This is a genomic window from Psychrobacillus sp. NPDC058041, assembly GCF_042885655.1.
In the GTDB taxonomy this organism is placed as follows: domain Bacteria; phylum Bacillota; class Bacilli; order Bacillales_A; family Planococcaceae; genus Psychrobacillus.
Genome location: NZ_JBHVRO010000002.1, coordinates 1 through 57,671 on the forward strand (window position 1 = coordinate 1; position 57,671 = coordinate 57,671).

At 34.4% G+C, this 57,671-nt stretch carries 60 protein-coding genes and 1 riboswitch; of the genes, 52 read left to right on the forward strand and 8 right to left on the reverse strand.

What is annotated here, in order from left to right:
• Positions 1 to 94 precede the first annotated feature (94 nt).
• A complete protein-coding gene (locus ACFVR1_RS02515) occupies positions 95 to 520 on the reverse strand; it encodes a ferritin-like domain-containing protein (RefSeq protein ID WP_387579959.1) in 426 nt (141 codons plus the stop codon).
• An 837-nt stretch (positions 521 to 1,357) separates the two neighbouring features.
• Between ACFVR1_RS02515 and ACFVR1_RS02520 the strand changes: the two genes are divergently transcribed.
• The 5 genes from ACFVR1_RS02520 to ACFVR1_RS02540 all read left to right on the forward strand — a co-directional run bounded on the left by ACFVR1_RS02520 (position 1,358) and on the right by ACFVR1_RS02540 (position 4,804).
• Positions 1,358 to 2,188 (forward strand): substrate-binding periplasmic protein, encoded by an 831-nt coding sequence (locus ACFVR1_RS02520; protein ID WP_387581197.1) that lies wholly within the window; start codon positions 1,358 to 1,360, stop codon positions 2,186 to 2,188.
• 18 nt (positions 2,189 to 2,206) lie between these two features.
• On the forward strand, positions 2,207 to 2,848 hold the full coding sequence (locus tag ACFVR1_RS02525; protein WP_387579962.1) for an amino acid ABC transporter permease: 642 nt from the start codon (positions 2,207 to 2,209) through the stop codon (positions 2,846 to 2,848).
• A gap of 12 nt (positions 2,849 to 2,860) precedes the next feature.
• Positions 2,861 to 3,607, forward strand: coding sequence for an amino acid ABC transporter ATP-binding protein (locus tag ACFVR1_RS02530; RefSeq protein ID WP_387579965.1), 747 nt, complete (start codon positions 2,861 to 2,863; stop codon positions 3,605 to 3,607).
• 20 nt (positions 3,608 to 3,627) lie between these two features.
• Positions 3,628 to 4,047 (forward strand): OsmC family protein, encoded by a 420-nt coding sequence (locus ACFVR1_RS02535; RefSeq protein WP_387579967.1) that lies wholly within the window; start codon positions 3,628 to 3,630, stop codon positions 4,045 to 4,047.
• A gap of 187 nt (positions 4,048 to 4,234) precedes the next feature.
• Entirely contained in the window at positions 4,235 to 4,804 is a 570-nt protein-coding gene (locus tag ACFVR1_RS02540; protein WP_387579969.1) for a manganese efflux pump MntP, read from the forward strand.
• Positions 4,805 to 5,021: 217 nt separating this feature from the next.
• On the opposite strand, the gene lexA is transcribed toward ACFVR1_RS02540, so the two are convergent.
• A complete protein-coding gene (gene lexA, locus ACFVR1_RS02545) occupies positions 5,022 to 5,642 on the reverse strand; it encodes a transcriptional repressor LexA (protein ID WP_387579972.1) in 621 nt (206 codons plus the stop codon).
• Between the two features lie 174 nt (positions 5,643 to 5,816).
• On the opposite strand from lexA, the gene yneA reads away from it, so the two are divergent.
• The 5 genes from yneA (at position 5,817) to ACFVR1_RS02570 (ending at position 9,537) form a co-directional block, all read left to right on the forward strand.
• On the forward strand, positions 5,817 to 6,134 hold the full coding sequence (gene yneA, locus ACFVR1_RS02550) for a cell division suppressor protein YneA (protein ID WP_387579975.1): 318 nt from the start codon (positions 5,817 to 5,819) through the stop codon (positions 6,132 to 6,134).
• On the forward strand, positions 6,131 to 6,778 hold the full coding sequence (locus ACFVR1_RS02555; RefSeq protein WP_387579977.1) for a YneB family resolvase-like protein: 648 nt from the start codon (positions 6,131 to 6,133) through the stop codon (positions 6,776 to 6,778). The genes yneA and ACFVR1_RS02555 overlap by 4 nt, the downstream gene beginning before the upstream one ends.
• Before the next feature lie 65 nt (positions 6,779 to 6,843).
• Entirely contained in the window at positions 6,844 to 7,077 is a 234-nt protein-coding gene (locus tag ACFVR1_RS02560; RefSeq protein ID WP_387579980.1) for a DUF896 domain-containing protein, read from the forward strand.
• 85 nt (positions 7,078 to 7,162) lie between these two features.
• Entirely contained in the window at positions 7,163 to 9,163 is a 2,001-nt protein-coding gene (tkt, locus tag ACFVR1_RS02565) for a transketolase (RefSeq protein ID WP_387579983.1), read from the forward strand.
• Positions 9,164 to 9,312: 149 nt separating this feature from the next.
• Positions 9,313 to 9,537, forward strand: coding sequence for a YneF family protein (locus ACFVR1_RS02570; protein WP_387579985.1), 225 nt, complete (start codon positions 9,313 to 9,315; stop codon positions 9,535 to 9,537).
• A gap of 22 nt (positions 9,538 to 9,559) precedes the next feature.
• On the opposite strand, the gene ACFVR1_RS02575 is transcribed toward ACFVR1_RS02570, so the two are convergent.
• Positions 9,560 to 10,489 (reverse strand): alpha/beta hydrolase, encoded by a 930-nt coding sequence (locus ACFVR1_RS02575; protein ID WP_387579988.1) that lies wholly within the window; start codon positions 10,487 to 10,489, stop codon positions 9,560 to 9,562.
• Positions 10,490 to 10,500: 11 nt separating this feature from the next.
• Positions 10,501 to 11,397, reverse strand: a complete 897-nt coding sequence (locus ACFVR1_RS02580) for a hydroxymethylglutaryl-CoA lyase (protein WP_387579991.1) — start codon at positions 11,395 to 11,397, stop codon at positions 10,501 to 10,503.
• A 144-nt stretch (positions 11,398 to 11,541) separates the two neighbouring features.
• On the opposite strand from ACFVR1_RS02580, the gene ACFVR1_RS02585 reads away from it, so the two are divergent.
• From ACFVR1_RS02585 to ACFVR1_RS02600, 4 genes are all read left to right on the forward strand, one after another.
• Positions 11,542 to 12,723 carry an acetyl-CoA C-acetyltransferase gene (locus tag ACFVR1_RS02585; RefSeq protein WP_387579993.1) on the forward strand — a complete coding sequence of 394 codons (1,182 nt, stop codon included), beginning with the start codon at positions 11,542 to 11,544 and terminating at the stop codon, positions 12,721 to 12,723.
• Between the two features lie 18 nt (positions 12,724 to 12,741).
• Positions 12,742 to 12,993, forward strand: a complete 252-nt coding sequence (locus ACFVR1_RS02590) for a YqkE family protein (RefSeq protein WP_387579996.1) — start codon at positions 12,742 to 12,744, stop codon at positions 12,991 to 12,993.
• Positions 12,994 to 13,446: 453 nt separating this feature from the next.
• Positions 13,447 to 14,127 carry an HAD family hydrolase gene (locus tag ACFVR1_RS02595; protein ID WP_387579999.1) on the forward strand — a complete coding sequence of 227 codons (681 nt, stop codon included), beginning with the start codon at positions 13,447 to 13,449 and terminating at the stop codon, positions 14,125 to 14,127.
• Between the two features lie 24 nt (positions 14,128 to 14,151).
• Complete coding sequence (locus ACFVR1_RS02600; protein WP_387580001.1) at positions 14,152 to 14,643, forward strand: hypothetical protein; 492 nt, start codon at positions 14,152 to 14,154, stop codon at positions 14,641 to 14,643.
• A gap of 760 nt (positions 14,644 to 15,403) precedes the next feature.
• On the opposite strand, the gene ACFVR1_RS02605 is transcribed toward ACFVR1_RS02600, so the two are convergent.
• Positions 15,404 to 16,306 (reverse strand): aldo/keto reductase, encoded by a 903-nt coding sequence (locus ACFVR1_RS02605; RefSeq protein ID WP_387580004.1) that lies wholly within the window; start codon positions 16,304 to 16,306, stop codon positions 15,404 to 15,406.
• Positions 16,307 to 16,375: 69 nt separating this feature from the next.
• Here ACFVR1_RS02605 and ACFVR1_RS02610 point away from each other — a divergent pair, with 69 nt between their 5' ends.
• The 12 genes from ACFVR1_RS02610 to ACFVR1_RS02665 all read left to right on the forward strand — a co-directional run bounded on the left by ACFVR1_RS02610 (position 16,376) and on the right by ACFVR1_RS02665 (position 28,198).
• On the forward strand, positions 16,376 to 16,924 hold the full coding sequence (locus ACFVR1_RS02610) for an NUDIX hydrolase (protein ID WP_387580007.1): 549 nt from the start codon (positions 16,376 to 16,378) through the stop codon (positions 16,922 to 16,924).
• Positions 16,925 to 16,974: 50 nt separating this feature from the next.
• Positions 16,975 to 17,442, forward strand: a complete 468-nt coding sequence (locus tag ACFVR1_RS02615; RefSeq protein WP_387580009.1) for a hypothetical protein — start codon at positions 16,975 to 16,977, stop codon at positions 17,440 to 17,442.
• An 86-nt stretch (positions 17,443 to 17,528) separates the two neighbouring features.
• A complete protein-coding gene (fur, locus tag ACFVR1_RS02620; RefSeq protein WP_387580012.1) occupies positions 17,529 to 17,972 on the forward strand; it encodes a ferric iron uptake transcriptional regulator in 444 nt (147 codons plus the stop codon).
• 136 nt (positions 17,973 to 18,108) lie between these two features.
• Entirely contained in the window at positions 18,109 to 19,011 is a 903-nt protein-coding gene (gene xerD / locus ACFVR1_RS02625; protein ID WP_387580014.1) for a site-specific tyrosine recombinase XerD, read from the forward strand.
• Positions 19,012 to 19,139: 128 nt separating this feature from the next.
• Positions 19,140 to 20,318, forward strand: a complete 1,179-nt coding sequence (gene deoB / locus ACFVR1_RS02630; protein ID WP_387580017.1) for a phosphopentomutase — start codon at positions 19,140 to 19,142, stop codon at positions 20,316 to 20,318.
• Between the two features lie 29 nt (positions 20,319 to 20,347).
• Complete coding sequence (locus tag ACFVR1_RS02635) at positions 20,348 to 21,637, forward strand: thymidine phosphorylase (RefSeq protein WP_387580019.1); 1,290 nt, start codon at positions 20,348 to 20,350, stop codon at positions 21,635 to 21,637.
• Positions 21,638 to 23,251: 1,614 nt separating this feature from the next.
• Positions 23,252 to 23,608, forward strand: a complete 357-nt coding sequence (locus ACFVR1_RS02640; RefSeq protein ID WP_387580021.1) for an STAS domain-containing protein — start codon at positions 23,252 to 23,254, stop codon at positions 23,606 to 23,608.
• On the forward strand, positions 23,598 to 24,044 hold the full coding sequence (gene spoIIAB / locus ACFVR1_RS02645) for an anti-sigma F factor (protein WP_387580024.1): 447 nt from the start codon (positions 23,598 to 23,600) through the stop codon (positions 24,042 to 24,044). Before ACFVR1_RS02640 ends, spoIIAB begins: the two co-directional genes overlap by 11 nt.
• Entirely contained in the window at positions 24,044 to 24,829 is a 786-nt protein-coding gene (locus tag ACFVR1_RS02650; RefSeq protein ID WP_387580026.1) for a SigF/SigG family RNA polymerase sporulation sigma factor, read from the forward strand. Before spoIIAB ends, ACFVR1_RS02650 begins: the two co-directional genes overlap by 1 nt.
• Positions 24,830 to 24,861: 32 nt before the next feature.
• The gene (locus tag ACFVR1_RS02655) at positions 24,862 to 26,277 is read left to right on the forward strand and encodes a spore germination protein (RefSeq protein ID WP_387581199.1); all 1,416 of its coding nucleotides are present in this window, start codon (positions 24,862 to 24,864) and stop codon (positions 26,275 to 26,277) included.
• 72 nt (positions 26,278 to 26,349) lie between these two features.
• Positions 26,350 to 27,666, forward strand: a complete 1,317-nt coding sequence (lysA, locus tag ACFVR1_RS02660; RefSeq protein ID WP_387580029.1) for a diaminopimelate decarboxylase — start codon at positions 26,350 to 26,352, stop codon at positions 27,664 to 27,666.
• A 172-nt stretch (positions 27,667 to 27,838) separates the two neighbouring features.
• Positions 27,839 to 28,198: a GNAT family N-acetyltransferase gene (locus tag ACFVR1_RS02665; protein ID WP_387580032.1), complete on the forward strand. Its 360-nt coding sequence runs from the start codon at positions 27,839 to 27,841 to the stop codon at positions 28,196 to 28,198.
• A 2-nt stretch (positions 28,199 to 28,200) separates the two neighbouring features.
• Here the strand turns inward: ACFVR1_RS02665 and ACFVR1_RS02670 are convergent, their stop codons facing one another.
• The gene (locus ACFVR1_RS02670) at positions 28,201 to 28,716 is read right to left on the reverse strand and encodes a DUF309 domain-containing protein (protein ID WP_387580035.1); all 516 of its coding nucleotides are present in this window, start codon (positions 28,714 to 28,716) and stop codon (positions 28,201 to 28,203) included.
• A 45-nt stretch (positions 28,717 to 28,761) separates the two neighbouring features.
• On the opposite strand from ACFVR1_RS02670, the gene ACFVR1_RS02675 reads away from it, so the two are divergent.
• The 12 genes from ACFVR1_RS02675 (at position 28,762) to ACFVR1_RS02730 (ending at position 40,918) form a co-directional block, all read left to right on the forward strand.
• Positions 28,762 to 29,541: a segregation/condensation protein A gene (locus ACFVR1_RS02675; RefSeq protein ID WP_387580038.1), complete on the forward strand. Its 780-nt coding sequence runs from the start codon at positions 28,762 to 28,764 to the stop codon at positions 29,539 to 29,541.
• On the forward strand, positions 29,525 to 30,106 hold the full coding sequence (gene scpB, locus ACFVR1_RS02680) for an SMC-Scp complex subunit ScpB (protein ID WP_387581202.1): 582 nt from the start codon (positions 29,525 to 29,527) through the stop codon (positions 30,104 to 30,106). The genes ACFVR1_RS02675 and scpB overlap by 17 nt, the downstream gene beginning before the upstream one ends.
• Positions 30,107 to 30,153: 47 nt before the next feature.
• A complete protein-coding gene (locus tag ACFVR1_RS02685; protein ID WP_387580040.1) occupies positions 30,154 to 31,119 on the forward strand; it encodes a D-alanyl-D-alanine carboxypeptidase family protein in 966 nt (321 codons plus the stop codon).
• Positions 31,120 to 31,225: 106 nt separating this feature from the next.
• Positions 31,226 to 31,960, forward strand: a complete 735-nt coding sequence (locus ACFVR1_RS02690; RefSeq protein ID WP_387580042.1) for a pseudouridine synthase — start codon at positions 31,226 to 31,228, stop codon at positions 31,958 to 31,960.
• A 98-nt stretch (positions 31,961 to 32,058) separates the two neighbouring features.
• The gene (gene resA, locus ACFVR1_RS02695; RefSeq protein WP_387580045.1) at positions 32,059 to 32,595 is read left to right on the forward strand and encodes a thiol-disulfide oxidoreductase ResA; all 537 of its coding nucleotides are present in this window, start codon (positions 32,059 to 32,061) and stop codon (positions 32,593 to 32,595) included.
• A gap of 14 nt (positions 32,596 to 32,609) precedes the next feature.
• A complete protein-coding gene (gene resB, locus ACFVR1_RS02700) occupies positions 32,610 to 34,259 on the forward strand; it encodes a cytochrome c biogenesis protein ResB (protein ID WP_387580048.1) in 1,650 nt (549 codons plus the stop codon).
• Positions 34,260 to 34,263: 4 nt separating this feature from the next.
• A complete protein-coding gene (ccsB, locus tag ACFVR1_RS02705) occupies positions 34,264 to 35,448 on the forward strand; it encodes a c-type cytochrome biogenesis protein CcsB (RefSeq protein WP_387580050.1) in 1,185 nt (394 codons plus the stop codon).
• Positions 35,449 to 35,554: 106 nt separating this feature from the next.
• Positions 35,555 to 36,271 carry a response regulator transcription factor gene (locus ACFVR1_RS02710; RefSeq protein ID WP_387580053.1) on the forward strand — a complete coding sequence of 239 codons (717 nt, stop codon included), beginning with the start codon at positions 35,555 to 35,557 and terminating at the stop codon, positions 36,269 to 36,271.
• Complete coding sequence (locus ACFVR1_RS02715; RefSeq protein WP_387580055.1) at positions 36,264 to 38,042, forward strand: ATP-binding protein; 1,779 nt, start codon at positions 36,264 to 36,266, stop codon at positions 38,040 to 38,042. Before ACFVR1_RS02710 ends, ACFVR1_RS02715 begins: the two co-directional genes overlap by 8 nt.
• Before the next feature lie 47 nt (positions 38,043 to 38,089).
• Complete coding sequence (gene sigX / locus ACFVR1_RS02720; RefSeq protein ID WP_387580058.1) at positions 38,090 to 38,626, forward strand: RNA polymerase sigma factor SigX; 537 nt, start codon at positions 38,090 to 38,092, stop codon at positions 38,624 to 38,626.
• On the forward strand, positions 38,619 to 39,887 hold the full coding sequence (locus ACFVR1_RS02725) for a hypothetical protein (RefSeq protein WP_387580060.1): 1,269 nt from the start codon (positions 38,619 to 38,621) through the stop codon (positions 39,885 to 39,887). Before sigX ends, ACFVR1_RS02725 begins: the two co-directional genes overlap by 8 nt.
• 145 nt (positions 39,888 to 40,032) lie before the next feature.
• Positions 40,033 to 40,166, forward strand: a riboswitch (FMN riboswitch).
• Positions 40,167 to 40,324: 158 nt separating this feature from the next.
• Entirely contained in the window at positions 40,325 to 40,918 is a 594-nt protein-coding gene (locus ACFVR1_RS02730; protein ID WP_387580062.1) for an ECF transporter S component, read from the forward strand.
• A 1,241-nt stretch (positions 40,919 to 42,159) separates the two neighbouring features.
• On the opposite strand, the gene ACFVR1_RS02735 is transcribed toward ACFVR1_RS02730, so the two are convergent.
• Entirely contained in the window at positions 42,160 to 42,408 is a 249-nt protein-coding gene (locus ACFVR1_RS02735) for a ferredoxin (protein ID WP_151699613.1), read from the reverse strand.
• 111 nt (positions 42,409 to 42,519) lie between these two features.
• On the opposite strand from ACFVR1_RS02735, the gene ACFVR1_RS02740 reads away from it, so the two are divergent.
• From ACFVR1_RS02740 to ACFVR1_RS02765, 6 genes are all read left to right on the forward strand, one after another.
• A complete protein-coding gene (locus tag ACFVR1_RS02740) occupies positions 42,520 to 43,554 on the forward strand; it encodes a YpbB family protein (protein ID WP_387580065.1) in 1,035 nt (344 codons plus the stop codon).
• On the forward strand, positions 43,547 to 44,959 hold the full coding sequence (locus tag ACFVR1_RS02745; protein WP_387580068.1) for a RecQ family ATP-dependent DNA helicase: 1,413 nt from the start codon (positions 43,547 to 43,549) through the stop codon (positions 44,957 to 44,959). Before ACFVR1_RS02740 ends, ACFVR1_RS02745 begins: the two co-directional genes overlap by 8 nt.
• An 83-nt stretch (positions 44,960 to 45,042) precedes the next feature.
• Positions 45,043 to 45,663: a LysM peptidoglycan-binding domain-containing protein gene (locus ACFVR1_RS02750; protein WP_387580071.1), complete on the forward strand. Its 621-nt coding sequence runs from the start codon at positions 45,043 to 45,045 to the stop codon at positions 45,661 to 45,663.
• A 71-nt stretch (positions 45,664 to 45,734) separates the two neighbouring features.
• On the forward strand, positions 45,735 to 46,367 hold the full coding sequence (locus ACFVR1_RS02755; protein WP_387580074.1) for a CBS domain-containing protein: 633 nt from the start codon (positions 45,735 to 45,737) through the stop codon (positions 46,365 to 46,367).
• A gap of 73 nt (positions 46,368 to 46,440) precedes the next feature.
• Positions 46,441 to 47,217 carry a metallophosphoesterase gene (locus ACFVR1_RS02760; RefSeq protein WP_387580076.1) on the forward strand — a complete coding sequence of 259 codons (777 nt, stop codon included), beginning with the start codon at positions 46,441 to 46,443 and terminating at the stop codon, positions 47,215 to 47,217.
• Positions 47,218 to 47,243: 26 nt separating this feature from the next.
• Positions 47,244 to 48,218 carry a YpdA family putative bacillithiol disulfide reductase gene (locus ACFVR1_RS02765; RefSeq protein WP_387580079.1) on the forward strand — a complete coding sequence of 325 codons (975 nt, stop codon included), beginning with the start codon at positions 47,244 to 47,246 and terminating at the stop codon, positions 48,216 to 48,218.
• 232 nt (positions 48,219 to 48,450) lie between these two features.
• Here ACFVR1_RS02765 and ACFVR1_RS02770 read toward each other — a convergent pair whose 3' ends face one another.
• Positions 48,451 to 49,422: an asparaginase gene (locus ACFVR1_RS02770; RefSeq protein ID WP_387580081.1), complete on the reverse strand. Its 972-nt coding sequence runs from the start codon at positions 49,420 to 49,422 to the stop codon at positions 48,451 to 48,453.
• Positions 49,423 to 49,595: 173 nt separating this feature from the next.
• Here ACFVR1_RS02770 and prsW point away from each other — a divergent pair, with 173 nt between their 5' ends.
• The 8 genes from prsW (at position 49,596) to der (ending at position 57,504) form a co-directional block, all read left to right on the forward strand.
• Positions 49,596 to 50,291 carry a glutamic-type intramembrane protease PrsW gene (prsW, locus tag ACFVR1_RS02775; RefSeq protein ID WP_387580083.1) on the forward strand — a complete coding sequence of 232 codons (696 nt, stop codon included), beginning with the start codon at positions 49,596 to 49,598 and terminating at the stop codon, positions 50,289 to 50,291.
• 91 nt (positions 50,292 to 50,382) lie between these two features.
• Positions 50,383 to 51,147, forward strand: coding sequence for a spore cortex-lytic enzyme (gene sleB / locus ACFVR1_RS02780; protein ID WP_387581205.1), 765 nt, complete (start codon positions 50,383 to 50,385; stop codon positions 51,145 to 51,147).
• A 9-nt stretch (positions 51,148 to 51,156) separates the two neighbouring features.
• Entirely contained in the window at positions 51,157 to 52,437 is a 1,281-nt protein-coding gene (locus ACFVR1_RS02785; RefSeq protein WP_387580085.1) for a PepSY1/2 domain-containing protein, read from the forward strand.
• A 143-nt stretch (positions 52,438 to 52,580) separates the two neighbouring features.
• Entirely contained in the window at positions 52,581 to 53,228 is a 648-nt protein-coding gene (locus ACFVR1_RS02790) for a flagellar brake protein (protein ID WP_387580087.1), read from the forward strand.
• Between the two features lie 77 nt (positions 53,229 to 53,305).
• Positions 53,306 to 53,980 carry a (d)CMP kinase gene (gene cmk / locus ACFVR1_RS02795; protein ID WP_387580090.1) on the forward strand — a complete coding sequence of 225 codons (675 nt, stop codon included), beginning with the start codon at positions 53,306 to 53,308 and terminating at the stop codon, positions 53,978 to 53,980.
• Between the two features lies 1 nt (position 53,981).
• The gene (locus tag ACFVR1_RS02800) at positions 53,982 to 54,566 is read left to right on the forward strand and encodes a lysophospholipid acyltransferase family protein (protein ID WP_387580093.1); all 585 of its coding nucleotides are present in this window, start codon (positions 53,982 to 53,984) and stop codon (positions 54,564 to 54,566) included.
• 97 nt (positions 54,567 to 54,663) lie between these two features.
• Complete coding sequence (gene rpsA / locus ACFVR1_RS02805; protein ID WP_387580095.1) at positions 54,664 to 55,812, forward strand: 30S ribosomal protein S1; 1,149 nt, start codon at positions 54,664 to 54,666, stop codon at positions 55,810 to 55,812.
• A gap of 381 nt (positions 55,813 to 56,193) precedes the next feature.
• Positions 56,194 to 57,504, forward strand: coding sequence for a ribosome biogenesis GTPase Der (der, locus tag ACFVR1_RS02810; RefSeq protein WP_387580099.1), 1,311 nt, complete (start codon positions 56,194 to 56,196; stop codon positions 57,502 to 57,504).
• Positions 57,505 to 57,671: the final 167 nt, after the last annotated feature.

Here is a 57,671-nt window from a genome sequence, read left to right on the forward strand (position 1 = left end):
CCATTAACAGCATGAGTGAATATTCTTATTTTTTCTTCAAGATTGTTTATAACTAATTGTTGATCTGCAATCATTTCTTTGCTTCTTCTATTTCTTAACTGTGATTCATAAAAAACAAAAACCAAACAGCATGATTTTGTTCATCAAACGAAGCTTGCTGAAATTGATCTTTGATAAATAGGTTTGGGGTCTCCCTGGCTACTTCGTGATAAAAGTCTACAGTATCCTGCTCATCTTTAAATGCAGCGACTACTCCATTTCTAAAATCAGGAGGACATTGATTTGTCAGTTTCGGAGTTGGCTGATATCCAGTAAGGGATGTATAAATTTGTGCAAACCCTTGATAGTGTCTAATCTCATCATTTCTGATTTCAAGAATTTGATTTTTTACGTCACTATTCTGTGCTTGATTAGCTAATTGTTCGTAACAATATATAGAAGTATATTCTCCGTTTATTGCCTTAATAATATTTGCGATTAATCGGGAATCTGTCACTTGCTGTCCAGATTGATAATTCAATTTAATGTCACCTCTCTTTCTAAAATATGATTCGAATTTGGTAAATGAATCTTGTACAAATGAAACAATAGAGGTATTTATTTTCTAAACGTGTATGAGATTATGTAGTTCTTTGCATTTTATAGTAATGAGTGAAGCATAAGTGTGTACATTCGGATTAAAAGAATAGAAAGGAGGGAATATATGTTGTTTATTAAACCATGCGAAGGGAGAATCAGCTCACAATTGGACGGAATTGAAGGACTAGCGACTGTTGAAGCTATGATGGATTAGTAAGGCAAATTACACTAGCAGCCTTATAAAAACTTAAATAAAAGTTGAATGATAAAAGCACTAAAGGTAAAGATTCGGGAAGTAGGTAAGAACAATTGAATAATATAAATAAGTTATTAATGAAATGGGCCTATTTTCTTTGGATGGGTCTTTTTTTCTGGTGAAATGATGAAGGAATAAAATGTAAAAATACTTTGATACTAATTGATGTTTTTTACAGATGATTCTTGGGAATAATCATATAGGAAATAAAAAATACAGTCCTTAAGTTAATTTTAATGCAGTAAAAGATTTATGCTTGTTTAGTCGTTATTTTGGTAATAAATAAGAAGAATCGGTGGAAAAATCTGAATAAGTAAGACTAGTTGACTAAACTCTAGTATTCTAATAGGATTTAATTGACTAATGAATCAGGAGAGCAGATATGCAAGATTGAAGCCAGAGTGGTTTGTTTAGATAGAGCGATAACAATACAATTTTAGGTTCTATCATCAAACGTAGATTTAGACTAAATTGTTGTAAAAACTGTTCAGGTTGATCTTTTTTAGTTTGTTTGGATTATTAATTAAGGAGGAAGAGAAAGTGAAGAAGAGTAAAATTTTGTTGGCATTAGCAGCGACAACAGCTTTGTTATTAGGGGCATGTGGTAATAACTCAACTAAAGAAAGCGATAAAAATTCATTCAAGGCTATTCAAGATAAAGGGGAATTAACAATAGGGATTATGGGAACGTATGCACCTTATAATTTCATGAATAAAAGTCAAGAATACGACGGTTTTGATGTTGATATTGCGACAGAATTAGCGAATCGTATAGGTGTAAAACCAAAATTTGTTGCACAGGACTTTTCTGGACTTATACCTGGATTACAAAAAGGTAAATTTGATATTTTGGTTAGCCAAGTAACGATTACAGAAGACCGTAAAAAACAAATTGATTTTACTGAACCTTATATTACGAATGATGTGAAAGTAATTGTAAAAGAGGACAATACAACTATTCAATCAGTTGATGATTTCAAAGGGAAGAAAATTGCTGTAGGGTTAGGGACGAACGATGAAGCATTTTTACGCAATGATTTAATGCCTAAAGTAGGAGACTTTAAAATCAATACGTACGATGATGTCATTACAACATTAAAAGATTTAGATGCAGGTCGTGTAGATGCGACAATTAATAACGTATATGCACTAAAACCTATAATTGAAGAAAATGGATTTAAAGTGAAAACTGTTGGTGAACCAATAAAATCCGACAAAGCTGCAGTAGCTGTTAAAAAAGGGAATACAGAATTAGTTGATGCTTTAAATAAAGCATTAGCTGATATGAAACAAGACGGTACGTATAAAAAAATCTTCGTAAAATGGTTTGATGAAGAACCAAAGGCCGAGTAAAGAAGGTAGGTAGTTTCCATGGATGTAGTAATTGATAATTTACCCTTTTTACTAAAAGGGGCTTACTATACATTATTAATTACAGTGGTATCTATGTTTTTCGGCTTAATTATCGGTTTAATTACAGCGATTGCTCGTTTAAAGGGCAATCGTTTCTTTCGTACAATAGCGAGAGTGTATGTATCGATTATTCGGGGAACGCCGCCACTTGTTCAAATCGTCATTGTATATTATGGTCTTGTTGATTATGGCATTGAATTAGGAGCACTCACTGCGGCTTATATTGCTCTGAGTATTAATATCGGTGCTTATGTTTCAGAAGCATTCCGTGGGGCTATTCAAGCGGTGCCAAATGGACAAACTGAAGCAGCACTTGCGACGGGAATGACGGAGGCTCAAGCTATTCGACGTATTGTCATTCCACAAGCAATTCGCATTGCTATACCTCCACTTGGTAATACATTTGTAGGGATGTTAAAAGAAACTTCATTAGTATCGGTTATTGCTGTAACAGAGTTATTACGTTCTGCCCAGTTATTAGTCGCGCAATATTACGTCTACATGCCATTTTATTTATCTATTGCGGTTATGTACTGGATAATGAGTACAGTATTTACATTTATATTGAATAAAATTGAGAAACGATTATCGATTTATTAAGGGGGTAAAATCGTGATAAAAACTAATGATTTATCCAAAAGCTTTGATAAGCATGAGGTGTTAAAAAATATTTCATTGACGATTCCTGCCCATCAAGTTGTCGCTATCGTTGGACCAAGTGGTTCTGGAAAAAGTACTCTTTTACGTTGCTTAAACGGACTAGAAACGATTACAAGTGGAACTATATTTGTTAATGATCATCAACTACGAGCAACTGATAAGAAAAAGGTACGCCAAAAAACAATTCATGCCATACGTCAAGATACTGGTATGGTTTTTCAGCAGTTTAACCTATATCCGCATAAAACAGTTATTGAAAATGTAATGGAAGCATTAATTGTCGTTAAGAAACAGTCGAAGGAAAAAGCAAAGATAATAGCTAGCCAATTATTAAAACGAGTTGACCTGCAAGAAAAGGAAGATGTTTATCCTTCTAAACTATCAGGTGGACAACAACAACGTGTAGCAATTGCTCGTGCACTAGCAATGGAACCACAAATTATGTTATTTGATGAACCAACATCAGCGTTAGATCCTGAACTTGTTGGAGAAGTGTTAAAAGTGATGAAAGAATTAGCTGATGAGGGAATGACGATGGTCATCGTAACACATGAGATGAATTTTGCCCAAAATGTAGCTAATCGTATTTTGTTTATGGCGGATGGACAAATCATCGAAGATGCAGAACCAAAGTCATTCTTTACACAACCTGCAACAGAACGTGCGCAAAAATTTTTAGCAAAAGTAAAAGAATTCTAAGAAAAGAAAGGTTGATAAAAATGGAAGTAATAGCAAAATGGCAAGGAGGACGTGCATTTGAAGCAAAAGGTCCATCAGGATATCCAATGTATATGGATGCAACGCCAAATTATGGAGGCGAAGGCAATGCCCCAACACCTACTGAAATGCTACTCAGTTCACTAGCGGGTTGTATTGGAATTGACGTTACAATGATATTAAAGCCACATTTAGATAAAATTGAGTCCATAGAAATTAAAGTAGATGGCTCTCGACGAGAAGAATTGCCAACTGCATTTACTGCTGCTTCGTTATTATTCGATGTAAGAGGAGATATTGACGCAAAGAAAGTAGTACGTGCAATTAAATTAGGAGAAGAGAAATATTGTGCTGTATCTGCATCCTTGAAGGCTGAAATAGCCTATCGTTTAATCTTAAATGGTAATGAAATTGAAGTATAAAGAATTCTAAAAACAATAGATGCAAAAACCGTTTATTGTGTTTTTAGTGAAATAAAGTACTCCTTCATCCATATGGTTGAAGGAGTTTTTTATGCAATCAAAGCATCGAAAATAAAAATTTTTTTAACAAAAAAAAAAATCCTGCATATCCTTTTAAATAGAGATCAAAGGTCTTGGGGAGGATAAAATGCATTGGATAACTATTATCCTTATAGGGATAGCAGCTAATTTAGACAATTTAGGAATAGGTTTGGCCTACGGAATAAAACAAACTAAAATACCTATCTTTTCAAATGTAACAATAGCGATTATTTCAATGGTAGTCGCTTATGTTGCAGTTGTAAGTGGAGAAATTATCACTAACTATATTCCAATATTACATGCAAACCTTTTGGGGAGTTCCTTACTTTGTATAATCGGTCTATGGACTATTTTATCAAGTATACTTTCTAACGAGGATACAGCCAAAAAAACAGAACAAATTGATAAAGATGGAAATAATATTATTTCTGTTAGAGAAGCAATTAGCTTAGGGTTTATATTATCTGTGAACTGTTTAATAAGTGGAATTGCAATTGGAGCAAGTGGGATATCAGCTATTTGGACTGTAATTTCTATAGGTTTTTTTTCAATCTTGACCGTTGGTATTGGAAGTCATTTTGGTTTGTTACTAAATAAAACATTTATTGGTAAATATTCTATAACTATTTCAGGTGGCATACTAATTTTTATTGGTTTATACGAGATGCTGGATTAAGAATTGTATTATCTATCTAACATAAATCTTTTTTCTAAATGAAATACGTTTTTTTGTATCAAATATTGAATGAAATCATAAATAAAAACCCCTCAACCATAAAGGTAAAGGGGTTTTTTCGATGATCTAAACGAAAATGTCCACTTTTCGTTTAGATATGATATCGGCTCTATTTCATAATACGTATTATAGTAGATTATGTCAAGTTGCCGAGTGTCTATTGAATATGACGATAAACTCCTACTACTTTACCTAATATAGATACTTGGTTGACAATAATCGGCTCCATTGTAGAATTTTCAGGTTGCAAACGGAAATAAGACTTTTCTTTAAAGAAACGTTTTACTGTAGCTTCATCATCTTCTGTCATAGCAACAACTATTTCACCATTATTAGCTGACTGTTGTTGTTTTACAACTACATAATCTCCGTTTAAAATACCCGCTTCAATCATGCTATCACCCATAATTTCAAGCATGAAAAGGTTATCATCAGATGTTCCAAACGTTTCAGGAAGTGGGAAGAACTCCTCTACATTTTCAATTGCTGTATTAGGAAGGCCAGCTGTTACTTTACCAACTAAGGGTACGTGAACAACTCCTTGTTTTTCTATTATTGAATTAACACTGTCAAGTATTTCAATTGCACGAGGTTTAGTAGGATCTCTTCTAATTAAACCTTTGCTTTCCAACCTAGCCAAATGACCATGTACAGTTGAGCTTGAGGCTAGTCCAACTGCTTCGCCAATTTCACGCACGGAAGGTGGATAACCTTTTTTTCTTACTTCCTCTTTAATAAAAGCTAAAATATCTTCTTGTCTTTTAGATGCTTTCTTCAATACCTTCACCTCTTTAAATAATAATAAGCGTTGTTCTCATTCTTATTTATAGTATATCAGTCTCTTATCCAATATGCAAACATAGGTTCTGAAAAGGTATTGACAAAAACATGTGTTCGTTTTAATATGAAAATAGATAAAGCGAACAGATATTCTAAAACGGGGGAACTTTGAATGAAACTACTTAAAAAAAATTATTTTCTAACTATATTTTTGGGATTAAGTTTATCTTTTATAATGACAATTGCATTTATAAATTCTAGTGGTGAAAAACATGACTATCCTATTATAATTGAACATGGAGATTCTTTATGGGAATTAGCCGATAAGTTTGGCTCAGATAAGTCAAAAGCAGATTGGATTAATGAAGTAATGGCATTAAACAACTTACATTCAGCACATATTAAAGCAGGAGACATACTTATTATCCCAAATAGGTCAAATCAGGTTAATCTTGATCATTCTACAGAGCTAGCAGGTATAAGCCAATGAAAGCAGTAATTTATTGTCGTGTCAGCACAGAGAAAGAAACGCAAGAAACTTCATTAGCAAGACAAGAAGAAGAATTAATTCAATTTGCTGTTCTTCAAGGGTATGAAGTAAAAAGAGTATTTATAGATAAACATAGTGGCTATGATATTGAAAGAGATGGATTGCTTGATTTATTATCATTTATCAAAGAACAGACAATAGATGCTGTATTTGTACAAGATGAGACTCGAATTGGACGCGGAAATGGACGAATGGCAGTATTACATCTTCTTCAAAAAACAAATACTTCTGTTATTACTTTACAAGATAAAGGTGTATTAAATTTGAATGAGATGGACTCCATGTTATTAGAAATTCTTGCCCTTGTTGAAGAATATCAACGAAAACTACACAATGCGAAAATTAAACGGGGAATGAAGCGTGCGGTTTCCCAAGGATTTCGTCCTGAGAGGAATCTAAAAACTCTAGGTAACCCTGAAGGCAGAGAGCGGATTGATATTCCGGTTCAAGAAATAGTAAGATTGCGCAATGCTGGTTTAACATATGAAGAAATTACCTTTACGTTAAAAGGATTAGGTTTTGAAATAAGTAAAGCAACAGTTCATAGAAGATATATTGAATTTATTGAAGCACACGGAGGTTAAAGGCTTGCACTCTGTGTGTTTTTTCCTTACCTTTAAATAAGAATAAATTTTAAAGGGTGAATAATATGTTAAGTAAAGAAAAACTTGAACGAATAAGTGAGCTTTCAAGAAAATCAAAATCGGCTGGCTTGTCTATTGAGGAAGCAAAAGAACAAAGTGCATTAAGAAAAGAATATTTAGAGACATTTCGCACAACGATGAGAGATACAATTGAGAGTGTAAAAGTTGTTGACATTGAAGGTAATGATGTGACGCCACTTAAAGTACAACAAGCTAAAAAAGGGAAATTTCTGAATTAACTAATCATTACGAAACCATTGATAATGCATACATTGTTGTCTAAACTAGAAGTATAGAAAAAATTAGCTCGAGAGGATGTCACTAATGTCATTACAAACAGATTTACTTGCAATTAATACAATCCGTACTTTATCAATTGATGCAATAGATAAAGCGAACTCTGGTCATCCAGGTCTTCCAATGGGAGCTGCACCAATGGCATATACGCTATGGACAAAACATTTACGCCATAACCCAAATAATCCGAACTGGTTCAATCGTGACCGTTTTGTTTTATCAGCGGGACATGGTTCTATGCTTTTATATAGTTTACTTCATCTTGGTGGGTACGATTTACCAATGGAAGAAATTAAAAACTTCCGTCAATGGAATTCAAAAACACCAGGACATCCAGAGTTCGGTCATACTGCAGGAGTAGAAGCTACAACTGGCCCTCTTGGACAAGGTATTGGAATGGCTGTTGGAATGGCTATGGCAGAGGCACACTTAGCTGCTACATATAATCGTCCAAACTATAATATTGTTGATCATTACACATTTGCACTTTGTGGAGACGGAGATTTAATGGAAGGTGTCGCAGCTGAAGCAATTTCTCTTGCCGGACATTTGCAATTAGATAAATTAATCGTACTTTATGATAGTAACGATATTTCTTTAGATGGTGACCTGCATAAATCATTCTCAGAAAAAACGGAGAAACGTTTTGAATCTTATGGATGGAATTATATTTTAGTCCAAGATGGAAATGATATTGAGGAAATTTCATCTGCAATAGAAAAAGCAAAAGCTCAAAATGATAAACCAACCCTAATTGAAGTTAAAACTGTAATAGGATTTGGTTCACCAAACAGAGCTGGTAAATCAGATGCACATGGTATGCCACTTGGAAAAGAAGAATCACTATTAACGAAAGAAGCATATCAATGGTCATCAGAGGAAGATTTCTATGTTCCAGAAGAAGTGTATGAAGCTTTTAAAGCTGCTTCTAATCGATTAGGTGTTGATGAAGAAAAATCTTGGAATGAGAAATTTAATACTTATTCCTCTGAGTTCCCAGAGCTTGCTGGAACATTAAAACAAGCGATTAACGGCGAGATTCCTGAAAACTTTGATGCTGCTATGAAGGATTACGAAGAAGGTACTTCTCATGCAACTCGATCTGCATCAGGTGATGCAATTAACGCAATCGCTCAAAACCTTCCTTCATTCTTTGGAGGAAGTGCGGATTTAGCTGGTTCTAACAAAACGACGATGAAGAATGCAGGAGATTTTTCTGCAGAAAACTATGAAGGCAAAAACATTTGGTTTGGTGTACGTGAATTTGCTATGGGAGCTGCCCTTAACGGTATGGCATTACATGGTGGTTTACATGTGTTCGGTGGTACTTTCTTTGTATTTAGTGATTATGTAAGACCAGCGATTCGTTTATCTGCTCTTATGGGACTTCCTGTAACGTATGTATTTACACATGATAGTATTGCTGTTGGTGAAGATGGACCTACTCATGAGCCAATAGAACATTTAGCTTCTTTACGTGCAATGCCAGGATTGTCTGTAATCCGTCCGGCAGATGCTATTGAAACAAATGAAGCTTGGAAGCTTGCAGTTTCTTCAAAAGATCATCCGACTGTACTTGTACTTTCAAGACAAAACCTTCCGACCCTAAAAGGATCAGTAGAACAAGCAAGCGAAGGCGTTTCAAAAGGAGCTTATATCGTTTCACCAAAAGCAAACGCAGAAGCAATTCTACTAGCAACTGGATCAGAAGTAAGTCTTGCAGTTGAAGCTCAAAAAGCACTTGCAAATGAAGGAATTCAAGTTTCAGTAGTATCTATGCCATCTTGGGATCTTTTTGAGCAACAAGATGATGCATATAAAAAATCAGTACTTCCTTCACATTTAACAAAACGTCTAGCTATCGAAATGGGATCTTCACTAGGATGGCATCGTTATGTTGGATTTGAGGGAGATGTTATCGCAATCGACAAATTTGGTGCTAGTGCTCCTGGCGAAATTGTAATGAAAGAATACGGTTTCTCAGTTGAAAATGTCGTTTCTAAAATGAAAAACTTACTACAAAAATAAGAAATATATAAAAGCAATTCGAATACTTGTAAACAAAAGTATTCGAATTGCTTTTTTATTTGAAATTATATAGTATGCTTTAAGAATCTATAGTATAATTTTCAGTGGTGTCTTGTACACGTAGACAAGAACGTAAAGGAGGAGAAATTATGTTAGCGACTTGGATCTGGATTATTATTGTAATCGTTGCTTTAATCGGTGGTGCAGTAATTGGATTTTTTGCAGCACGTAAATATATGATGAAATATTTAAAAGAAAATCCACCTATCAATGAACAAATGCTTCGTATGATGATGGCTCAAATGGGACGTAAGCCTTCTGAAAAACAAGTAAAACAAATGATGAATCAAATGAATAAAATGCAAAATAAATAAAAGCACTCATTCTTGAGTGCTTTTATTTATTGAGTAAATTATTTTGTTGTAAGAAGTCTGCAACTACTTGTTCGTATTCCTCACTATTTTCATTAAAGGATTTGGCATGAGCCCCTAATTCGAATAGTTTTAATGATTTTGGGCCTTTTTTCTTCTCATACAATTCTTCCGTCATTTTAGGGAGAATGAAATCATCTTGTAAACTATGGATAAAAAGTACGGGTTTTTCTATATGATCGACTACATCAATAGGAGATACTAAATTTAAAGTATACCCATCACGCATTTTTAAAAATAAATTAGCAAATCTAATAGCTAAACTTGAACGAAGTGGAGTAGTTTGTCGCATAATATTCAACACTTGGTCTTCGAAATCTGAAAATGAGCAATCAGAAATATAAAAATCCGCATCGTCCTTTATAGATCCTGCATACAGTAGTGTCGTTGCTGCGCCCATCGATTCTCCGTGAATTCCAATAATAGCACTTTCTCCAGCTCGCTTACGAACAACTTCTAAAATGGATTGCAAATCTATTTTTTCATAAAAACCAAAACTAGTTGTTTTTCCACCAGAATCTCCGTGTCTTCGGTGATCATACACAACACTGTTAAATCCTAAACGTTCAAACATTCGAACAAATCGAAGTGAATTAATTTTATTTTCAGTTACTCCATGACAAATAACAACGTAATTATTTGTCTGTAATGGTTCGACAAAGATTGCTTTAAGTGAATAACCGTTTTTCGATTCAATCCATTTTTCGGTTTTGTTGACTTCACGAAACCAGGCTTCGTCTAAGCGTTTAGATGTTATCTCACGATTTAATATAAAGTCATCTTCCTTTTTCTTCATATACATGAGCTTATTTGTTACTAAATAGCCAAAGACTGTAGTAGCAGCTGTTAAAATACTTGTTAATAAACTCGTCCAAATAATTACACGTTTTTTCATCGCATCAACCCCTAATTATTTTTAATTAGTTTATACATCCCGGTCTCAATTGGTCTTGAAACAAAAGGTGCGATTATATCAATAGCTTTTACAAATAATTCAAGATTAATATTTGTTTCAATATCCATTTGGTGTAGCATATTCACAACATCTTCAGTTGCTACATTTCCTGTTGCTCCTGGTGCAAAAGGGCAACCACCTAAGCCACCAGCTGAGCTATCGAAACGATCAACTCCTGCTTGAAGGGCTGCAAAGATATTAGCCAATCCCATTTTTCTAGTATCATGGAAATGAGCTGTAATTAGAGTTGTTGGAAACTCATTTTTAAGTAATTCAAACAGTAAATAACTTTCTTGTGGGTTAGCCATACCTATAGTGTCTGCAACACTCAATTCATTTACACCCCAAGAGACAAATTCTTTACATAATTCTATTGTTTTTATAGGATCAATTGCACCTTCATATGGGCAATAAAAAGCAGTAGAAATGCAAGCTCGAACAAAATGACCTTCTTTTAATAGTGACTCAACAATTGGTTTAAGCCCAATCATACTTTCATCTGTTGTTTTATTAATATTATTTTTATTAAAGCTATTTGATACACCTACAAAAACAGCAAAACTATTGACCCCTACTTGTTTTGCAAGTTCTACGCCCTTTTCGTTTGGTGTTAATGCAAATTGTCTACCTATTTTGTTGGTCCTTTCAACAATCTCTTTGGCATCTTTCATTTGTGGTACCCATTTTGGTGATACAAAAGAAGTTAACTCCATCTCTTCCACACCAGCTAATTGAAGCTTTTCGATAAATTCTAATTTTACCCCCGTTGGTACTTCGTTTTTCTCATTTTGTAATCCGTCTCTTGGACCGACCTCGATAATTGTCACTTTTTTTGGTAAACTAAACATAATCATCCCTCCAACTATATTGTAAGGAATGGATGGTTAAACAAGCAAACTTTAATTTTTTTTCGACGAATTTAAATTAAAGAATAAATAGGGTACAATCGGCAAAAGGAATTTTATAATAGGGGATTATGAGGAGGAAATAACATGTCAAACGAAGTAGTTATCGTTAGTGCAGTTAGAACTGCAATTGGGTCATTTCAAGGGGCGTTAAAAGATGTACCGGCTACTAAACTAGGTGCAATAGTAATTGATAAAGCGTTAGAAAAAGCGGGGGTTTCAAAAGATTTAGTGGATGAAGTCATTATGGGGAATGTACTTCAAGCGGGACTCGGACAAAATCCAGCAAGACAAGCATCTATCCAAGCAGGATTACCAGTTGCTATTCCGGCACTGACTATCAATAAAGTATGTGGATCTGGCCTTAAAGCAATCCATCTTGCAACACAAGCAATCATTGCTGGGGATGCAGAAATTATTGTAGCTGGTGGAATGGAAAATATGAGCAAAGCTCCTTATCTATTGAAAAATGCTAGAGATGGCTTTCGAATGGGAGACCAAAAAGTAGTGGATAGTATGATTTCCGATGGATTATGGTGTGCATTTAATGATTATCATATGGGAATTACTGCTGAAAACTTATGCGATCAATATAACATCACAAGAGAAGAACAAGATGCATTTTCAGCTCGTTCTCAAGCTCGTGCAGCAAAAGCAATCGAAGCAGGAAAATTTTTTGATGAAATCGTACCAGTAGAAATTCCACAACGAAAAGGAGATCCAATCGTTTTTGATACAGACGAATATCCAAAAAAAGGCTCAACACAAGAAAAATTAAGTGCACTTCGTCCAGCTTTTAAGAAGGAAGGGTCCGTTACTGCGGGAAATGCTTCTGGTATTAATGACGGAGCAGCGGCTGTAGTTGTTATGTCAAAAGCAAAAGCAGATGAGTTAGGTTTAAAACCTTTAGCTACAATCGTGGCAAATGCATCAGCAGGTGTCGATCCAAGTGTAATGGGTATTGGACCAGTAGAAGCAGTGAAAAAAGTATTAAACAAATCAAAGATTTCACTTGCAGATATTGATTTGATTGAAGCAAATGAAGCTTTCGCTGCTCAATCGATTGCAGTAGATCGTGAGCTTTCATTTGATCATGATAAGCTAAACGTAAATGGTGGAGCTATTGCTTTAGGCCATCCAATCGGTGCAAGTGGAGCACGTATTTTTGTTTCTTTACTTCATGAAATGGTGAAACAAGATGCAAAAACAGGGCTTGCGACACTTTGTATCGGTGGTGGCCAAGGAGTAGCCACTATTGTTAAAAGATAATTAAAGAAGGTGAAATTTGTGGCAAAGAAAAAACAAAGACAACCAGTAAAACCTGCTGTTACAAAAGAAGAGGGAAATGGTCTTTTCGATCAACTTTCATCTGATGTGCTTGCTAAACTAAAGGAAACAAAGAAACAACTAGTGGCTGCAGAGCAAGAGAAAGAGGAAGAAAGACAAGCACAACTTCTTTTTGAGAAAAAGCAAAAAGAAAAAAACAAAACCTTTGAAGAACTACTCGATGAATATGGATTTGGCGGTTCAAAATTTTAATGAAAGACCTATTCGCAGTTAAATTGCGGATAGGTCTATTTTTAAAGGGTAAAATAGTACTATGCCATGAAAAGGTTGAAATTCTATGAGGTTCAGATCAGGGTTTTGTTATATATTAGCTTTAAATTTTATGAAAATATCCTTATCAATAATATTGATTGATGTGAGTCTGCAGTTGCAATGAAAACTAATATATCCCTTTGTATACAACTACTTATCAATAATGGTAAAATTTATATAATGAAAATACTAATTTTTTTGAAGGTACTGAAGATTCTAAATTAGTATTTATTATTGTTACTATTTGAACAATTTTTACTTCAAATGAATAGATTTGGCGCGTCGATGTAACGCTCCATAGGAAAGCGAATACACACAAAAGCCAGTATCTAAGGATGAACTAATTAGCAAAGCTTCGTTGTTTCGATAGATAATTGAGGGGAGAGAAGAAAAATGATTAAAGCTGTTTTATTTGATTTAGATGGAACTTTACTAGATCGTGACGAGTCGGTAAAAAGATTTATTAATGATCAATACGAACGATTGGAGAGAGATTTAGTTCATATACCAAAAGAAAAGTTTCTATCAAGATTCATAGAATTAGATTGCCATGGTTATGTTTGGAAAGATAAAGTGTATCAGCAACTAGTAGAAGAATTCGAAATAAGCTCTATAAATTGGGAATATTTATTGGAAGATTATATAAAAGAATTTAAAAACTTTTGCGTTCCTTTTTCTAATCTCCATAGTATGTTAGAAGATTTGAAAAGGAAAAACCTTGTTTTAGGAATGATTACAAATGGATTTGGACAGTTTCAAATGGATAATATAGAGGCTTTAAAAATCGAGAAGTATTTTGATACCATTCTAGTATCAGAAACAGAAGGCATCAAAAAACCTAACCCTGAAATATTTGAGCGAGCATTAGAGCGCCTTAATGTAATACCAAGAGAAACCATATTTGTTGGAGACCATCCAGAAAACGATGTGAAAGCATCCGAATATGTAGGGATGAAAGCTATTTGGAAAAAAGATTCTCAGTGGGATACATTTGAAACAGATTATATTGTGGACGATTTATCAGAAATACCAACAATAATAATGAAAATGGATAACGAAAGCAGCTTAATCTAAGGATAGAAGGGAATGGAGGGCATAGTGATCTTTCGTATTTTAAAAATAAGTTTATTTACAATTCCTGTTTTCTTATTATTCGCTTGCGGCCATGTTGAAAAAAATGAGCATGTTGAGGCTTTTATAGTAGAAACATTTGGCAAATCAGTAGGTCCAGGTCCAGGTTTGTCTGAAATTACAGGATACCAAAAAGTGAATGCAATAACCAACATGCAGGAAGGAAAAAATTATCTTAAAGCAGATATTAAATCCATCGAAGATTTTTATGATACGGAAGGTAATTATATAAAAACAGAAATAAAGCATACTTATCATACCATCTCTTACGTAACCAATGTAGTACATGGTGATAACTTGAAAGAAGAAGTTCAAAAGCCTTCCACAATCCTATTACCTAACAATAAGCAAGATAGTTTTGCACTAATTAATATGACAGAAGAAGAAAAGGAACAGGTGAAAAATCATGTTTTGTCATACACCGAGAAACTAAAAAAAATGAAAAAGAAAAAATTGTAAACCTTATTACGTTGTGATAATGCTTGCAGTTGTTCAATTACAATAATTAAAACAATTTCGTCCGCTCAGCGCTTCTTTAACATTAGCAGCTACCTATTGTTACTACTTCCAATTACCATAACTGTTAGTGTTAATTGAACTAATAAAACATCAATATCTTCCATTATCCAAACTAAATGCATTATGTCTTTACGCATTTTAAGAGAGCGACGGCCAAACATTCGCCACAAGATTACCGAAAAAATGGATCGTGAAGTGGCGAAGTCACTTCACGATTCACAAAAATTCCAACAGTAATAGTGTAGTTGATGTTAGTCCAAAGCCCTCGAGAAATAGAAAAGACGAGATGCACTTAAAGGGCTTTTTGAGTTTTTCTTAAAAGAAAAGAAAATATATGCAGTAGGATGTGAATCCAGTATTCAAGGTGCGTAGTAGTTTTTTCTATTTGTATGTGGAGCAAAAAATAGATAGTATCTATAAGAAGCAAAGTCGCGTCCGAAATTGTATCTTCGGACGCTTTTAAAAGAGTCAGAAAGGATTTTATCATTAATTATCCAATCTAAAAGCAATATGTCTTCACATATTCCAAGAGGGCGAAGGACAAATATCCGCCACAAGATTACCGGAAAAGTGGATAGTGAAGTGACGCAGTCACTTCACTATCTAAAAAATTCCAACGGTAATAGTGTAGCCAATGTTTCGTCCAAAGCACTCAGGAATTAGCGAGGACAAGACGTACTTGATGGCACTTACGGTTTTCTCATAACCGATGTTCTTTATACACTTCCCGCTTTGTAATCTCACTAGCTTTTAAGAGAATATCATTAGAAACTGCCCGGTCATAAGCTTCCAAAGATTCTAAAAGTTGCTCCTTGCTACTTGCACCAATAATTAGAGAACCTGTAACTTTCTGTTGTAAAACGTAACGAAGTGCTACGGAAGTAATAGGAGCATCTAATGATTGCAGTTGTTCAATTGCAAAAACTAAATCTTCATTAGTATAAGATAAATATTCTTCTGTTCTATTCGCTCTATGAAGACCCTCAGAAGTTAATAACCCTTTTGCTAAAGTACCACGACTCAATAACGAAACATCATTTTTTTCTAACAACGAAAACCATTCTTCCGGTCTTCTATCTAGCAAACTATATTGCATCATAACGGAAACTGCATTGCTATTTTGTAAAAATCGATCAATTACAGTAGGTCGTATAGAAGAAATGCCATATTCACGAATTAAACCTTCTTTTTTCAAAGATTCCATCGTATCAATCACTTCATCGACATCATCTTCCATTGTTCCCCCGTGTAATTGATAAACATCTATATAATCTGTTTGAAGACGTTTCAAAGATTCGTGAACTGCGGAGGTTATCCACTTTTTTGATGGATCCCATGACCAACCCTCACCAGATGCATGCAAACGATTGCCAACCTTTGTTGCGAGAATAATATCTTTTCGATTATCTTTTAAGGCATTACCAACAATCTTTTCATTTTCCCCTTTATCATATAAATCGGCAGTATCAAAATAATTAATACCGTTATCTAAGGCGAATTGTATAATCTTATTGGAATCTTGTTTATTAGTAGGTAGCGACATACAACCAAGTCCAATTTCAGAAACAAATATATCACTTTTACCTAATTTCCTTTTTCTCAATTTTTATCACGTCCTTTCCTACATGTTACAATGTGTATTAGTTAGTTACAAACGAAAGGAAGATATAATATGAAAAAATTTGAGGAAAAAACAATTGCATCTAATCTTAAATACAGTGGTAGAGTAATTACCTTGCAAGTTGATGAAGTTTTACTCCCAAATGGTAAAACTAGCAATAGAGAGATTGTGAAACATCCAGGGGCGGTTGCTATTATTGCTATAACAGAAGATAATAAGATTATTTTAGTGGAACAATATCGAAAGGCATTAGAACGCTCTATTATAGAAATTCCTGCTGGTAAAATAGAATCCGGTGAGCTCCCAGAAGTAACTGCACGAAGAGAATTAGAAGAGGAGACAGGGTACACAACAAAAAACCTACAATATATTCAAACCTTTGCTACATCTCCAGGTTTTGCAGATGAAATTATTCATCTTTATTTTGCCAAAAATATTGAAAAAATGACTGAAAAAGCATCGCTAGATGAAGATGAATTTGTTGAATTGATGTATGTATCTATAGAAGAAATGAAAACTTTAATAGAAGAAAATAGAATATATGATGCGAAAACAGCTTTTGCCTATCTTTGGTTAAAAGATTATTTAAAAGAAGCATGAAGTAACTTTGTACAAGCATATGATGAAAATAGATAGGGAGGTGTTCCAATTTGAACCAAACTTATACTATTTTCATTTCATTATGCGTACTAGTTTTTAGCTTTATTGGGGGTTTAATTCTATTTGAAAAAAGCACAGCAGAGCAGCAGCAATGGATTATTCATCTCTTGGACGCTCGTGTTCTATTAGCAGAACAACCTACATTTCTAGAAACTATTTTGCCTCATTTAATGATTGCTGTTGTGTTCTTTTTATTTTATCAGCATCATTATTTACGAAAACTTATTTTAATCATCTGTGCCTTCAAGATTACTTTTTACGGGTTTTGTTCCAGTTATTTGCTTCAAACACAGGATTCTACGTTTCCATATGTATTTTGGTGGTTTCCATTTCAGTTAGTATATTGTCTTCTGCTTCTTGCCTTAGCAAATCGGGTCAATTTGTTTGCGCTATCCTTTTATATTATTATTGTAATAATAGAATACTTCTTATTACCATTTATACTATATAATAATTAATGCTTATTAATAATTATTATTAAGTGAATCCCTTGTCATAAGAAATCACTATTTGGTATAATAGAAGAAGTTTAAGGAGGCGTCACATGGAAAGCCGTATTGATCGAATTAAAAAACAATTATCTGGTGCGAGCTATAAACTGACGCCACAGCGTGAAGCGACAGTCCGAGTTTTGCTTGAAAATGAAGAAGATCATTTAAGTGCAGAAGATGTATTTTTACTAGTTAGAGAGATATCACCTGACATTGGACTTGCAACAGTTTATCGCACATTAGAATTATTAAACGAATTGAATGTTGTTGATAAAATTCAATTTGGAGATGGCGTATCACGCTATGATTTAAGACAAGAAGGAGCTGCTCATTTCCATCATCATCTTGTTTGTATTGAATGTGGAGCTGTGGATGAAATACAAGAAGATTTACTTGAAGATGTAGAAGCTATTGTCGAAAGGAAATGGAACTTTATTATTAAAGACCATCGATTAACTTTTCACGGGATTTGTCATCGTTGCCAGGAAGATAAATAAACAAAGTACAATTTTTATTGCAAAATCTCCGTTTGAGCTAAAGTATCGGTCATTCGAGGGACTAAGTAGGAAAGCGTTGTCAGCAGACTGAAGGGTAGCTATTTGCTATCCTTTTTTTAATAGGGAGTAGTTAGAAATGAAAAATGGATTATTTCAGTTAGAAGATTATTTGCATTTTTTGCGTATTGAACGACAATTAGCAGATAATACACTGATTTCGTATAAAAAGGACTTAACAGATTATTTAATGCATATTTTTGACATACAACAATTAAATAGTTTAAGTGAAGTAGATCGTCAGCATATTATTGTACATCTTAGAAAGTTGAAAGCGGATGGAAAAAGTCCGAGGTCCATCGCAAGGAATATTTCCTCCATTCGTTCCTTTCATCAATTCCTTTTGCGAGAACAAGTGACTCGTCAGGATCCAACTATACATTTAGAAATTCCTCAAATGGACCAGAAGTTACCAAACTTTCTTTCAGTTGAGGAGTTAAACAATTTATTAGCCAGTATAAATATATCGAAACCACAAGGTGTTCGCGATTTAGCGATGTTTGAACTAATGTATGCTAGTGGAATGCGTATAAGTGAATGTTTGAATTTAAATTTAGAAGATATACATTTAACAATGGGATTCGTACGTTGCTTTGGTAAAGGAGGAAAGGAGCGTATTATTCCACTTGGTGGTGCTGCGATTAGAGCTTGCCAGAAATATATGGATGAGGCTAGACCGAAATTACTAAAAATAGCTGAGAAGACAGATGCAATTTTTATAAATCAAAGGGGAAAAAGATTAACTCGACAAGGAATATGGAAGTTGCTAAAAATGCATGCTATGAACGCAGGCATAAAAAAAGAAATTACACCCCACGTATTACGGCATTCATTTGCGACTCATCTAATCGAAAATGGAGCAGATTTACGAGCGGTACAAGAAATGCTTGGGCATGCGGATATTTCTACTACGCAAATTTATACTCATGTAAGTAAAACTCGATTAAAAGAAGTTTATAAACAATTTCATCCGAGAGCTTAAGATTAATGCAAGTGGCATTGGTTGTTATGAAATGGTAATTATTTGAAGTGGTTTAAAAAAGTCAGAGGTCTGACCTGTACTTTATTAATATTTTTGGTAAACTAGAAGAAATAGTGGGAGGGAAAAAGATGAACAAATTTAAACGTATTCATGTGATTGTAATGGACTCTGTTGGTATTGGCGAAGCCCCTGATGCGGCAGACTTTGGGGATGTAGGCTCACATACATTAGGACATATAGCAGAACAAATGAATGGACTTAAAATGCCTGAAATGCAAAAACTAGGGCTGGGCAATATTGATACTATTAAAGGGATTGAACCAGTAGAACAACCTTCTGCTTACTATGGAAAAATGCAAGAAGCATCAGTTGGAAAAGATACAATGACAGGTCATTGGGAAATAATGGGGTTAAATATTGATAAGCCCTTTAAAGTATATCCGAATGGATTTACCGATGAATTAATTACTGCTTTAGAAGAAAAAACCGGTAGAAAAGTTATTGGAAATAAACCTGCAAGTGGAACAGCAATACTAGATGAGCTCGGTGAAGAACATATGAAAACAGGAGCGATTATCGTCTATACTTCTGCCGATCCAGTTTTGCAAATTGCTGCACATGAAGAAATAGTTCCTCTAGAGGAACTTTATCATATTTGTGAAATAGCAAGAGAATTAACCCTTTCTCCTGAATTTTTGGTAGGTAGAATTATTGCTCGTCCATTTATAGGAGAACCAGGAAATTTTGTTAGGACTTCGAACAGACATGACTATGCGCTTAAACCATTTGGACGTACTGTTATGAATGAATTGCAGGACGCTGGGTTAGATGTTATGGCATTAGGCAAAATATATGACATATTTAATGGAGAAGGAATAACTTCTACTGAACGTACGAAAGATAATGTGGATGGAATGGATAAATTCATTGCAACATTAGACAAAGATTTTACTGGGATTAGCTTTTTAAATCTAGTAGATTTTGATGCCTCATTTGGACATCGTCGTGATCCAATTGGATACGGAAAAGCTTTAGAAGAATTTGATGCTCGATTAACAGAAGTTTTACCGAAGTTGACAGATGAAGACCTACTTATCATTACAGCGGATCATGGAAACGATCCTACAATGCCGGGAACAGACCATACTAGAGAATTTGTTCCGTTAACAGTTTACTCTCCTGCATTGAATGAAATCAGAGAATTACCGCTACGTATGACATTTGCAGATATTGGTGCAACTATTGCAGAGAATTTTGGTGTAGCTAAAACAGCGTTCGGTGAAAGTTTTTTATCTTTACTTAAATAACATAATAAGTTGGAAGAGGTGTATTTATCATGAACACACTTGAGCTAATCGATAAGAAAAAAAGAAACAATCCACTAACAGAAGATGAAATACAATATTTGATCAAGAAGTATACAAATGATGAAATTCCAGACTATCAAATGAGTTCCATGCTCATGGCAATCTTAATAAATGGGATGAATGATAACGAAACATCTTGGTTAACAAAAGCAATGGTTGATTCGGGTGATGTAATTGATTTATCATCTATCGAAGGTTTTAAGGTTGATAAACATAGTACTGGAGGAATTGGGGACAAAATTAGCTTACTAGTTGCACCAATTTTAGCATCATTAAATATTCCAGTGGCTAAAATGAGTGGAAGAGGGCTAGGCATTACTGGTGGTACAGTAGACAAGCTAGAATCAATAAATGGTTTCCATGTTGAATTATCATCCGATCAATTTATTAAGCAAGTGAACGAACATAAAATAGCTATAGTTGGGCAATCAGGTAACTTAACGCCAGCAGACAAGAAATTATATGCGTTAAGAGATGTAACTGGTACAGTGGATTCGATTCCTTTAATCGCTTCATCTATTATGAGTAAGAAGATTGCAAGTGGAGCAGATGGTATTGTTTTAGATGTTAAATGTGGTAAAGGTGCATTTATGAAAGATTTAGAACATGCTTCAGAATTAGCTTCTACAATGATTAGTATTGGCGAAAGTTTGGGCAGAAAAGTAGCAGTAGTTATTACTGATATGAATCAACCGTTAGGTCATAATATTGGAAATAAACTAGAAGTTGCAGAAGCGCATGATTTTCTAAGCAACTATAAGGAAAGTGAACAAGGTTTACTTGATGTGACAATAGCTATTTCATCCAAAATGTATCAGTTAGCAGCTGGAGTAAATGAAGAAGAAGCAGAACAAAAAGTATTAGAAACACTTTCAAATGGTGCAGCGTTAGATAAATTCAAAGAATTCATTACTGCTCAAGGTGGGGATTCAACTGATATTTTTGCTAAAAATACGAAGCATCAGATTGAAGTAAAAGCATTAAATGATGGCTATATTCAGTTGATTGATGCTGAAATGATTGGTAAGGCTTCGTTACTAATAGGAGCGGGAAGATTAACAAAAGCTGATATTCTTGATTTTGATGCGGGAGTTAAATTAGTAGCTTTAACAGGGCAACAAATTAAAAAAGGGGATACTTTAGCTATTTTGTATTCAAATAAAGATGAAGTGGCTGAATCGATTCAATTGATCGAAGATGCATACACATTCACAGATGTTGAACCTGAAAAGAAAAATTCTATCTTAAAAATAATGTAAAAAAACATGTGTGTTGATTAATTCAACACCACTATTATTTCTAAATGCCAGAGAGGCGCTGATTATACTAGCGCCCCTCTGGCATTTTTTTAAGTAGTGAGAAAGTGCAATTCCAATAAGGCTCTTACGTGAATGGGACAAGTTAGTTACACAGGTGAATCAATTCCATAATTCAAAGTTAGAGCATAAAACACGAAAATATTTAAGTAAATGTATCATATACTCTCCATAAATCAGCATGATTTCCGCTATCGGCGGACGCTTTCCGCGGGGGCGCCGCATTCGCGTCGTTTGCGATGTCTCATCTGTCTCACTCATCCCGCTGGAGTCGCCGCCTGTCGCTCCAATCAACAAATAATCATTGTTCGTGTTTTAATAATTACATGCTATTTATGAAATTAACTCAGGTAATTAGAAACCCTCGCAGATGTAATTAAAGAAGTAATTGATTTGGAAATTAAATAATGTAGGATAGATTCTTTGCGATAAATTTTATTCAGCTAAAGGCGAAGGTTAGATTAAGCAAAAAACGTTTTAAGAAAGGATAATTCGTAATGAATGATGCTTCATCGAAATAGACTGCAGGTGTTTATAACGAGTGCATGGAAGGAGATGCATAGGCTAGGAACTAATAAGTGATGCCTTCCCACTCAGTAGTAATTGATCTTTATTTTGTTTTTTCAGGTAGATAAATAGGGCTGGTGAAAGTTAAAAAAATTGATAGCATGAGTTGATAAAGAAGCTCTGAGCGGACGAAATTGTATCTTCGTCCGCTTTAAAAGAATAGGAAAGGATTTATTCTCTCATTATTCAAATCTTATGTAACTTGTCTCTACCTATTTCAAGAGGGCGACGGACAAACACCCGCCAGAAGATTACCGAAAAAATGGATCGTGAAGTGACGCAGTCACTTCGCGATTCATAACACTAACGTTAATAGTGTAGCTGATGTTTTGTCCAAAGCACTCGGGAAATAGTGAAAACAAGATGCACTTAAAGGATGTTTGCGTTTTTCTTAAAAAGATAAGAGAGTATATGTTTATCTAGTTAGTAACAGTCCAGACTCCAGCGCCTTGACCCCTCGGTGTCAAATGTGAAAAACTACTCTTGCGCAAGCTCGTCGCAAACAAAGGCGTTTGTGGTGGCTGGGAGGCAGCCTCCTAGGCCTGCACGACGCGGTTCATGTCTGCTTTGCCACAGGATGTGGCGAACTTTGCAGACATACACATCCGCATTTGTCCGTCGGGGCAGACATAGGAGCTTGCGTTTTTCTTATCTATTAGTTTCAAATATCGGATACCGTTGTAGCGCTCTGAAGAAATGAAGGTGAATTTTTTCATATTTGGAGAAGTGTCCGTTCGATTCTTCGCCGCGGAAGGCTTCGGAAACAAAAAGATAGACTAATTATTAAATAAATAGGCATCTTGTAAAGGTTTATAAAAACTTTTACGAGATGCCTATTTTTTGATTAAAAAAATGTTAATGTTCCCATACTATAAATGAATAAATTCTATGTCGAAAATCGACTAAAAAACGATGATTTTTTCTACTTTTGTCAAGCGCAAGGAATTTTAGCCATTGATGTTGAATTGCGCTATCAGAGGAGGCGATTATATGTATCACGAAGTAGAAAAAGTCGGGGAAGAAATTATTATTATTCGATTAAAAGGTGAATTAGATCACCATGGTACACATGATATACGTAATGAAATAGTACCTTTAATCAAAAATGGTTCTATTAAAGTGATAGTTTGGAATTTAAAAGACTTACATTTTATGGATAGCTCTGGTATTGGTCTAATACTTGGTAGAATGCGGGAATTGGCACCAGTAGAAGGACAGACAATTATTGTAAACCCATCTCCAACTATGAAGAAAATTTTTCAGTTTGCTGGGTTAAGCCCATATATTTATAATGAGTCAGAAATTGAAATTATGTCAAATTTAGGGGGCATTGTTTATGGACAATGAGATTACTTTATCTTTTATCGCTAAAAGTGAGAATGAAGCGTTAGCTAGAATGGTAATGTCTAGCTTTATTGCTGCAATTGATCCAACCATTGAGGAGTTATCGGAGTTTAAAACAGTTATTTCAGAAGCGGTAACAAATGCAATTGTACATGGTTATGAAGAAGATGGAATCGGTAAAATTGATATTCATGCTCAAAGAAGAGATAGAGAAATAGTTGTTTCGATCGTTGACTATGGCCGAGGAATTCAAGATGTAAATCAAGCAAGGGAACCCCTTTTTACCTCAAAACCAGAGGAAGAACGGTCTGGAATGGGTTTTACTATTATGGAAAGTTTTAGCGATGATGTGGACATTTATTCTATTCCTAATAGGGGGACTACTGTAACAATTACGAAGAAATTTGTACCAATTCATGAATCTTGTAGGATCGTCTAATGATGAATAATAAGCCATCAATTTTACTTACACAAGAAAAAATGAGAGAGCTAATTGCATTGTCGCAAGAAGGGGATAAACTCGCAAGACAACAAATGATAGAAGGTAATACAAGGCTTGTTTGGTCCATCGTTCAACGATTTGCATCAAGAGGTGCTGATTTAGAAGATTTGTTTCAAATTGGTTGTATTGGGCTTATGAAGTCCGTTGACAAGTTTGATCTTAGCTATGAAGTAAAGTTTTCTACGTATGCAGTTCCAATGATTATAGGAGAAATTCAACGGTTTTTAAGAGATGATGGCATGGTGAAAATTAGTCGATCAATTCGAGAGCTCAATTTTAAAATTCGACATGCTACAGATGATTTTTTAAAAACGAATGAACGACAACCAACCATTTTAGAACTAGCAAGTATTTTAGAAGTTTCAAGAGAAGAAATTGTAATGGCAACAGATGCATTAAGAGATCCAGCATCTTTGCAAGAACAACTATATGAAAATGAGAGTGGCGATGCTCTGACTTTAATGGATCAAATGAAGGATGAACGTTCTGAAAAATCTTTTGATCATATTCCTCTTAGAGAGCTTGTAGAAAAATTAGAAAAAAGAGAACAAATGATTATTTATTTGCGTTATTACCTAGACTGTACACAGAGCGATATAGCAGAACGGCTAGGTATATCTCAAGTTCAGGTATCAAGACTCGAGAAGAAGATACTAACCCAGTTAAAAACATGGCTAGTACCTGCTGGTTTTGCTAATAATCAAAAAGTAAAAGACGGGTGATTGATACGAAATCGAATTCATTATTTTCAAATATGTCTGAAGCAGAAGATTTTTTAAAAGAAAAGTTTGGTGTCAATGAATCATATGATGTAGGTAATTTACATACGCATTTATATGATTTTCCGGTGTTGCTTATCTATATAAATGGATTAGTAGACAGTCTAGTTCTTACGGAATTATTGGCAAATGTGCAAGAAAACAAATGGAATACAGATTTAGATGAAAATAGAGTGTTGGAACATTATTTCCCATATCACTCCATTACTCAATATGATTCCAAAGATAAATGGATAATAGCACTTCTTAGTGGTCAAGTGACCTTTATATTGGAGAATGGATCAGTCTATACGATCGATGTTCGATCCTATCCTGGAAGACAGCCACAAGAGCCAGATAACGAAAAAGTAGTAAGAGGATCAAGGGACGGCTTTACAGAGAATATTGTTCAAAATACAGCTCTAATAAGAAGAAGAATTCGCGATACCGATCTACGTTTTGAACTACATCAGGTCTCTTCCATGGGGCAAACGGATATTGCTATCTCTTTTATAAAAGGTATTGCAAATGAGGATAATCTCTCTCAAATTAGAGATAGACTAAACCAAATTAAACATGATGGCTTTACAATGACTGATAAAGCGTTGGAAGAATGGATATTTAAACAAGGTTTTCATCCGCTCCCTTTTGTTCGCTTTACAGAAAGACCAGACATCGCCGCGGCACATTTACTTGAAGGACATATAATAATGGTAGTTGATACTTCTCCTTCTGTCATAATCGTTCCGACAACATTATTTCATCATCTTCAGCATGCGGAGGAGTATAGACAAGCACCGATAATTGGAACAATTGTAAGATGGTTACGTTTTTGGGGTGTATTATTGAGTTTATTTTTACTCCCTTTTTGGTACTTGTTAGCAAAGCACCCGGAATATCTTCCAAAGACATTGGATTTCTTTGGGCCAAAAGATATAGGTGAAATCCCTCTGTTAATACAAATATTATTTGCGGATATTGGAATTGAATTTTTGCGATTGGCGGCGATTCATACACCAACCCCATTATCCACTGCTATGGGTATTATTGCGGCGTTAGTAATAGGGCAAATGGCTGTTGATGTGGGGTTATTTATACCTGAGGTTATTCTGTACACTGCTATTACTGCTATATTTACTTTTGCAATTCCATCTTATGAGCTAAGTATTTCTACAAAAATTTTTAGAACCTTTATTTTACTTAGCACTGCATTATTTGGAGTTAATGGTTTTTTTGTAGCAATTGTATGCTTACTTTGGTATGTATGTTCTGTAAGACCATTAAATGTACCGTATTTATGGCCAGTGTTACCTTTCTTTCCAAAAGCTTTTCTGCGCATATTAGTAAGGTTTCCTATGCCGACAGAAGCAAAAAGACCATTTATTACAAGAGCACTTGTTCGAAAAAGGTGATAAATAAAATTGCAATAACCTCTTTTCCTGTGTTAAAGTTCATATAGAAAAAGAGGAAAAGGGGTGCGACACATGGTGATGGTATCTAAACATGCTGTAAATGAAAAAGGTCACTTACTTATTGGTGGAATTGATAGTATAGAATTGGCTAAAATTTATGAAACACCACTATTTGTATATGATCTGTCGCTTATTAGAGAACGAGCTCGTTCGTTCATTAACACGTTTAAAGAACTAAAAGTACAAGCACAAGTAGCGTATGCAAGTAAAGCTTTTTCAAGTGTGGCAATGTATCAAGTTATGAATCAGGAAAATTTATCCTTAGATGTAGTATCGGCAGGAGAGTTATATACTGCGATAAAGGCTGGATATCCTGTAGAACGTATTCATTTTCATGGTAACAATAAGAGTAAAGAGGAAATTCTACTTGCTCTAGAGCAGAAGATTGGTTGTATAGTCGTAGATAATTTTTATGAAATAGAATTATTAAAAGAATTAACTAGTGAACTTAACCAAAAAGTAAATATTCTATTGCGTGTTACCCCAGGAGTAGAGGCGCATACGCATGATTATATTACAACTGGTCAACAAGATTCAAAATTTGGATTTGATTTATTAAATGGGCAGGCTGACCGAGCGTTTCAAGAAGTTTACCAAGATGATTATATACAATTACTAGGCTTGCATTGTCATATTGGATCACAAATTTTTGAAACAATTGGATTTAAAGTTGCTGCTGAAAAACTTATTAAAAAAATGATTGCATGGTATAATGAATTTAGTTTCCAATGTACAGTTCTAAATCTTGGTGGGGGATTTGGTATCAAATATACGGATGAAGATGCCCCTTTAGAGCCTTCTGCATATGTAAAAGAAATGGTGATTGTTGTAAAAGACTTAGTTGCAAACACAGATTTTGCAATGCCAGAAATCTGGATTGAACCTGGTCGATCATTAGTAGGTGATGCAGGTACTTCATTGTATACTGTCGGATCAGAAAAAGAAGTTCCAAGCGTTCGAAATTATCTTGCCGTGGATGGTGGCATGTCTGATAATATTAGACCTGCACTATATGGTGCTTTGTACGACGCTGTTCTTGCGAACAAAGTAGATAATAAAATAGAAAAAGAATATACGATAGCTGGTAAATGTTGTGAATCAGGAGATAAACTAATTGAACATATTTCATTGCCAAAAGCTGAAGCAGGCGATATTTTAGCTATGTTTTGTACAGGAGCATATGGATACGCTATGGCGAGTAATTACAATCGTTTAACCAGACCAGCGGTAGTTTTCGTGGAAAATGGAAAGCATCAATTAGCTGTTAGAAGAGAAACGCTAGAAGACATCGTTCATTTAGACCTTCCTTTTACAATGGAAAAGGAGTGAGGAATAGATGAAAAAACAAAATATTATCCTCTTCTTCATCCTATTATTAATTGGAATTGGTTGGGGATTAATATATTGGCTCTTTTTCGCTCCGAATGGTAATTTGTAAATTAATCAAATTTCGTGTAAGACAGAAAAAATTTCTTTAAGAAATTAAAAGAGGGTCATTAATATGTTGCTACGTTATAAAAAAGCATTTGAGAAAATTTCTATGGGGCTTTTATCCTTTATGCCTCAAGAAAAAGATGTTAAAAAGTTATTGGAAACAATTCATCAATATGAAACTAATCCGAATTGGCACTTGTTCTTATGGAAAAGAGATGAGGATTTAGTTGGGATAGTTGGTGTTAGAATAGATGATACAAATGGAATTATTCAACATATTTCGGTTAATCCTTCGCATCGTGGAGAAGGTATAGGGAAAGAAATGATTCAAAATTTACCATCGATTCTACATACAACTTCTATTCAACCATCAGAAGACACTAAGTCTTTCTTTGAAAAATGTCAAACAGAAAATGAAGAGGAATGACGTTACCATTTGTCATCTCTTCTTTTTTTGCTTTTTTCTCGTTCCTCAAGTATTTCTGAACGATCTCTTAGCATATGCTTATGAATAAGAAAATGTAATTCATCTCTATTTTTGATCTTCAGTTTATTAACTAAAGAGTGTAATTCAGAATCTATAATTTGAATAGAAAAGGGCTGAAATTCACTTGTTCTTTGCATTAGTAAGAGAGAGCTTGTTGTACATTGCATGATGTCTTCGAAATCTAGTGTTGCAAAAAATGAAGAATCATATGTTTCAATAAACCGGTTAATGCTCTTATTCATTGTTTTAATAGCCCCAGGAATATTTCCTCTTCGCCAATGATACATACTTGTGGACATTAGAATAAAAGCTGTTAAGGGATGATTCTTTTGTCTTGGTGCAACCTCTTTCCAGTAATCTTCTAACACTTCGTGGCATTCAAAATAGTCATTGGTATCATTAAATTCTTTAAGAAATTGTACAAATTTAAGATGGAATGTAGGGTGCAATACTATCACCTTTCCTCTATAATGATGTTAAAAACCGATAATAGGTGGAGTTATATGTCGTATGAAGTTAAAACAGAGGCATTTGAAGGACCTCTTGATTTATTATTACATTTAATAAATCGTTTGGAAATAGATATATATGATATTAAAATGGCAGAGATCACTTCTCAATATATGGAGCATATTCATGCAATGCGAGTATTAGAGCTCAATGAGGCAAGTGAATACTTGGTGATGGCGGCTACATTATTGTCAATCAAAAGTAAAATGCTCCTTCCCATCCATCAAGACGATGAGATGGAAGGTGATTTTGATATTTCGTTTAATGATCCTAGGGATGAATTAGTATTAAAATTAATTGAGTATAAAAAGTATAAAGAAGCAGCTAATAGTTTGCACGAGATGGAGGAATCTCGAAGTTTATTTTTTACAAGACCTCCTGCCGATTTAAGTAGCTTTCAAGACAATCAACAACTCGCTTTGTTCGAACTAGATGTTAATGTGTATGATATGTTAGGAGCTTTTCAAAAAATGCTCCGTAGAAAGCAATTAAATGTGCCACTTCATACTAGAATTAGTAAACAAGAAGTTTCTATAAAAGATCAAATGAAGAGTGTTGTCTCTACTTTAAAACAAAGTGGAGGCAAATTATCCTTTTTTGATTTATTCCCGTTGAGAGATAAAATGACAATTGTTATTACGTTTTTATCATTACTCGAACTTATGAAGCGTCAAATTGTTCAAATAGAGCAAAAAAGTAACTTTGAAGAATTATTTGTTCTATTGCGAAAGGAAGTTATAGATAGTGAATACGACGATGAAATTAAAGAGTAAAATTGAAAGCCTACTTTTTGTAAGTGGAGACGATGGTCTAACAAAAAAGCAATTGGCCTTTTTAACAGATATGTCAGAAGATATAGTGATAGAAACGCTCCAAAAGATGATGATAGATTATGAGGAAAATGAGGAACGTGGCATTGTCATTAAACAACTAGCTGGAACCTATCAGTTTGTGACTAAATTAGATAATGTCCAAAGTATCCAAAAGTTAGTAGAAAATCCTACTTCTCAATCACTATCTCAAGCGTCACTAGAAGTGTTAGCTATAATTGCGTATAAACAACCAATCACAAGAGTAGAGATAGAAGATATAAGAGGAGTGAAATCAGAAAGACCAATCTATACATTATCGGCAAAAGGCCTTGTTCAAGAAGTAGGCCGTGCGGAAGGAACGGGTAGAGCCATTTTGTATGGTACTACTACAGAATTTCTTCAATATTTTGGACTCCAGAATATTAAAGCGTTACCCCCTTTGCCAGAAGAAATTTCTGAAGATGAAATGGAAGACACGGATTTATTTATGACGAAGTTCCAAGAAGCATTTGTTCAAGAGGAATAACTAAAAGAGGAGTATATATTATATTCAAAAAAACATGTATTTTTTTGTTGCTATTTCTTTTTTGGCAAACTAATAATGTAGAGGCATCTACTTCATCATCATATGTTGTGATAGATGCCAAATCTGGAAGATTGCTAGAAGGTAATAATGCATATACGGAACTTCCAATAGCTAGTTTAACGAAAGTTTGGACAGCTTTAATCGTGTTAGATTCTTGTGATTTGGATGAGGAAATAACTATATCTACTAAAGCAGCATCGCAAGAAGGGTCGTCTTTGTATTTGCAAGCTGGTGAAGTTTGGACGGTAGGTTCTCTTCTTCATGGACTTCTTTTACAATCAGGTAATGATGCTGCTTATGCACTTGCGGAACATACTGGAGGTTCAATTGAGGGATTTGTACAATTGATGAACGAAAAAATTCAACTTGCTGGGATGGAGCATGCACATTTTACTAATCCTTCTGGACTCCACGATGATAATCATTATGCTTCTGCTTTTGATATGGCTACAATGCTTCAATTAGCAATAAAAAACAAGGACTTCTATAAAATTGCATCTGCTAAAACATTTAAACCTAAGGAACGAAATGTGACATGGAGAAACAAACATAAGCTTTTGCATTACGAAGATGATGCAATTGCAGGTAAAACAGGTTTCACCAAAAGAGCTGGTAGGACGCTCGTTACTTATTTTAAAAAGGGATCGAAAGAAGTTATTGTCGTAACATTAAACAGTTCTAATGATTGGCAAATGCATTCTTCTTTGGCGGACAAAATCTTTTCGAACTATGAAGTTGTGAAGGTAGTTGAAAAAGGTAGATATAAATTGTTTAATAAAGAGGTAATCGAGGTTAATCAGGATTATCATTTATTGATGAATAAGAATGAAAAAAAACAATTACAAAATGTATTATATATTCCACGGAAAAAAGATAAAAATAGCCCTTATTTATGGAATGTTTATATAAATAATGAAATTGCTTTACGATTTAATGTAGCTAAAATTGAATAAATAATTTTAGAAGACAGTTTTACAAAAAGACTGTCTTCTTTTAATTTATCCGAAAGTATGACATAATTCACTCATGTTAGTGGAAAGAATGGACGAGGTGAACGATTTGGAAAGATTACAAAAAGTACTTGCGCATGCAGGTGTAGCATCAAGAAGAAAGTCAGAAGAATTGATTTTGCAAGGAAAAGTGAAAGTTAACGGTAAAGTAGTGACAGAACTTGGTTTAAAAGTTAGCGATGCGGATACAGTGGAAGTAGAGGGAGTAAAATTAGAAAAAGAACAAAAAGTTTACTATTTGCTTTATAAACCAAGAGGTGTTATATCCGCTGTAACTGATGATAAAGGTAGAAAGACGGTAACGGATTTATTACCACATGTTACTGAGCGTCTCTACCCTGTAGGTAGATTGGATTACGAAACTTCGGGTTTATTATTACTTACAAACGACGGAGATTTTTCATATGCATTAACGCATCCAAAATTTAAAGTGGACAAAACTTATGTGGCAAGAGTAAAAGGAATTCCACTAAAGGAGCAATTACGTCCATTAGAACGAGGAATCGTTTTAGAGGATGGTAAAACTGCTCCTGCGCGAGTAAAATTATTATCTTCAGAACGTAAAACAAATAAAGCGATAATAGAGATTACTATACATGAGGGGAAAAATAGACAGGTTAGACGCATGTTTGACGCAATAGGTTTCCCAGTACAGAAACTAAAAAGGGAACGATTTGGTTTTTTAACATTGCATAGTCTAAATGCAGGAGAATGGAGAGAACTTTCTACTCATGAAGTCAAGCAGTTAAGAGTTCTTGCCGAAACAGGTAAGATAGGCAACTAAAACCAAGATGTTCACAAAGCAGTCAAAAGTCTCAATTTTAACCGTTATTTATTTTGGTATAATAAATGACGGTTATGCTTTGAATTGGAGGAAAAGAAATGGCTCAATCTAAAAAACAGCGGTTATATATAAGAACCGTAATTTTGGTAGTGCTTACATTGGCAATTGTATTTACTGTGTATTCGAACTTGAATAAAGATAAAATTACAGTTCTTCAAGTAGGCGATAAAGCTCCAGATTTTGCCTTGGTTGATATGACAGGAAATGAGCATAGACTGTCAGATTATAAGGGAAAAGGGGTTTTCTTAAACTTTTGGGGAACATGGTGTAAGCCATGTGCTACTGAAATGCCAGCTATGGACAATCAATATAACATCTATAAGGATCAAGGTGTTCAAACACTTGCTATCAATATAGGCGAATCTGATTTAAAAGTAAATAGTTTTGCAAAACGGTTTGGATTAACATTCCCAATTGCAATAGATCGTAATAAAAGTGTAATGGAATTATACAATATTGACCCATTGCCTACTACTTTTTTAATTAATCCAGATGGCCGAATTGTAAAAATTATTAAAGGCCAAATGACTGAGCAAGATATTGCTAATTTTATGGATCAGGTTAAACCTTCCTAAAGGAGTTCGTTAGAATGGACAAAATAGTATGTACATGTGGGAACGTAAATCCAGCTGGTACAGAATTATGTGAAAGCTGTGGACGTCCTTTAAACAATGATGTAAGAGAAAAGAAACTTGTAGATATGCGATATGAAGGTTCTGCAAGGCGTTCTCAAACTTATAACAGAACAATAATCGATAAAATATGGAATTTCTTTTCTAGTGTAAAAGTTGGTATGTGGATTATTGTTTTAATATTAGTTGCAGCCGCAATAGGAACAATACTTCCTCAAGTTTTTTATGTTCCAGCTTCTAATGAAGCGGATATCGCTGCATATTACGAAAGAATTTATGGAACTTTCGGAAAAGTTTATTATGAATTAGGGTTATCTGATTTATATAGCTCCTGGTGGTTCCAAACCTTAGTTGGTATGCTAGGGATATCATTAGTTATCGCCAGTTTAGACCGAGTAATTCCTCTTTATAAATCTTTAAAGAAACAAAAAACGAAAAGACACATTAGTTTTCTAAGTAGACAACGAATCTATGGGATTGGGCAAGTAGAAGTTCCTAGTGAATCACTAAATAAGGCGGAAGAAAAGTTAAAAACAATGCATTATAAAGTGAAACGCGAAGGAAATGCTATTTTAGCCGAAAAGGGACGTTTCTCAAGATGGGGACCTTATATCAATCATCTTGGTCTAATTCTATTTTTATTTGGAGTTATGTTGCGGGCTATCCCAGGTTTTTATGTCGATGAAACTATGTGGCTAAGAGAAGGGGAAACTCTACATATACCCAAAACGGATGGGTACTTCTTAGAAAGTAAACAATTTATTTATGAGACTTATACAAAAGAAGAATCTGCAGCTGTTTATGGTGAAGCCATTGACCGAGTTGGTTCAATCGCAAAAAATTATCAAACGGATGTTACCTTATATAAAGGTTCAGACGATGCAGTAGCAGGTAAACCAGAGGATTTAAAATTTGTAAAAGATGCATCTATTCAAGTTAATAAACCTCTTAAATTTAATAACTTTTCCGTGTTTCAAATGGACTTCCGTTTGGATGAGTTAAAATCTATGACATTTCAATTGCAGGATAAAGCTACGAAAGAATCCTTTGGAGATTTCACTATTAATTTAGCAAATCCTCAACCTGAATATGATTTGAAAAATGGTTATAAAGTAGAAATATTGGATTATTATGCGGACTTTACAGGATTTGAAAATGGAGTTCCACAATCAAAGTCTCCGCTTCCAAACAACCCAGCATTTTTAGTGAAAATGTATAGTCCTGAATTTCCAAAAGGTGAAACAAGCTTTGTTATGATAAAAGAAACACTAGAACCACTTGGTGAAACTAAACATAAAATTGCTTTCCAAAGTGTTGAAACAAGAGACGTCTCTGGATTAACAATACGAAAAGATTTAACACTTCCGATTCTTGGACTTGGAGGACTTATTTTCATGATTGGAGTAGCCCAAGGTTCGTATTGGAACCATCGTCGTATTTGGTTGCAGCTACTAGAAAATGGACAAGTTGTAATTGCTGCTCATACAAACAAAAACTGGCTAAGCATAAGAAAAGATTTAGATGCTCTGTCAGCAGTAGCGATTCTTCCACCTTATGATGATCAATCAGATTTAGATTCTAAAGTAGAAAAAGAGGAAGGGGTATAATTTTATGGATTTGGTATCACTTAGTAGTTCCTTATTGTTTATTGCGTTTGTCGCTTATTTAATAGCAACCTTTTTATTTGGAGGCGCAGTAAAGGGGTCAAGCTCTGAGTCTTCAAAGTCTTTTGAACGTTGGGGTAAATTAGCAATAAGTGTAACTATTCTTGGTTTTATCGCTAATATTGGTTATTTTATTACTAGATGGATTGCTGCTGGACACGCACCAGTAAGTAACTTGTTTGAGTTTACAACTGCCTTCGGTATGATGGTCGTTGGTGCATTTATCTTAATTTACTTTCTTTATAGAATTCCAGCTCTAGGTCTTTTTGCATTACCTATCGCTATCTTAATTATTTCTTATGCAAGCATGTTTCCAAAAGACATTACTCCATTAATACCTGCTCTTAAAAGTTATTGGTTAACAGTCCATGTAATAACGGCAGCACTTGGTGAGTCAATTTTAGCAATCAGTGCTGTGGCAGGTTTGATTTGGTTATTAAAAAATATTGATTTAACTAAGAAATCCAAACAACGCTTTTGGATAGAAGCAGTTATGTACGTAGGTGTGTTAGTTCTAGGATTTGTTGTTGCAACTACATCTTTCTCTTTAGCAGACTATAAAGCAGAATATAATTATGTAGATAAAGAAGAAAAAACAGCTAAAATTGAATATGATATGCCTCCTATTTTCGGGATGAATAAATCCGAAGCAATTACAGAGAATGCTATGGTTCCATTAGTAGAAATGCCACCACTTGTAAATGCAAAAAAACTGACGATCGTAACTTGGTCTGTTATTTTTGGAACCGTATTGTATCTATTACTACGTTTAATATTACGTAAACGGATTGCAGCAATACTTCAACCATTTGCGAGAAGAGCAAACTCTCAATTTATGGATGAGATAGGTTATCGTTCGGTTCTTATTGGATTTCCTGTTTTTACACTTGGAGCGTTAATTTTCGCGATGATCTGGGCACATGAAGCTTGGTCTAGATTTTGGGGTTGGGATCCTAAAGAAGTTTGGGCACTTATTACATGGCTTTTTTATGCAGTATTCTTACACCTACGTCTAACAAAAGGTTGGCATGGCGAGAAATCTGCTTGGTTAGCATTAATAGGATTTATCATTATTATGTTTAACTTAGTTGCCGTAAACTTAATCATTGCTGGTTTACATTCTTATGCTTAAAACCTTTTAGCTCATATCTCTTCATTAAAGAGGTGTGAGCTTCTTTCATTTTGTGAACACAAACTGTACAATATATAGTAGAAGTTGATAGAGAGGTATGATAAATATGTCTGAAATGATTAAACTTTTAGTAGTGGATGATGAAGATCGAATTCGTCGCTTGTTGAAAATGTATTTAGAAAGAGAAGGCTATGAAGTTGAAGAAGCAGAAAATGGTGAAATTGCTTTACAACTTGCATTAGAAAATGAATATAGTTGTATATTATTAGATATCATGATGCCTGAAAAAGATGGTATAGAAGTTATTACTGAATTGCGTGAACATAAAGAAACCCCTGTTATTATGCTAACTGCTAAAGGTGAGGAGGCAAACAGAGTAGAAGGTTTTGAACTAGGAGCAGATGACTATATAGTGAAACCATTTAGTCCAAGGGAAGTAGTTTTGCGCATTAAAGCTATACTAAGACGGTCTTCCGTGCTGTCCCCAGTGCAAGGAACGTCTACATCAAAAGATATTGTTGTATTCCCTCACTTAACGATTGACCACGATGCTCACCGTGTAACAGCGGATGGAGTAGAGGTTAGTTTAACACCGAAAGAATACGAATTACTCTATTTCTTGGCGAAGGCTCCTGATAAAGTATTTGATCGGGAACAATTGCTGAAAGAAGTTTGGCATTATGATTTCTTCGGCGATCTTCGTACTGTAGATACACATGTAAAACGTTTGCGTGAGAAGTTAAATAGAGTTTCTGAAAAATCTGCGAAAATGATTGTAACCGTTTGGGGTGTGGGTTACAAATTTGAGATTGTCAATGAATAGAATTTGGAATAGTGTTGTCGGGAAGCTATGGGGAACCATACTGCTTCTCGTTTTATTTGTGTTGTTTATTGTAACCGTTTTAATGTTAGAGTTTCTGGAGAATTTTCATACTCAACAAGCAGAAGAAACATTAAGACAAGAGGCAGCAACGATTGGAAAAATAGTTGAACAATACGATAAAGTGGAAGATTCCCTTCAAATCATAAAAGATATTCTAGGAGCAGAAACAAACGCTTTAATCGTCAGAAACTCTGAATCTGTTTTTCTATCGGTTCATGATGGGTTAAACAAAGATGTGATAAAGGATAAATTATTGAAAGATCCTGACCTTACGAAAGTTTATATATCTAATAAAACAATTATTAAAAAAATGTTAATGCCATCTATGACAAAAGAAGACCAAATGGAATCTTATATTATTTTAGCCTCTCCCTTTGAGTCTGATAAAGAAGTTCATGGAGCGGTATTTATTTATCAAAGCTTAGAAGTCGTAAACAAAACTTCAAATCATACAACGAGAATAGTTTTTTTATCGGGTTTTATTGCATTACTATTAACTACCATGTTTTCGTTCTTTTTAACTTCCAGAATTACCTCTCCCTTAAGAACGATGCGAGAAGCTGCTTTAGAATTAGCTAAAGGAAATTTTGAGACGAAAGTTCCTCAACTACAAAGGGATGAGATAGGCGAGCTAGGTTCTGCATTTAATCGAATGGGCAGACAGTTAAAACATCATGTGGAAGTAATTAACCAAGAAAAAGAACAGCTTTCTAATATCTTAACTTCTATGACAGATGCAGTTATTACATTTAACAAAGACTTTAATGTACTGGTTAGTAATCCACAAGCTGATAAACTCTTTCAAAAATGGAATATTGATAATGAAACAACGGATAAATCTCACTTACCTGCGGAGTTATATCATTTACTTGATCATGTATTTAATTTTGAAGAAGAATTAGAAGAAGAGCTTGAGATTAAAGGATCCTACTTCGATATATCTATTAGTTTGCTTTATAGTAAAGACTCGGTAAGGGGAGCAGTTGTTGTTCTTAGAGATATGACCGAACAGCATCGATTAGACAAAATGCGCTCAGATTTTATTGCCAATGTATCACATGAACTTAGAACACCAATTTCCATGCTTCAAGGGTATAGCGAAGCAATCATAGATGATGTAGTTACTACTGAAGAAGATAGAAAAGAAATGATTCGTATTATCTATGATGAGTCGAAACGAATGGGAAGATTAGTAACAGAGCTTTTAGATTTAGCTCGTCTAGAGTCGGGATATTTAAGTATTTTCAAAGAGAAAGTCTCTATAATTCCAACGATTGAACGAATTACACAAAAGTTTGACCAAATAGCAAAGGAAAAAAGTATTCGATTAAATTTTGAACAAAAACTTATAGATCCACTATTTCTAGAAATAGATGAGGATCGTATGGAGCAAGTACTTACGAACTTAATCGATAATGCATTGCGGCATACGGAAGAAAAGGGCTCAGTAAACGTGAGATTATTTCAACGGAACAATCAATTGATCGTTGAGGTGGAAGATACAGGCTATGGTATTCCGAATGAAGACCTTCCTTATGTATTTGAACGTTTCTATAAAGCAGATAAAGCAAGAACTAGAGGGAAAAGTGGAACCGGTCTTGGGCTAGCTATCGCTAAAAATATTGTGGAGCGTCATGATGGTAATTTGTCTGTAGAAAGTGAACTTGGCGTTGGTACAAAATTCATTATTAGATTGCCCATGATGAAGTGAAACAAAAAAGGTTCATAAACGACTAATTGAAAGAACGGGGGGAGCATATGAATGACTCCGTTTTCCACCGCTTGTATGATAGTTATCATCAAGACGTTTTTCAGTTTCTCATCTATTTGGTTAAAAATAGACAAACTGCGGAAGACTTGGTCCAAGAGGTATATGTGCGTGTTCTTAAGGCGTATAGCAGATTTGAAGGGAAGAGCTCAGAGAAAACATGGCTTTTTTCAATCGCGAAAAATGTTGCCATTGATCATTTTAGGAAACAAACTGTAAGGAAAAAACGGTTGTTCGAGTCTTTTGATTGGGAAACAATGCAGCTTGCTTCGACTGAAATGCTTCCAGAAGATTCGGTGCAATTAAACGATGAAATGAGGTCTTTACTCATCGCATTGGATGATTGTACAGGGGATCAAAAAATGGTTATTATTATGCGTTATTTTCAGGAACTTTCCATTGCTGAAACAGCTCAAATTTTAAACTGGACAGAAGGGAAAGTAAAAACTACTCAGCATCGAGCGATAAAAGCTCTTCGTGAACGATTGTCTGTAACAGAAAAGGAGGGTAATGTTCATCATGAGTGAATGGAAAAAAGATGAAGAAGCACTAGATGAGCTTTTAAATAATATGCCCAAATTTACAGATCAACGTTCTAAAGAAGATGTGTATGAACGGGTGAAAATGGAAATAGAAAATCAAAAGAATAATGAAAAAAGACGAACTACTCGTGTAACATTATCAAAGTGGCTACCTTTTGCTGTTTCTATTGCCTCCATCCTTATTCTAACGTTTTTAGTGTCTTCCTTTTTTAATGACAAAGAATCATCTATGTCGGAAGAAATATCAAATAAAAATATAGAACAAAATAGTAGTAAGAAGTTAGACATGCGTTCAATGGATACCACCGAGGAAGCATCCATTACAAATGATGCCACGGAAGCTAAATCATCTGATTCTATGATGACGATGTCTAGTTTAGATATATCCCATTTAGAGTTAGTCCCGTTGAATAAAACCACATCTGTTTATGAAGAAAGTTTAAATGGGAGAACAGTATTTCATTTTTCGTTAATAGAGAATGCATTATCTGTTCCAATTACAATAATAATTCCAAAGAAACAAATGGAAAAAGATTTTCCTAACATGATTCCGAGTAGTATTCAATTATATGAACGTTATGGTAGCCGAATTGACGAAGAAGCATTGGGATTTGATGAATATCATCCGTATAAAGGAAACTTCATCGCGGAAGGCAAGATTTTGAAGCATTATTTGCCTGAGAACCATGGATATGACATTGCTTCAGGTACACTAGGACCATATTGGAGTTCAATTAATGAAATATTTAACGATTTCGATTCCATTGAAGTTGTAAATGAAGCCGGTTCACTAATTGAGTGGAATCAGGTAGGGACTCTGAATGAACCAAGTAAATTGGATGGGAAGCTAGGTCATCATAATTATTTTAACTACGTTGCCCAAAGTGGAAAGAGCTATTTATCACCTAATTTTAGTGCTAAGTACGATTCTATCTCAGAAGCATTTTTGGCAATGAAAGAGTCAAATAACGACATATATACTTCAGTCATTCCATCCAATGTTACGTATGACTATTCTAATGTTGGCGGTAAAGCAATTATTCGATTTACCGATCCACTAGATTTTAAAAAAATGGATTCTTTTGCTGCAACGAGATTAATTGAAGCATTTGCTCTTACAGCTGCCAGCTTTGGAACAGAAGTAAAGTTAGAAAATGTTGTACAACAGCAATGGGCAGAATTTGATTTATCAAAATTCCTTCCAATTCCATTAGGTCCTAACGGTTTTATTATGGAAGAAAAATAATTCTTTTGAATGCTAGCCATGAACAATATCAATGGTTAGCATTCTTTTTATTCATCCATATTGAAGCAGTTGTATTGCACGTCTATTTTATTTTTGTTAAGATGGTATTAATTCAAGATATTATTCTTGAAGAAAAATAATATTGATTCATCTTCGGGGCAGGGTGTAATTCCCGATCGGCGGTATTAGAAGATTTTTTTCTTGAGCCCGCGAGCCGTTAAGGCAGGATTTGGTTAAATTCCAAAGCCGACAGTATAGTCTGGATGGGAGAAGGTGAAGGTACAGTCGTTTTTCGTATACTCTAGTACGGATACGCTTATTTTAGTGTGCCTTGTTTCTCCCTTAAGCAACATTTTTGCTTAAGGGATTTTTTGAGTATGGAATACGTTCTGAACTTTTCTTCTTGTGGAGTGAATCGCAAAAGGAGAGAGTGTATAATGTCAAAAAGTAAGACGCGAATGCTTATTGCAATCGCGATGTTAAGTAGTGTTTCGTTTGTATTGATGCTACTTGCATTTCCGTTACCAGTGTTACCAGCCTATTTAAAGGTAGATTTTAGTGATATACCAGCATTAATTGCTGCAATTACAATGGGTCCTATTGCAGGTATTCTAGTAGCATTCTTAAAAAATGTATTAGATTGGTTGTTTTCTGGTAGTCCTACCGGTGTTCCAGTAGGGCATATGGCTAACTTTGTAACAAGTATATTATTTTTAACACCGGTATATGTAATTTATCGCAAAGCATCATCTTCAAAAGGTATTATGTACGGCTTAGCCTCTGGAACTATTTCTATGGCAATGGGGATGAGTGTACTTAATTATTTTGTATTTTTACCTATGTATTCCTATTTTTTGAACTTCCCGATGGAGACAGGTACTGCTCTATTTAACTCGATCATTTTCGGTATTTTACCGTTTAATCTTATAAAGGGCATATTAGTGACGATTGTAATGATAGTCTTATTTAAGCGAATGAAGCCATTGCTAGATAAGGTAAACAGAACATTCAGCATTCCCGATATTAACTAAAAAAAGGTCGTTTCTCTTTTTAAGAGAAACGACCTTTTATTTAAAGATAGGAATGTATATTTCGTCCTACGAAACCAGTGTTCATAGTGCTTTTAAGAATTAGATAACACCGCGGATTTCCGTTTCAGGTGGACGCGTTCCGCGGGGGCTCCGCTACGCGTTCGTTGTTAAGGCTCATCTGTCTCACAGAGGAACAAAGGCTAAGAGCGCCACATCGTGTGGCAACGCCTTCATGACCAACATCCTGTTGGCCTCCGACTGGAGTCGCCACCTTTCACTACAATCCATTAAGTGAGTAGTACCTAACAAGAAGATTTAGCCGGAAATCGTTCAAAGAACCTGATGATCATGCAATTCTGTATGGTTGTTGAATAAGGGATGCTATTGCTTTTTAAAATTTAGGTGAAATTTTGTGCATCTGGATAAAATGTAGCTCCCTAACAAATGTTCATAGCATTTAAATGTCATCTATCGTACTAAGCAATTATAAATCGTCTCATACATACTAGTTGATTTCCGCTGCAGGCGGGCGCTTTCCAGGTGGCAAGCATCAAGCCGCTTCCCTCGTTTCACTCAGTCCAGGGTCTTGATTTGCTTGCTAATCCCCTAGGAGTCGCCGCCTTCCGCTCCAATCAAGAATCTTAATAAGTAAAGAATATATTTCGCTCAATTAATGAACTGGTGTACATTCATTTGCTTATAAGGCAAGCGGAAACAGAGAAAAAATAGGGAAGGAAGTGTAGATAGTTGTTTCTGTCATTCAATCTCGGAAGCTATTTCCTTTTGAAAAGTTGTTTTCTATCTCCTCTCGCCACTCCAAAAGTACTACGAGTTGATTGAAGAGGAGGCGGCTACTTCCGCGGCAGGTGCATGAGCGGAAGTCCCCCCAGGATCGCACAAAGGAATAAAGTCTAAGAGCGCCACCTCGTCTGGCAACGTCTTTGTGACCAACATAGTGTTGGCCAAAGGAGACTGAAGCCATGCCCGCGAAAAGCGTCCGACGTAACGGAAATCAACGACATTCATATGCTATTCTTCTTGAAAGGAGGGGTATTATATCTCTAGTTATCCGAATCTTAAGCAACTTAACAACACACAAATCGAGAGGAAGGCGGGCAAACTCGAGGGAAATATTACCGAAAAAAGAGGATTTGGAAGTGATGTAGTCACTTCCAAATCCTCCATAAAAACACCAAGTATCCTATTCGAGTCAAGGTTTACTCCAAAGTGTAGAGTGTTTATTATTCAAACTTTAATGCGTCGCCTTCAAATGATTCATCTGCTACTTTAATAGAATCAGTTGGGCAACCCTCAAATGCATCTTCCATATCTTCAAGTAATTCGTCTGGTACTTCAGCAGTACCCATGTTATCATCTAGAATAACGAAAGCAATTCCTTCATCGTCATAATCGTATATATCTGGTGCAGCGGCACCACAAGCGCCACATGCGATACATGTATCTTTATCTACAATTGTATATTTAGCCATTACAATATTCTCTCCTTTATATCTACTAACAAGAATAAGCTATCTTATTCATTCTAAAGGTGTTTACTCGACATTTCAACAAAAATACATTAAATCTGAGAGGTATTTCAATTGTATTTTCAACAACTGTTATTATTAATCATCTATAAATTTCAAGGTGAGAGATCATCTACAGCACCATTTTATTTGTTAAAAGGAAAAAAATCAGGACAAACTATTCAGGATGTTACTTACTTTAATCTACATCCTTTTTTCTCGATTTATCCTAAAATATCAAAAGAAGAATATGATGAAGAAATTTCAACATTACTATCAAATGGATTTATTAAAATGAATGAATCAACAATTTTACTAACAGAAGAAGGGTTACTTCAGATTAACTCAATGAGAAAACCATTGTATAATGGTTGGCTATATAGAGGGAATGAACTTATTTTTTGGGGTAGAGTTGAGCTAGTTGTACAAACATTGTCTCATTTTCAAGCGAATGAAAGAAGGTTTATTCCAAATCAAAAAAATCTAGTAATTCATCAATTTGTTAAGTCCTTTTTAATAAAGAGGAACTTTCAAGACAAAACATTTGTTGTTGCATTTAAGAAACAACTAGAGGAATTAATTGATAGCCCAATTTTTGAAGATATACATCGTGAGTTATTTGTTTATCGACTAAGTGGAAATGATAAAAGTGGGAACACATGGGAGCAACTTGCTCGTCATTACAATAAAAGAATTATTGATTTAAAACTGTTATTTATCGAATGCTTACATATTATCTTACAAAAGTTGACTCTCGAAAAATTTCCTGACTTGTTTATACTTACTGAAAATATTGAAGTTCTTACTCCGCTAACTGACACGGCAATGAAAACTTATGAGTTATTTTTAAAAGGGTATGATATCAACAAAATTGCAGAATTGCGATCTTTAAAATTAAATACAATTGAAGACCATGTAATTGAAATAGTATCTGCAAAACGAGATTTTCCTTTCATCTCTTTTATTTCTACGGAACAAATACGAAAAGTATTGCATTTATCCAGGAAGTTACAAACAAAAAAAATTAAGAGGATTAGAGAGCAGTTACCGGAACTTAGTTATTTCCAAATAAGAATTGCACTGACGAAAGGAGAAGAGGTAAATGGATAAGTTAATTGAGATACTTCAACGAAAATTCGGTTACTCTTCTTTTCGAGAAGGGCAAGAAGAAATAATCCAACAAGTCCTAAAAGGAAGAGATGTAGTAGCTATTTTACCAACTGGAATGGGAAAATCGTTATTATTTCAATTACCAGCTTATTTGATGGAAGGTACAGTTGTTATCGTTTCACCATTATTATCACTTATGCAGGATCAAGTGGAACAATTAAAAATGTTGGGGGAAAAACGAGTTGTAGCAATTAATTCGTTTTTAGATTTTGAACAAAAAGAATTCGTACTTCAAAATTTACAAGCTTATAAATTTATATTCACCTCTCCTGAGATGCTTCAAAATGAGCGTTTTAAAAAGGCACTTTCAAATATTGAAATAGCATACATAGTTGCGGATGAAGCTCATTGTATTTCGCAGTGGGGTTTTGATTTTCGGCCAGATTATTTAAGAATTTCTACATGGCTAAAAACTTATCCTAATTTGCGAGTTCTTGCTTTAACGGCTACAGCAACGAAAAAAGTTATACAAGATATAAAACGTACTTTACATATGAAAGACCCATATGAATTTATTCATTCGTTAGATCGTCCCTCTATTGCGTATGAAGTACAAGAATTGGAAAATACTCAAGAGAAATTAGCATGGATTTTAGGTCGAATATTAGCAACTAATGGGCCAGGGATTTTATATACTCAATCTCGAAAAAAAACTGAGTTTTATGCAGAGGAATTACGGAATAGAGGAGTTAGAGTAGCTTTTTATCATGCAAAAATGGAGCAAGAGGATCGAGTTTTAATTCAGCAACAGTTTCAACAAGGTGAATTGGAATGGATTTGTGCAACAAATGCTTTTGGTATGGGTATACATAAAAATAATATTCGACAAATAATTCATGATCATATTCCAACATCCATGGCTAGCTATATGCAAGAAATAGGAAGAGCCGCGAGGGATGGGGAACAATCTATAGCCTCTCTTGTATTTACAAATTCAGATGTCGAGCAAGCCTTTTACGTTGCAATGCAGGACTTTCCTCAGGAAGATGATATAAAACTTGTCTATCAATCGGAGGATAAAGAAATACAACTCCCTGAAACAACTTTTCGTATTTTAAATTATTGGAAAGAAATATTAACGGAACAAGAAACTACGAAATTATTTAATGACATCAAAGCTAAGAAATGGACCGAAATACAGCAACTGTTTAACCTGTTTCGAAATGAACAGTGTATAAGGGAGCAACTGTTAAATAATTTTGACGAACAATTAAAAGAACGGCCGGTAAACTGTTGTTCTGTTTGTTCATTTGATCTTCATCGCGTGCTTACAAAAAGAATTGAACAGGATGAAGAGAGAAAACAACTCAATTGGAAAAACAGACTAAATGAATTGCTTCCATAGGAATATTGTTGGGAAGTTTACTTTTTCTACAAAATTCGTCATAATAGAATTAGAAAAGAAGGAATGAATGGAGTTAGAACAATATGAAACAAGATGATTACCAAAAAAAAATAGATGAACATAGACAGTCAATTGGTCTAGAGGAAGATATGACGGAGTCCAGAAGAACTAGAAGATCTACCTATTCTAAGAAAACTAAGAAAAAAACTAAAAATTTACTAATCCCTACTTTATTTAGTATCTTTATTTTAATACCCGTTTGCATCTTTATTTATGTTCAATTTTTCTACACTGCTAAAGTAGAAGACGTTGCAAGTCCAGGTGTCATTACAGTTGAAACAAAACCGATTTCTAATACTGGTAAAGATGACAATAAAGAAGATAAAGAAGAGAATAAAACGGAGAATGTTGAAGAACAAAATCCAAAAGAGACTGTACCACAAACTGAAATTAATGAAGATTCTAAAGTAGAGGAACCAAAAAACGAACAACAAACAGAACAACAAACAGAACAACAAACAGAAACAAAAACAGATTCAAAAGTAGTTTCTCAGCAAAAAACACATATAGTTCAAGCTAATGAGACACTCTATCGAATTGCTATTAATTATTATAAAGATCCTAATGCAGTGGAAAAAATAAAAGCTGCAAATGGATTAAAATCTAACAGTATTTCAGCTGGTCAAAAACTCATCTTACCTTAAACATAGAAGAAGGGATATTAAACACATTTGTCGAATATATATCATTAATCTGTAATGGAAGAGGTGCTTATATGTTTGTTAAAAGTGTAATGATTCCGAAAGAAAAATGTTTAACTGTAAATGGTAATGCTTCTTTGATGGAAGCACTCCAACAATTAGATCAGAAAGAAATTGATGCATTACCGATAATTGAAAACGGAATGTATAAAGGAATGTTTAATAAATATCTTTTATACAAAGCCTATTTCTATAGTGAAGTCGACAGAGAAATCTTCTTAAACCAAACGACTGTGATGGATGTAGTTGTAAGAGAAGATATCTTCGTAAATATCGACGATGTTTTTGAAAGTGCATTAGTAAAGTTGTATGATTTTCCAATCATAGCAGTATTAGATGAGGGTAAATTTCTTGGAATAGTTACTAGATACGATACGATTACACAATTCCGTAGCGCATTTGGGATGAATAGTAAGGGAACAAGAATAACATTTACTTCTGTTGAATCAGAAGGACGAATACTAAAAGTATCCGATATATTACACAAATATCATACACCCGTCATTTCATTAGTTACATTTGATGAAACGGATAAACTAGCACGCAGAATTGTATTAAAAATTGATAATGATGAGAAGCTAGATAAGATTATAGCGGATTTTGAAAAGTCCGGATTTCGTGTATTACACATTTCTAAAGATTCATAATCAGCTCGATAAATATGATACTGGACAGGGGATATCCCTGTCCTTTTGTATGTTTAAGTAGGAGGATTTTTTAGTGAATTATCTTATTTTACTTTTTATAATCTTCATTGTTCTTTTATTTTTATATATGCTGGCTTTAGCATTTCAAGTTAACGTAAAAAAACATTCCATCATCATTAAAGAAATGAAAGATGGGGAACAGTTTCATGTATTTTTCATCTCAGATATTCATCGAAGAAAAATACCAGAAAAACTGATTAATTCTCTTCAAGGAAGAGTAGATATAGTCGTGATTGGGGGAGATTTAACCGAAAAAGGAGTCCCTATAGAACGCACTAAGGCAAACATTAGGCAGTTAAGTAAACTAGGTATCGTTTATTATGTATATGGTAATAACGATCGAGAAATAGGAGAAAAGCAACTAAATTCAATGTTAAACGAATATGATGTGCACATATTAAACAATACATCTACAGGAATAATTAATGGTCAATCAATAATTCGTCTTGTTGGAATTAATGATGGATTTAATGGTAGGGTTAAAATATATGATGCATTTCAGAATGTATCTAAAGATGATATTATTATTTTTGTATCTCATGCACCGGCATTCTTTAATAATGCCAAAAAAATAATTTGCCCACATCTATTGTTGGCTGGCCATTTACATGGAGGTCAGATACGGTTTGGTCCATTTGGTATTTATGAAAATGGTACGTTTAGGCAAAAAGAAAATAGCGCAGAACTGATTAGTAACGGATTTGGTACAACAGGTTTTCCTTTAAGACTAGGGGCAAAGTCAGAATGCCATATTATTACCTTATTCGGAAAAGTAGACGAAAATAATTAGAAGTATGATGGAAGGAAGTTTTAAGGTTGGAACAAAATGTTGACGTACTAATTGTTGGTGGGGGTCCATGCGGATTAGCTGCGGCAATTTCTATACAAGAAATTGGATTAAATTATGTTGTTATTGAAAAAGGAAATATTGTTGAAGCAATCTATAACTATCCAACACACCAAACTTTTTTCAGTACTAGTGAAAAATTAGCGATTGGTAATGTACCTTTTATTGTTGAAGAAAGAAAACCGAAAAGAAATCAAGCCTTAGTTTATTATAGAGAAGTTGCAAAATTAAAGGACATTAAAGTAAATAAATATGAACATGTAAAAACTGTTGAAAAAATAGAAAATCATTTCCGTGTTACTACTTCGAAAGCAATCTATACATCCCAATACGTAATAATTGCTACAGGTTATTATGATCAACCAAATTATATGAACATCCCAGGTGAAGAATTACCAAAAGTATTTCATTATTTTAAAGAAGGTCATCCTTACTTTGCTCAAGATGTTTTAGTAATCGGTGGCAAAAACTCCGCAATTGATGCTGCTCTAGAGTTGAACAAAGCGGGAGCAAATGTAACTGTTGCATATAGAGGAAGTGATTATTCTTCAAGTATTAAACCTTGGATTTTACCAGAATTTGAAGGGCTTGTACGGAATAGAGAAATTGATATGTATTTTAATACTGAATTCCTTGCCGTAGATGAACAACAAGCATTTTTAAAGGGACCAAATGGTGAATTTCAAATTGAAAATGATTTTGTATTTGCAATGACAGGCTATCATCCTAATCATGCTTTTTTAGAAAAAATGGGAGTACAAATCGACACTGTGACAGGAAGGCCGTCAATTAACGAGGAGACAATGGAAACGAATGTAAAAGGTGTTTTTATAGCGGGTGTTATTGCTGCTGGTAACAATGCAAATGAAATTTTCATTGAGAACGGTCGTTTTCATGGTGGGCAAATTGCTCAGGAAATAGCTAGAAAGCAACAATGCAATTAAATGTCCTTTCGCTTAAGAAAGCATATTTAAAAATGTTTTTTTATTTTTACCGTCCATGTTTTAAGAGATACGGACAGTCGTTAGCCATATTACCGAAAAGAGAGGCAGGTCGTGATGTCAGTCACGACCTGCCTCTTACATAGCTTTCGGTAAAGATATTGCCCGAGTCTGTCCAAAGCCATTCAGAAACAATTGAAAAAAGGTTTTGTACTTAATGGTGTTTGTACTTTCCTTAGATTGAAAAAATATTCTCCATTGCTTTACTTTGATCGGAATGATTAAGTGCGATAAGTAACGCGAGTCTCGCTTTTTGTCCATTTAAACCTTTTGTGAAAATTACACCTTTTTCTTTTAAACCTTTTCCACCACCGACGTATCCATATACATCTTGTGCGATTCCATTAAAGCATCTAGAAACAAGCACAATTGGTATCTCCTTTTTTAAAATCTCTTCAATAATTGGAACAAGGTTTGGGGGAACATTTCCTTGACCTAATGCTTCCAACACAATCCCGTCATAACCTAATTTTATTGAAGCTTCTAATAAATCTGGCTCCATTCCCGCATATACTTTAAATAATGCCACCCTTTTCGTGATAGCTTGAATAGGGAACACAGCACGATGATTAGGTGAATGATGAAAATGGACAATTGACTTAGAAATAAATCCAATTGGGCCATATTGTGGACTCTGGAATGTGCTAACATTGCTAGCATGGGTTTTTGTCACGTTTTCCGCTGTGTGTATCTCATCATTTAATACTACTAGAACTCCTTTTTCTTTTGCATCATCTGAACATGCAACTTTAACTGCTGACAATAAATTGTATAGCCCATCTGATCCAATTTCATTGGAAGAGCGCATTGCTCCTGTAAGAACGATTGGGATGGCTGTTTCCACAGTAAGGTCTAGAAAGTAAGCCGTCTCTTCCAGTGTGTCCGTTCCATGGGTAATAACAACACCATCAATTTTCATTTCCTTAGTATAACGTTCAATAATCTGCTTCAAATTGAGCATCTCTTTTGGTGTTACATGAGGAGAAGGTAAGTTGAATGCTTCTATTTCAATAATATTTGCGTGTTCTTTTAGTTTTTCTCCCTCAAATATAAGGGGATTATTATCTGTCGGTATAACTGCTCCTGTCTCTGCCTGTACCTGCATGGAAATTGTTCCACCAGTATGAATTAGTAATATAGTTTTCAAAAAAATACCTCCGTAATTTTTACAAATTATCTAAAATGTAATGTATAATAAAAATTGACTTCACTCATATGTGTTCAACGAATGGAATAGATTTACTTTATATTTCATCCTCAAGCACTAGTACAGCTTAAATAACGTCGATGCAAATGATTTAAGTGGAAGGAGTAAAAAATATGTTCATACTACTTTCCGTTGCAATTGCTCCGGCTCTTGCGCTTTTAAGTTATTTCTATTTAAAAAGAGAAATTGCAGAAGAACCTTCAAAATTATTGTTACATACTTTTATATATGGCGCTATATTAACTTTTCCAATATTATTTATTCAACATGTAATAGAAGAAGAAAAAGTACTAACCTCTATATTTGTTCATCAAACCTTAGTAACAAGTGCGTTAGAAGAATTTTTTAAATGGCTAATATTAATTATCGCTATTTATAAACATGTAGAGTTTGATGATCCTTATGATGGAATATTATACGGAGCTAGTGTTTCTCTTGGGTTTGCAACCGTAGAAAATATACTATTTTTATTAAATTATGGAATGGATCAGGCTTTTTTGCGTGCTTTACTTCCGGTTTCAAGTCACGCATTATTTGGTGTAGTGATGGGATATTATTTAGGAAGAGCTAAATTTACAGATTCTAAAACAGCAAAATTTGAAATTACTTATTCATTTTTAACTTCATTTGTGTTGCACTGTATTTATAATAGTATACTATTTATAAATGGAATTGATTTGATTTTAATCGTTCCCTTCATGTTATTTTTATGGATATTTGGTTTATCAAGAGTAAAGAAAGCCCACATATTTATGAGAACTAAAAGATTTGAACATCATGAATATTTTGTAAAAGAAAAATCTGGCTAAACGCTAGATTTTTTTTTGTATATTTAGGTATTAATTATCCAAGCTATGTAAAAAGGAGAGATGTCGTTTGAAACAAATAAAATACATCCTTATTATCTTGGTAATTTGTGCGATTAGCTATTCATTCATCAGTAAAGAACAATCTACACAGGCTTTCTCCACTCAAGTATTAGAGCGTGGAGCTTTTGGTGATGATGTGATTGAATTACAAGCGAGACTCCAATTCATCGGATACTATAAAAGTGAGATTGATGGGAAATTTGGATATAGCACCTACTGGGCGTTAAGGAACTTTCAAGAAAAATATGGACTTCCAGTTGACGGTTTACTTGGAGAAGCAACGAAGAAAAAGCTTGTTAGTGCTTCTGAATTTAACAAAGCGTGGGTACATGAGCAAATTAAAAAAGGAAATAGTTTTACCTATTATGGAGGCATTGACTTAGGAAAACAAGTAAAAAATAAGAAAGCAGAAAGTACCAAAATGCAACTTCCACCGAAATACTCTGAAAAAGATTTAAAACTTCTAGCAAATGCAGTGTATGGTGAAGCTAGAGGTGAACCATATGAAGGGCAAGTAGCAGTAGCTGCTGTTATTTTAAATAGGGTGCAGCATCCGGATTTTCCAAATACAATTTCTGAAGTAATTTTTCAACCATTAGCATTTACTGCGGTAGCTGATGGTCAAATTTGGTTAGAGCCAAATGAGAGAGCAAAAGAAGCGGTCCTAGATGCATTGAATGGTTGGGATCCTTCGGAAAATGCGATCTATTATTTCAACCCGAAAACAGCAACTAGTAAATGGATTTGGTCACGACCACAAATTAAAACAATCGGACAGCATATTTTTTGCTCATAAGGAGATATAATGAAAAAATTTATATGGATAATTGCTTCTGTCGCTGTCATATTCCTTGTGTATCATTTTTCTGTCCAAAGTAAGAATACACGATTAGAAAATGCGCTTGCTATACAATATTCCAATCAATTAACTTCAGCATCTGAAAAACTGACAAAACTAAGTGACTCCATTGATCAAACTCTAATGTTTAAAGACAAACAAGCACTCGATAAACCTTTAGATGAAGTTTGGAGATTATCCTCCGATGTAAGAGCATCCATTTCTGCTTTACCTATAGATCAAGAAACTTCAACTGTATGGATGAACTATTTAACAAGAATAGGTAATGGTGCCTCTCTTGTGAAGGCGGGTAAAGTACCAATAGAAGAATGGCAAAAAAATATGACAACTGCTCGTGGAAATTTAAGAGAACTATCCAATCAATGGGCATTTACTACTAAAGATGGGGGCAATAAAGATTATATTGTGAATCAATTTGTTTTAAATAAAGTAAATAAAGATAATGAAAACACTTGGAAAGCGCTTGGGAATTCTGTAAAAGCATATACGGAAAGCGACTTTCCAATGACAGCTAGTGAAACAGATGATCAAAAAAAGAAGGATCTTCAAAATATTCAAGATTCGGATGTAAGTATTGATCAAGTAAAAAGCAAGTTTGCAAAGTTATTTCCCGAATTAAAGGATTCAACAATTCATATTACGGAAAGCTCAAACAACGCTCCATATCCTTTTTATCATCTGCAGTATCACATAGGTATACGTATTGGTTATGCAGATTTTACGAAAAAAGGAGGACATTTATTATCTTTTTTAATGGAAAGACCGTCTGAAAAAACAACTATTAGCGTGGATCAGATGAAAGAAAAGGCGAAGGGTTATATGAAGGCGTTTGATTATGCGGATACTGAAATGGTAGATTTTCGAGAAAATAATATCGCTTGGCATTTAGCCTTTGCAAGAATAGATGCTAATAATAAAGCCTTAATCTATGCCGATGGAATACAGTTAAAAATAGCAAAAGATAATGGTGAATTGTTAGGATTAAATGCAATGGAATATATTCAAAAAGAAAAAATTGAGCCTCAAGAAATTAAACCATTAAATTATAAAGATTTATTTTCAAATAATTTTTCAGTGGAAGAAGAAAGATTGACATATGTAGCAAACAAGGAACAACAACAACGCTTGGCTTATGAAATTTTGACTAGAAACGATTCTATTGGCACATACAAAATTTATATTGATACAGAAAATCATGAGATTTTAAACGCAGAAAAACTACCATAACTAAAGCCTTCCTGTTACTATAAAAAGTATTTCTGTGAAAATATTGCTGGAAGAAAAAGTACTAGTGTCTATAAAATTTTATAGAAATTAATTCCTTTAAGTGTCATAATAGAACTATAATCACACTTAATGAGGGATTACTTATGAAAATAAAACTAGGGACGTTTCTATTACTAGAACCGACTTTTGTAGAAAAAGAAGAGAAATATCGTTGTAAAGTAGTTGATTTAGATGAACATTTTGTCTATGTAGATTATCCAATTGACATCGCGACGAATAGAACTGTATTTCTAACTGACGGTGCTCAAATTCGTGCAACTTATGTGGAAGAATCGAAAGCTGCATTCGCTTTTCAAACTGAAGTATTGGGAAAAAGAAAAGGACAAATTCCGATGATTAAACTTTCTTGGCCAGGTGATTCGGAAATTATTAAAATCCAAAGAAGAGATTTTGTACGTGTTAGTACATCATTGGATATTTCAGTCCAGTTTGAAGATAAAAGATATCAATTTGTTACCGATGATATCAGTGCTGGTGGATCAGCTATAATATTAAATCGAGAGGTTGAATTTAAAGATGGAGACGAAATTTCTTTAATACTTCCTCTTGCATTTAATAATGGTGACATTAAGTATGTTTCGACCACTGCAATAGCTGTACGAATATGGGAAAGAGGGCAACAAAAACTAGCGTCTCTACAATTTACAGACACAGATGATGTAGATAAACAACAGATTGTTCGATTTTGTTTTGAGCGTCAACTACTTTTAAGAAAAAAAGAAATGAATTAAAAGTCTGTGAATACAGGCTTTTTTTTTACGTAACGTTTTATGATAAAATAAACTTGAATAGAGTGGAGGGCTACATTATGACAAAACAAATACAAATAGCAATTGATGGTCCTGCAGCGGCTGGAAAGAGTACTATTGCCAAAAAAACTGCAGAACTACTAGGATATACATATGTGGATACAGGAGCAATGTATCGAGCGATAACGTATAAAGCAATCCAATTAAACATAGATTTGCAAGACGGAGAAAAGTTAACGAAGTTATTAGATGAAACATCTATTGAGCTGAAGCCGTCTTCAAGAGGACAAATAGTATTTTTAGATAGTGAGGAAGTAACTGAGGAAATTCGTTCCGAACAAGTAACAGCTTCTGTCTCAATTGTTGCAGCACATGCTAATTTACGAAAAGAAATGGTATTAAGACAGCTAGAAATGGGGAAAAACGGCGCTATAGTTATGGATGGCCGTGATATCGGGACACATGTATTAACAAACGCAGAACTAAAAGTATTCATGTCTGCAAGTGTAGAAGAGAGAGCAAAAAGACGTTTTCTAGAAAATCAAAAAAGAGGGATCAGTACAAATATAGAAATCCTTATGAAAGAAATAGCACTTCGAGACAAGATGGATAGTGAAAGGGAAGCTTCTCCGCTAATAAAAGCAGAAGATGCGATATTTATTGATACAACTTCTCTTACTATAGAACAAGTATCAGAGAAAATTATGCAACTTGCAAAAGAAAGGATGATCTAATATGAACCTCTATTCATTTGGGAAAACTGTATTGTATGTAGCTTTAAAACCAATTTATCGGTTTGAAGTAATCGGAGCAGAGAACTTTCCTAAAGACGGAGGCATTCTCCTATGTTCAAACCACATAGAAGCATTGGATCCACCTGTTGTTGGTATCAATGCCCCTAGACCAGTAAATTTTATGGCAAAAGAAGAATTATTTCGTATTCCTATTCTAAAAAGCATTCTTCCTGGGGTTAACGCATTTCCTGTAAAAAGAGGAATGAGTGATCGTGATGCTCTTCGACGTGCTATAAAACTTTTAAAGGATGGAGAGGTAGTAGGACTTTTTCCAGAAGGAACGAGAAGTAAAGATGGCACATTGGGAAAAGGTTTTAGTGGAGCAGGTTTCTTTGCACTTAGAGGAGACGCTAATGTAGTACCTTGTGCAATTATTGGTCCATATAAGCCTTTTAGAAAGTTAAAAATTGTATTTGGTGAAATGATTGATATAGAACCATTTCGAGAGCGAAAAGCATCTCCAGATGAAGTAACAGAGGTTATTATGTCAAACATCAGTCAATTACTTGAGCAATATAAAAAATGAAATAATCAATTTTTTTAAATTTGATAAGAGCTTCCTTTTGTATTTCTGAGCTAGTTCGCATAAAATAGTAATGAGACGTTGTGAAGGAGGATATCATATGTCAGAAGAAATGAACTTAGTCGACACACATGAGTTTAAAGAAGGAGATCTAGTGAAAGCGACGGTTGCGCAAGTAGATGAAAAGTCAGCAATCGTAACAATTGAAGGTGCACCTTTTGATGGTATAGTTCCGATAAGTGAACTATCTAGCTTGCATATTGAAAAAGCATCCGACGCCGTTTCCATTGGTGATGAACTAGAACTAATGATCACAAAAGTGGAAGATGCTAATTTTGTACTTTCTAAACGAAAAGTAGATGCGGAAAAAGCATGGGACCATTTAGAGAAACAATTCCATTCAGGTGAAATTATTGAAACAGAAGTAAAAGAAGTAGTTAAAGGCGGATTAGTAGTAGATTTAGGTGTTCGTGGTTTTATCCCAGCGTCTTTAATTGAAGATTATTTCGTGGAATCGTTTGAAGATTACAAAGGCAAAGTGTTAACTTTTAAAATCGTTGAATTTGAAAAAGATAAAAATCGCCTAATTCTATCTCATAAAGCAGTTTTAGATGATGAGAAAGCCGTAAGTAAACAAAAAACGCTTGAACATATCCATAGTGGAGATATATTAACAGGTACTGTTCAGAGAATTGCTTCTTTCGGTGCTTTCGTGGATATTGGCGGGGTGGATGGCCTTGTTCATATTTCTCAAATCTCCCACGATCACTTAGATAATGTTGGAGATGTGTTATCAGAGGGACAAGAAGTAAGTGTAAAAGTCTTATCAGTAGATAGAGATTCTGAAAGAATTTCTTTATCTATAAAAGATACGCTACCAGGACCTTGGGCAGATATTGAAGATAAAGCTTCTAAAGGTGCAGTGTTAACAGGGACTATTAAACGAATTGTTTCTTACGGAGCTTTTGTAGAAGTATTTCCTGGCGTAGAAGGACTTGTTCATATTTCACAAATAGCTCATAAGCATATTACGACACCTCATGAAATACTTAAAGAAGGCGAAGAAGTTCAAGTGAAAGTACTAGATGTAAATAGTGCTGATAGACGTTTATCTTTAAGCATAAAAGATTTAATCGAAAACGAGAACGAGTATAATTTAGAAGATTACCAACTACCAGAAGAGTCTAAAGGTTTCTCCATAAGTGATGTACTAGGAGACAAGCTAAAAGATTTTACAAATAAAAACTAAATGAGTTAATTTCATAAATAGCATTTAATATTAAAAAACGAACAATGATTATTTTAGTGATTGGAGCGACAGGCGGCGACTCCTGCGGGATAAGTGAGACAGATGAGCAATCACAATCGACGCGAAAGCGTCGGTGATGGCTCATCGCTCACCCCGCGGAAAGCGTCCGCCGATAGCGGAAATCATCTTGATTTATGAAGAGTATTTAATATATATTCTCACATTTCTCTTTAATATTTTTCGTGTTTTATGCCCTAACTTTGATTTATGAAAATGAACTAAATATTAATAAATACTATGCAGGCGATTTTATAAAGTCGCCTGCTTTTGTCATTTTGTTGTATAATACAAAATAGACGAAGTTGGAAGGATGAATAAGTAATGACAAAACCAGTAGTAGCAATCGTTGGTAGGCCAAATGTAGGCAAATCAACTATATTTAATCGTATCGTAGGAGAACGTGTATCCATAGTTGAAGATATTCCAGGAATTACACGTGATCGTATATATAGTTCAGCAGATTGGTTGACACATGAATTTAACATTATCGATACGGGTGGGATCGAATTAAGTGACGAACCCTTTTTAGAGCAAATTAAGCAACAAGCTGAAATTGCAATGGACGAAGCAGATGTTATTATATTTTTGACAAATGGTCGTGAAGGCATTACAAGTGCTGATGAGTATGTTGCAAAAATATTATACAAAACAAAAAAACCTATAGTATTAGCGGTCAATAAAATTGATAACCCTGATATGCGAGAAATGATATACGACTTCTATTCTCTTGGAATGGGTGAGCCATTTCCTATTTCAGGGTCACATGGACTAGGGCTTGGAGATTTATTAGATGAAGTTGCTAAAAATTTCCCTGAGCCAAACGATCAAGAGTATGGAGAAGAAGTTATTAAGTTTTCTTTAATTGGAAGACCAAATGTAGGGAAATCATCCCTTATTAATGCATTCTTAGGACAAGACCGAGTAATTGTGAGTGATATCGCAGGTACAACGAGAGATGCTATCGATACAGAGTATTCTTTTGATGGACAAGAGTACGTCATGATTGATACGGCGGGAATGCGTAAAAAAGGGAAAGTTTACGAAACAACTGAAAAATACAGTGTTCTTCGTGCTTTAAAGGCTATCGAACGTTCCGACGTTGTTTTAGTTGTTCTTAATGCCGAAGAAGGTATTCAAGAGCAAGATAAGAAAATTGCAGGGTATGCACATGAAGGTGGAAAAGCTGTAATTATTGTGATGAATAAATGGGATGCAATTGAAAAAGATGATAAAACAATGAATGAAATGACAAAATCTATACGAAAGCATTTTCAATTTTTAGATTATGCACCAATTGTTTTTGTTTCTGCTAAAACGAAACAACGTGTTCAAGCTATCTTACCGATTGTTAATAGAGTAAGTGAGAATCACTCACTTCGCGTTCAATCATCTGTATTAAATGAAGTAATTGAAGATTCAGTTGCGCGTAATCCGGCTCCAACAGATAAAGGGAAAAAGTTGCGTATTTACTATGCGACGCAAGTGGCTATTAAACCACCAACATTTGTTGTTTTTGTTAATGAACCTGAAATGATGCATTTCTCCTACGAAAGATTTTTAGAAAATCGTATTCGTGAATCATTTGATTTTGAAGGAACTCCTATCCGAATCATTACTCGTGCAAGAACTTAATCATATACGGTAACGAGTTAACGAAGTCAGAAGTTCTCAATTTCAAAGAGTGGGTGGATGTATGCCGAAATGCCTAGAATTTGGATTAAGGCTGACACCTGCTGATATTAAGTAGCCTCCGGCGTTTGCCCCAGGTTTTACTAGAGTACTCAAGAAAATGGGGTAGC

Coding starts and splice junctions, on each gene's coding strand:
- ACFVR1_RS02525 (WP_387579962.1), top strand. CDS start 2,207: ATGGATGTAGTAATTGATAATTTACCCTTTTTACTAAAAGGGGCTTAC.
- ACFVR1_RS02535 (WP_387579967.1), top strand. CDS start 3,628: ATGGAAGTAATAGCAAAATGGCAAGGAGGACGTGCATTTGAAGCAAAA.
- ACFVR1_RS02540 (WP_387579969.1), top strand. CDS start 4,235: ATGCATTGGATAACTATTATCCTTATAGGGATAGCAGCTAATTTAGAC.
- yneA (WP_387579975.1), top strand. CDS start 5,817: ATGAAACTACTTAAAAAAAATTATTTTCTAACTATATTTTTGGGATTA.
- ACFVR1_RS02555 (WP_387579977.1), top strand. CDS start 6,131: ATGAAAGCAGTAATTTATTGTCGTGTCAGCACAGAGAAAGAAACGCAA.
- ACFVR1_RS02560 (WP_387579980.1), top strand. CDS start 6,844: ATGTTAAGTAAAGAAAAACTTGAACGAATAAGTGAGCTTTCAAGAAAA.
- tkt (WP_387579983.1), top strand. CDS start 7,163: ATGTCATTACAAACAGATTTACTTGCAATTAATACAATCCGTACTTTA.
- ACFVR1_RS02570 (WP_387579985.1), top strand. CDS start 9,313: ATGTTAGCGACTTGGATCTGGATTATTATTGTAATCGTTGCTTTAATC.
- ACFVR1_RS02575 (WP_387579988.1), bottom strand. CDS start 10,489: ATGAAAAAACGTGTAATTATTTGGACGAGTTTATTAACAAGTATTTTA.
- ACFVR1_RS02580 (WP_387579991.1), bottom strand. CDS start 11,397: ATGTTTAGTTTACCAAAAAAAGTGACAATTATCGAGGTCGGTCCAAGA.
- ACFVR1_RS02585 (WP_387579993.1), top strand. CDS start 11,542: ATGTCAAACGAAGTAGTTATCGTTAGTGCAGTTAGAACTGCAATTGGG.
- ACFVR1_RS02595 (WP_387579999.1), top strand. CDS start 13,447: ATGATTAAAGCTGTTTTATTTGATTTAGATGGAACTTTACTAGATCGT.
- ACFVR1_RS02610 (WP_387580007.1), top strand. CDS start 16,376: ATGAAAAAATTTGAGGAAAAAACAATTGCATCTAATCTTAAATACAGT.
- fur (WP_387580012.1), top strand. CDS start 17,529: ATGGAAAGCCGTATTGATCGAATTAAAAAACAATTATCTGGTGCGAGC.
- xerD (WP_387580014.1), top strand. CDS start 18,109: ATGAAAAATGGATTATTTCAGTTAGAAGATTATTTGCATTTTTTGCGT.
- deoB (WP_387580017.1), top strand. CDS start 19,140: ATGAACAAATTTAAACGTATTCATGTGATTGTAATGGACTCTGTTGGT.
- ACFVR1_RS02635 (WP_387580019.1), top strand. CDS start 20,348: ATGAACACACTTGAGCTAATCGATAAGAAAAAAAGAAACAATCCACTA.
- ACFVR1_RS02640 (WP_387580021.1), top strand. CDS start 23,252: ATGTATCACGAAGTAGAAAAAGTCGGGGAAGAAATTATTATTATTCGA.
- spoIIAB (WP_387580024.1), top strand. CDS start 23,598: ATGGACAATGAGATTACTTTATCTTTTATCGCTAAAAGTGAGAATGAA.
- ACFVR1_RS02650 (WP_387580026.1), top strand. CDS start 24,044: ATGATGAATAATAAGCCATCAATTTTACTTACACAAGAAAAAATGAGA.
- ACFVR1_RS02655 (WP_387581199.1), top strand. CDS start 24,862: ATGTCTGAAGCAGAAGATTTTTTAAAAGAAAAGTTTGGTGTCAATGAA.
- lysA (WP_387580029.1), top strand. CDS start 26,350: ATGGTGATGGTATCTAAACATGCTGTAAATGAAAAAGGTCACTTACTT.
- ACFVR1_RS02665 (WP_387580032.1), top strand. CDS start 27,839: ATGTTGCTACGTTATAAAAAAGCATTTGAGAAAATTTCTATGGGGCTT.
- ACFVR1_RS02675 (WP_387580038.1), top strand. CDS start 28,762: ATGTCGTATGAAGTTAAAACAGAGGCATTTGAAGGACCTCTTGATTTA.
- scpB (WP_387581202.1), top strand. CDS start 29,525: ATGAAATTAAAGAGTAAAATTGAAAGCCTACTTTTTGTAAGTGGAGAC.
- resA (WP_387580045.1), top strand. CDS start 32,059: ATGGCTCAATCTAAAAAACAGCGGTTATATATAAGAACCGTAATTTTG.
- resB (WP_387580048.1), top strand. CDS start 32,610: ATGGACAAAATAGTATGTACATGTGGGAACGTAAATCCAGCTGGTACA.
- ccsB (WP_387580050.1), top strand. CDS start 34,264: ATGGATTTGGTATCACTTAGTAGTTCCTTATTGTTTATTGCGTTTGTC.
- ACFVR1_RS02710 (WP_387580053.1), top strand. CDS start 35,555: ATGTCTGAAATGATTAAACTTTTAGTAGTGGATGATGAAGATCGAATT.
- ACFVR1_RS02715 (WP_387580055.1), top strand. CDS start 36,264: ATGAATAGAATTTGGAATAGTGTTGTCGGGAAGCTATGGGGAACCATA.
- sigX (WP_387580058.1), top strand. CDS start 38,090: ATGAATGACTCCGTTTTCCACCGCTTGTATGATAGTTATCATCAAGAC.
- ACFVR1_RS02725 (WP_387580060.1), top strand. CDS start 38,619: ATGAGTGAATGGAAAAAAGATGAAGAAGCACTAGATGAGCTTTTAAAT.
- ACFVR1_RS02730 (WP_387580062.1), top strand. CDS start 40,325: ATGTCAAAAAGTAAGACGCGAATGCTTATTGCAATCGCGATGTTAAGT.
- ACFVR1_RS02735 (WP_151699613.1), bottom strand. CDS start 42,408: ATGGCTAAATATACAATTGTAGATAAAGATACATGTATCGCATGTGGC.
- ACFVR1_RS02745 (WP_387580068.1), top strand. CDS start 43,547: ATGGATAAGTTAATTGAGATACTTCAACGAAAATTCGGTTACTCTTCT.
- ACFVR1_RS02750 (WP_387580071.1), top strand. CDS start 45,043: ATGAAACAAGATGATTACCAAAAAAAAATAGATGAACATAGACAGTCA.
- ACFVR1_RS02755 (WP_387580074.1), top strand. CDS start 45,735: ATGTTTGTTAAAAGTGTAATGATTCCGAAAGAAAAATGTTTAACTGTA.
- prsW (WP_387580083.1), top strand. CDS start 49,596: ATGTTCATACTACTTTCCGTTGCAATTGCTCCGGCTCTTGCGCTTTTA.
- ACFVR1_RS02785 (WP_387580085.1), top strand. CDS start 51,157: ATGAAAAAATTTATATGGATAATTGCTTCTGTCGCTGTCATATTCCTT.
- ACFVR1_RS02790 (WP_387580087.1), top strand. CDS start 52,581: ATGAAAATAAAACTAGGGACGTTTCTATTACTAGAACCGACTTTTGTA.
- cmk (WP_387580090.1), top strand. CDS start 53,306: ATGACAAAACAAATACAAATAGCAATTGATGGTCCTGCAGCGGCTGGA.
- ACFVR1_RS02800 (WP_387580093.1), top strand. CDS start 53,982: ATGAACCTCTATTCATTTGGGAAAACTGTATTGTATGTAGCTTTAAAA.
- rpsA (WP_387580095.1), top strand. CDS start 54,664: ATGTCAGAAGAAATGAACTTAGTCGACACACATGAGTTTAAAGAAGGA.
- der (WP_387580099.1), top strand. CDS start 56,194: ATGACAAAACCAGTAGTAGCAATCGTTGGTAGGCCAAATGTAGGCAAA.